This window comes from Peptidiphaga gingivicola, assembly GCF_001652275.1.
GTDB classification, from domain to species: domain Bacteria; phylum Actinomycetota; class Actinomycetes; order Actinomycetales; family Actinomycetaceae; genus Peptidiphaga; species Peptidiphaga gingivicola.
Map to the genome: position 1 here is coordinate 1 of NZ_LVZK01000001.1, position 57,671 is coordinate 57,671.

At 65.6% G+C, this 57,671-nt stretch carries 50 protein-coding genes (1 of these 50 running past the window's edge); 12 read left to right on the forward strand and 38 right to left on the reverse strand.

Annotated features, from left to right (window positions below):
• Positions 1-21: 21 nt before the first annotated feature.
• From A4H34_RS00005 to A4H34_RS00100, 20 genes are all read right to left on the reverse strand, one after another.
• Positions 22-501: a hypothetical protein gene (locus A4H34_RS00005; protein WP_156510190.1), complete on the reverse strand. Its 480-nt coding sequence runs from the start codon at positions 499-501 to the stop codon at positions 22-24.
• Between the two features lie 290 nt (positions 502-791).
• Positions 792-2,558, reverse strand: a complete 1,767-nt coding sequence (locus tag A4H34_RS00010) for a M91 family zinc metallopeptidase (protein WP_064230640.1) — start codon at positions 2,556-2,558, stop codon at positions 792-794.
• Positions 2,555-2,857: a hypothetical protein gene (locus A4H34_RS00015; protein ID WP_009198606.1), complete on the reverse strand. Its 303-nt coding sequence runs from the start codon at positions 2,855-2,857 to the stop codon at positions 2,555-2,557. The genes A4H34_RS00010 and A4H34_RS00015 overlap by 4 nt, the downstream gene beginning before the upstream one ends.
• A gap of 517 nt (positions 2,858-3,374) precedes the next feature.
• On the reverse strand, positions 3,375-4,325 hold the full coding sequence (locus tag A4H34_RS00020) for a polyprenyl synthetase family protein (RefSeq protein ID WP_064230641.1): 951 nt from the start codon (positions 4,323-4,325) through the stop codon (positions 3,375-3,377).
• Between the two features lie 47 nt (positions 4,326-4,372).
• Complete coding sequence (gene nuoN / locus A4H34_RS00025) at positions 4,373-5,953, reverse strand: NADH-quinone oxidoreductase subunit NuoN (RefSeq protein WP_064230642.1); 1,581 nt, start codon at positions 5,951-5,953, stop codon at positions 4,373-4,375.
• Positions 5,950-7,449: a complex I subunit 4 family protein gene (locus tag A4H34_RS00030; RefSeq protein WP_064230643.1), complete on the reverse strand. Its 1,500-nt coding sequence runs from the start codon at positions 7,447-7,449 to the stop codon at positions 5,950-5,952. Before A4H34_RS00030 ends, nuoN begins: the two co-directional genes overlap by 4 nt.
• 15 nt (positions 7,450-7,464) lie before the next feature.
• Positions 7,465-9,378: an NADH-quinone oxidoreductase subunit L gene (nuoL, locus tag A4H34_RS00035; protein WP_064230644.1), complete on the reverse strand. Its 1,914-nt coding sequence runs from the start codon at positions 9,376-9,378 to the stop codon at positions 7,465-7,467.
• Positions 9,379-9,400: 22 nt separating this feature from the next.
• Positions 9,401-9,691 carry an NADH-quinone oxidoreductase subunit NuoK gene (gene nuoK / locus A4H34_RS00040; protein ID WP_009198600.1) on the reverse strand — a complete coding sequence of 97 codons (291 nt, stop codon included), beginning with the start codon at positions 9,689-9,691 and terminating at the stop codon, positions 9,401-9,403.
• Between the two features lie 5 nt (positions 9,692-9,696).
• The gene (locus tag A4H34_RS00045) at positions 9,697-10,662 is read right to left on the reverse strand and encodes an NADH-quinone oxidoreductase subunit J (protein WP_064230645.1); all 966 of its coding nucleotides are present in this window, start codon (positions 10,660-10,662) and stop codon (positions 9,697-9,699) included.
• The gene (gene nuoI / locus A4H34_RS00050; RefSeq protein WP_064230646.1) at positions 10,662-11,417 is read right to left on the reverse strand and encodes an NADH-quinone oxidoreductase subunit NuoI; all 756 of its coding nucleotides are present in this window, start codon (positions 11,415-11,417) and stop codon (positions 10,662-10,664) included. Before nuoI ends, A4H34_RS00045 begins: the two co-directional genes overlap by 1 nt.
• A complete protein-coding gene (gene nuoH / locus A4H34_RS00055; RefSeq protein ID WP_064230647.1) occupies positions 11,414-12,916 on the reverse strand; it encodes an NADH-quinone oxidoreductase subunit NuoH in 1,503 nt (500 codons plus the stop codon). The genes nuoI and nuoH overlap by 4 nt, the downstream gene beginning before the upstream one ends.
• A complete protein-coding gene (locus A4H34_RS00060; RefSeq protein WP_064230648.1) occupies positions 12,913-15,489 on the reverse strand; it encodes an NADH-quinone oxidoreductase subunit G in 2,577 nt (858 codons plus the stop codon). The genes nuoH and A4H34_RS00060 overlap by 4 nt, the downstream gene beginning before the upstream one ends.
• On the reverse strand, positions 15,486-16,814 hold the full coding sequence (nuoF, locus tag A4H34_RS00065; RefSeq protein ID WP_064230649.1) for an NADH-quinone oxidoreductase subunit NuoF: 1,329 nt from the start codon (positions 16,812-16,814) through the stop codon (positions 15,486-15,488). Before nuoF ends, A4H34_RS00060 begins: the two co-directional genes overlap by 4 nt.
• Complete coding sequence (gene nuoE, locus A4H34_RS00070; protein WP_064230650.1) at positions 16,811-17,482, reverse strand: NADH-quinone oxidoreductase subunit NuoE; 672 nt, start codon at positions 17,480-17,482, stop codon at positions 16,811-16,813. Before nuoE ends, nuoF begins: the two co-directional genes overlap by 4 nt.
• Positions 17,479-18,828, reverse strand: a complete 1,350-nt coding sequence (locus A4H34_RS00075) for an NADH-quinone oxidoreductase subunit D (protein ID WP_064230651.1) — start codon at positions 18,826-18,828, stop codon at positions 17,479-17,481. The genes nuoE and A4H34_RS00075 overlap by 4 nt, the downstream gene beginning before the upstream one ends.
• Positions 18,828-19,532 (reverse strand): NADH-quinone oxidoreductase subunit C, encoded by a 705-nt coding sequence (locus A4H34_RS00080; RefSeq protein WP_082902941.1) that lies wholly within the window; start codon positions 19,530-19,532, stop codon positions 18,828-18,830. Before A4H34_RS00080 ends, A4H34_RS00075 begins: the two co-directional genes overlap by 1 nt.
• A 34-nt stretch (positions 19,533-19,566) precedes the next feature.
• Positions 19,567-20,166 (reverse strand): NADH-quinone oxidoreductase subunit B, encoded by a 600-nt coding sequence (locus tag A4H34_RS00085; protein ID WP_064230652.1) that lies wholly within the window; start codon positions 20,164-20,166, stop codon positions 19,567-19,569.
• An 11-nt stretch (positions 20,167-20,177) separates the two neighbouring features.
• Positions 20,178-20,537 (reverse strand): NADH-quinone oxidoreductase subunit A, encoded by a 360-nt coding sequence (locus A4H34_RS00090; protein WP_009198590.1) that lies wholly within the window; start codon positions 20,535-20,537, stop codon positions 20,178-20,180.
• Positions 20,538-20,601: 64 nt separating this feature from the next.
• On the reverse strand, positions 20,602-21,867 hold the full coding sequence (locus A4H34_RS00095; RefSeq protein WP_064230653.1) for a geranylgeranyl reductase family protein: 1,266 nt from the start codon (positions 21,865-21,867) through the stop codon (positions 20,602-20,604).
• 176 nt (positions 21,868-22,043) lie between these two features.
• Positions 22,044-22,745 carry a demethylmenaquinone methyltransferase gene (locus tag A4H34_RS00100; RefSeq protein ID WP_064231612.1) on the reverse strand — a complete coding sequence of 234 codons (702 nt, stop codon included), beginning with the start codon at positions 22,743-22,745 and terminating at the stop codon, positions 22,044-22,046.
• 310 nt (positions 22,746-23,055) lie between these two features.
• Here A4H34_RS00100 and A4H34_RS00105 point away from each other — a divergent pair, with 310 nt between their 5' ends.
• From A4H34_RS00105 to A4H34_RS00125, 5 genes are all read left to right on the forward strand, one after another.
• Positions 23,056-24,078, forward strand: a complete 1,023-nt coding sequence (locus tag A4H34_RS00105) for a 1,4-dihydroxy-2-naphthoyl-CoA synthase (protein ID WP_064230654.1) — start codon at positions 23,056-23,058, stop codon at positions 24,076-24,078.
• Between the two features lie 11 nt (positions 24,079-24,089).
• Positions 24,090-25,385, forward strand: coding sequence for an AMP-binding protein (locus A4H34_RS00110; protein WP_156510191.1), 1,296 nt, complete (start codon positions 24,090-24,092; stop codon positions 25,383-25,385).
• 78 nt (positions 25,386-25,463) lie between these two features.
• On the forward strand, positions 25,464-26,351 hold the full coding sequence (locus A4H34_RS00115; RefSeq protein WP_064230656.1) for a 1,4-dihydroxy-2-naphthoate polyprenyltransferase: 888 nt from the start codon (positions 25,464-25,466) through the stop codon (positions 26,349-26,351).
• Positions 26,352-26,356: 5 nt separating this feature from the next.
• Complete coding sequence (locus tag A4H34_RS00120) at positions 26,357-26,917, forward strand: PLD nuclease N-terminal domain-containing protein (protein WP_082902942.1); 561 nt, start codon at positions 26,357-26,359, stop codon at positions 26,915-26,917.
• Positions 26,918-27,035: 118 nt separating this feature from the next.
• Entirely contained in the window at positions 27,036-28,151 is a 1,116-nt protein-coding gene (locus A4H34_RS00125) for a winged helix DNA-binding domain-containing protein (RefSeq protein ID WP_064231613.1), read from the forward strand.
• Positions 28,152-28,360: 209 nt separating this feature from the next.
• On the opposite strand, the gene A4H34_RS00130 is transcribed toward A4H34_RS00125, so the two are convergent.
• From A4H34_RS00130 to A4H34_RS00150, 6 genes are all read right to left on the reverse strand, one after another.
• On the reverse strand, positions 28,361-29,890 hold the full coding sequence (locus tag A4H34_RS00130; RefSeq protein WP_231870891.1) for a serine hydrolase domain-containing protein: 1,530 nt from the start codon (positions 29,888-29,890) through the stop codon (positions 28,361-28,363).
• Between the two features lie 567 nt (positions 29,891-30,457).
• Positions 30,458-31,894, reverse strand: a complete 1,437-nt coding sequence (locus A4H34_RS00135; protein WP_064230659.1) for a serine hydrolase domain-containing protein — start codon at positions 31,892-31,894, stop codon at positions 30,458-30,460.
• Positions 31,895-32,086: 192 nt separating this feature from the next.
• Complete coding sequence (locus tag A4H34_RS00140) at positions 32,087-32,761, reverse strand: histidine phosphatase family protein (protein ID WP_064230660.1); 675 nt, start codon at positions 32,759-32,761, stop codon at positions 32,087-32,089.
• Positions 32,762-32,840: 79 nt separating this feature from the next.
• On the reverse strand, positions 32,841-33,488 hold the full coding sequence (locus A4H34_RS00145) for a MarR family winged helix-turn-helix transcriptional regulator (protein WP_064230661.1): 648 nt from the start codon (positions 33,486-33,488) through the stop codon (positions 32,841-32,843).
• A gap of 46 nt (positions 33,489-33,534) precedes the next feature.
• Entirely contained in the window at positions 33,535-33,600 is a 66-nt protein-coding gene (locus A4H34_RS10480; protein WP_434533527.1) for a 30S ribosomal protein bS22, read from the reverse strand.
• Positions 33,601-33,721: 121 nt separating this feature from the next.
• Positions 33,722-33,934: a helix-turn-helix domain-containing protein gene (locus A4H34_RS00150; protein ID WP_040323104.1), complete on the reverse strand. Its 213-nt coding sequence runs from the start codon at positions 33,932-33,934 to the stop codon at positions 33,722-33,724.
• A gap of 293 nt (positions 33,935-34,227) precedes the next feature.
• Here A4H34_RS00150 and A4H34_RS00155 point away from each other — a divergent pair, with 293 nt between their 5' ends.
• The 3 genes from A4H34_RS00155 to radA are packed head-to-tail and all read left to right on the forward strand — an operon-like array spanning position 34,228 to position 37,698.
• Positions 34,228-35,628 carry a TrkH family potassium uptake protein gene (locus tag A4H34_RS00155; protein ID WP_231870892.1) on the forward strand — a complete coding sequence of 467 codons (1,401 nt, stop codon included), beginning with the start codon at positions 34,228-34,230 and terminating at the stop codon, positions 35,626-35,628.
• A gap of 13 nt (positions 35,629-35,641) precedes the next feature.
• A complete protein-coding gene (locus A4H34_RS00160; protein WP_009198570.1) occupies positions 35,642-36,304 on the forward strand; it encodes a potassium channel family protein in 663 nt (220 codons plus the stop codon).
• Between the two features lie 17 nt (positions 36,305-36,321).
• A complete protein-coding gene (gene radA / locus A4H34_RS00165; protein WP_064230662.1) occupies positions 36,322-37,698 on the forward strand; it encodes a DNA repair protein RadA in 1,377 nt (458 codons plus the stop codon).
• A gap of 87 nt (positions 37,699-37,785) precedes the next feature.
• On the opposite strand, the gene A4H34_RS00170 is transcribed toward radA, so the two are convergent.
• Positions 37,786-39,372 (reverse strand): hypothetical protein, encoded by a 1,587-nt coding sequence (locus A4H34_RS00170; protein ID WP_156510192.1) that lies wholly within the window; start codon positions 39,370-39,372, stop codon positions 37,786-37,788.
• A gap of 48 nt (positions 39,373-39,420) precedes the next feature.
• On the opposite strand from A4H34_RS00170, the gene A4H34_RS00175 reads away from it, so the two are divergent.
• Positions 39,421-40,299 (forward strand): HhH-GPD family protein, encoded by an 879-nt coding sequence (locus A4H34_RS00175; protein WP_064231615.1) that lies wholly within the window; start codon positions 39,421-39,423, stop codon positions 40,297-40,299.
• A 235-nt stretch (positions 40,300-40,534) separates the two neighbouring features.
• On the opposite strand, the gene A4H34_RS00180 is transcribed toward A4H34_RS00175, so the two are convergent.
• Positions 40,535-41,533 carry a sugar-binding transcriptional regulator gene (locus tag A4H34_RS00180; RefSeq protein WP_040322622.1) on the reverse strand — a complete coding sequence of 333 codons (999 nt, stop codon included), beginning with the start codon at positions 41,531-41,533 and terminating at the stop codon, positions 40,535-40,537.
• 251 nt (positions 41,534-41,784) lie between these two features.
• On the opposite strand from A4H34_RS00180, the gene A4H34_RS00185 reads away from it, so the two are divergent.
• On the forward strand, positions 41,785-43,533 hold the full coding sequence (locus tag A4H34_RS00185; RefSeq protein WP_040322620.1) for a glycerol-3-phosphate dehydrogenase/oxidase: 1,749 nt from the start codon (positions 41,785-41,787) through the stop codon (positions 43,531-43,533).
• Positions 43,534-43,602: 69 nt separating this feature from the next.
• A complete protein-coding gene (glpK, locus tag A4H34_RS00190; RefSeq protein ID WP_064230664.1) occupies positions 43,603-45,129 on the forward strand; it encodes a glycerol kinase GlpK in 1,527 nt (508 codons plus the stop codon).
• Positions 45,130-45,523: 394 nt separating this feature from the next.
• Here the strand turns inward: glpK and A4H34_RS00195 are convergent, their stop codons facing one another.
• The 10 genes from A4H34_RS00195 to A4H34_RS10785 form a co-directional block, all read right to left on the reverse strand.
• The gene (locus A4H34_RS00195; RefSeq protein WP_197480370.1) at positions 45,524-45,955 is read right to left on the reverse strand and encodes a superoxide dismutase; all 432 of its coding nucleotides are present in this window, start codon (positions 45,953-45,955) and stop codon (positions 45,524-45,526) included.
• A 14-nt stretch (positions 45,956-45,969) separates the two neighbouring features.
• Entirely contained in the window at positions 45,970-46,842 is an 873-nt protein-coding gene (locus A4H34_RS00200) for an ABC transporter ATP-binding protein (protein WP_064230665.1), read from the reverse strand.
• Between the two features lie 13 nt (positions 46,843-46,855).
• Positions 46,856-47,617, reverse strand: coding sequence for a hypothetical protein (locus A4H34_RS00205; protein WP_064230666.1), 762 nt, complete (start codon positions 47,615-47,617; stop codon positions 46,856-46,858).
• Positions 47,614-48,240 carry a hypothetical protein gene (locus A4H34_RS00210; RefSeq protein ID WP_064230667.1) on the reverse strand — a complete coding sequence of 209 codons (627 nt, stop codon included), beginning with the start codon at positions 48,238-48,240 and terminating at the stop codon, positions 47,614-47,616. The genes A4H34_RS00205 and A4H34_RS00210 overlap by 4 nt, the downstream gene beginning before the upstream one ends.
• Before the next feature lie 72 nt (positions 48,241-48,312).
• Positions 48,313-49,095, reverse strand: coding sequence for a hypothetical protein (locus tag A4H34_RS00215; RefSeq protein ID WP_064230668.1), 783 nt, complete (start codon positions 49,093-49,095; stop codon positions 48,313-48,315).
• A gap of 9 nt (positions 49,096-49,104) precedes the next feature.
• Positions 49,105-49,659: an RNA polymerase sigma factor gene (locus A4H34_RS00220; protein ID WP_009198556.1), complete on the reverse strand. Its 555-nt coding sequence runs from the start codon at positions 49,657-49,659 to the stop codon at positions 49,105-49,107.
• A gap of 255 nt (positions 49,660-49,914) precedes the next feature.
• On the reverse strand, positions 49,915-50,526 hold the full coding sequence (locus A4H34_RS00225; protein WP_197480371.1) for a flavoprotein: 612 nt from the start codon (positions 50,524-50,526) through the stop codon (positions 49,915-49,917).
• Between the two features lie 83 nt (positions 50,527-50,609).
• The gene (locus tag A4H34_RS00230; protein ID WP_082902943.1) at positions 50,610-52,046 is read right to left on the reverse strand and encodes a lanthionine synthetase C family protein; all 1,437 of its coding nucleotides are present in this window, start codon (positions 52,044-52,046) and stop codon (positions 50,610-50,612) included.
• Positions 52,033-55,296 (reverse strand): lantibiotic dehydratase, encoded by a 3,264-nt coding sequence (locus A4H34_RS00235; RefSeq protein WP_064230670.1) that lies wholly within the window; start codon positions 55,294-55,296, stop codon positions 52,033-52,035. The genes A4H34_RS00230 and A4H34_RS00235 overlap by 14 nt, the downstream gene beginning before the upstream one ends.
• Positions 55,297-55,969: 673 nt before the next feature.
• Positions 55,970-56,125 carry a gallidermin family lantibiotic gene (locus tag A4H34_RS10785; protein WP_197480372.1) on the reverse strand — a complete coding sequence of 52 codons (156 nt, stop codon included), beginning with the start codon at positions 56,123-56,125 and terminating at the stop codon, positions 55,970-55,972.
• A gap of 622 nt (positions 56,126-56,747) precedes the next feature.
• Here A4H34_RS10785 and A4H34_RS00240 point away from each other — a divergent pair.
• Positions 56,748-57,671, forward strand: the 5' portion of a protein-coding gene (locus A4H34_RS00240) for an L-lactate permease (RefSeq protein WP_009198549.1). The gene runs 735 nt beyond the window's last position; the window shows 924 of its 1,659 coding nt (coding positions 1-924); its start codon is at positions 56,748-56,750; its stop codon lies beyond the right edge, outside the window.

The window sequence follows — 57,671 nt, forward strand, 5'->3', positions numbered from 1 at the left end:
ACCCACCACACACCGACGTCTTCACTTCAAAGGCGTCGGCTTCGAACAAGCAAACTTTCTTTGCAGCCGATAGCCGATATCTCGATCCATCTTCCATTTGTCCGAAGACAAACCGCCCGGCTGCCCCGCGGGAAGCTCGTCGGCTGCGACATAGCCGATGCAGAGCCGTATGCTTGTTGGCTTCGAGGGCAGCGCGACTTTCTTGTCGCCTTCGAGGTCGTCATAAGGATTGAAGGGCCTCTGCATGCTTGCCGAACCTTCGACGGTTTGTTTTGGTTCGAGCTTGACAACGGTCTCGTATGGCGGCTGGACGTAGTTGACGTCCCTGCGAACGGGGAAGAATGCCATTGCTGCAACGACGCCGCTCTTTCTTCCGCCGTCCGGTATGACGGAGACGGTCGGGGAGTGGACAGCCCAAACGGTCTGCGAGGAATCGTTCGTTAGCTTGTACTTGAACATAACCGACGTGGAACCGACGGTCGGCTCGACAGAGACAGTCACATCTGCGGAGACGACCGAATCGGTGATCTGAATCGGACTGGAAGCCCCGGAGCTCCCAGCGCCTGGGCTTGACGCCCCACGATTGCCCGTCGATCCGCTGGATGTCTTGTTCCCCGCGGACCTTCGGCTGGTCACGTCCGAAGAAGGGACTCCAGGTTTGGATCCGCCTCCCGCGCCGCACGCAGACAAGAGGGACATCGTCGCCAGGACGACAAGGGAAAGACGGAGCCTCTTCCTTTGCGACGTACGTGCGCCCCCAGAGAAATGCCGCCCTTGTAGAATCCGCATAGTCACTTATAGCTTTCTCGCTTGGGAAGCCCCATCTCTTTGCGCAATCCATTCTCAGTGTACTGAAGGGGATGCTTCGGATCGATGACTTCCGGAGTGTTCGGATCGTTGTCGTGGTCGATCGGCAGGCCCGTCGCCTGACGCTCGGCGACTTTTACGCCGTGGTCCTCAGTTGCGTCGCCACTATAATCCTCGTCACGGAGCGTGCCGTAAGTGAAATCGTGTACGTGACCCAGCTCGTGTTGCAAGACGACGACCGGAGGGCCCCCTCGGAAATCGTCGAAGGTAGGGAGATACTTCACCTTGTAGTGATCTCCATCCGGACTTGCACTCGCCTTGCTGTTGTAGTCGTCCGGGTTCCTTTGCTGATATTCGCTGATCGTCAGAGTCTTCTCCCGTCCGAAAAGAGCGGATAGGTCGTGAGACGCCTGCAAGCTCCCAAGCTGCCGCTGGCCGGTGGGCGAGGCTCGCAACATGTCGAGATCCGCCTCAGTTCGCTCGACGAACTCCTTGCTGCCCTCGACTTTGACGAAGGGCGTGTCCTCGGGAATCTCAACGGTGACGTCTTTCTCGTTGCTCGACCCTTTCGCCGGGGAATCGTCATAACTGGTGTCTGCACCCCCGCCGCCTATAGCGACATCGCTGCCGAGCCCTCCGTAAGAAACGTCGTCGCCGGCCCCTCCGAATATCTTGTCGTCCCCTCTTCCGCCCGACAGCACGTCGTTCCCCGAGCCGCCGTAGAGCATATCCTCGCCTTTCCCTCCCTCGAGGTAGTCTTGGTCGTCCCCTCCCGAAAGGCGGTCGTCGCCGTTCAGACCATAGAGGGTGTCCCTTCCGCTGCCGCCGAACATCCGATCGTCGCCGTCCTGGCCGTCCATGTAATCGTTCCCGCTGCCGCCAGACACGTAATCGTTGCCCCCGCCGGCTTTGATTTCGTCGTTCCCGACGCCGCCGAGAATGCGATCGCCGCTTCCGCCGCCGTTGATTCTGTCGTCACCCGCACCGCCCGAAAGCGTGAATCCAACCGAAGAGCCCTCTGGCACCGTTATCGTGTCGTTGCCGCCTCCGCCTCGGATCGTCAGATTGTACCCGGGCGGTATCGCATACGAAACGCCGTCGATTGTCACGATCTGCTGGTTGGTGGCCGGATCGGTCTCCACCGTGATGTTATTGTCGCCCTTGCCCGCGGTGACGACGGCCTGATCGCCTGACAACGTGATCCCCACATTGTCGGAGTCGGCGGGCAGCCCCTTGACGAAAGGGTCTGTTCCGTCGGATTTGCTGCGAGAACGGGAAGCAAGGTCGTTCCACGATCCCACGGCATCGGCGAGTTCTTGCGAACAGCCGTCCAGCTCCGCCCCCAGCGAGGATCTGATTTCGTTTGCCACCTTTCTCTCAGCCTCTATGCGGTCTTCCTCCGCTGCGTCTTTCGGGAAGAACAGCGGGCCAACGCGCGCAATTCCGGACAGTTTCGCCCAAGAGTTATCGAGATGCCCCTGAGCGGCCTTAACCGCTCCCGAGGCATGAACAAGCGCCGAAGATATCCTCGTCGCGATCGACGAGGCTTCGTCCATGTCCTTGATGGCAGACGAGGAACTCTCGTCGAAAGAGTCCGCCGAATCACCGGTCCAGCTGCCAAGCGCGTTAGTGCTCGCCGTCGAAAAACCGTCTCTCGCCGACTGCGCCGTCTCAGAGACAGACTTCCACCCGTTGGACGCCGCCGTCAGAGCCCCGGCGTCGGCGTTAAGCTGCCAATCCCCGAAACTCATTTGACCCTCAACTCCTCCGCCGCTTCCTCATCGGCAGTCGACAGCAGCCGCACCGAATCGTGCATGCCCTCGGATGCCTGTTCGAGCAGACCGGAGAGCACGTCAAAAGCGCTTTCGGCCGCCGACACGCAATCCTCGTGTGTTTGAACCAGCAACTCGCCTTGGGAGACGTTCCCGGCCGCCGTTCCCGGAACCGACGACAGGGACGCCGACCCGTTTTGCCAACCCGTCCGCAAAGCAACGGACTGGTCGAGTGTTTTCGTCGCCTCTCCAGTGACAACTTCGGTATCGATATACATTCTCCAGCCCTTCCGTGAAGCACGGTCTGATTACTGGATATGGTATCTCTAAAGTCCTCAAAATGACTGGGTAGATCACCCCAATAAACAAAACGCTTTAAATTCAACAGAAATGGCAAACAGCTCTGACAAACTACTACATGATTTATAGTACCGATTTTCCGCACTTATGAGTGCGAGAAAGACCGGCGGCAAGCCAGCGACAGGCAGGCAAGCACAACACGCATCGGCGAGCACGACACGCATCGGAGAGCACAACACAGACAAGCAAGCACGACACGCATCGGAGAGCTCGCCACATGTAGGCGAATGCGAGAAAGGCGGCCACGCGTCAGCAAACTCGCCAAGAGGTTTTCGACTCCTCGCGCCGGAAGGCAGAGAAGACTCGCCAGGAGGCTTTCGCCTCGTACGGAAAGCCGGGAAGACTCGCCACGCCTCAGCGCGCCAGCAGACTCGCCACGTCAGCAAACTTGCCAAGTATCGCCAAACTCGCCAAGCGTCGCCGGGCCAGCGGGCTCTAGGCCGAACGGTCCACCGTCAGACGCGCAAACCTGACAAGCTCCTCGCGGATTTCGCCCTCGGGCAGGAAGCGGATGCTTTCAATAGCGCGAGAAACCCAATCCTGGGCCATTTCACGGGTCTCCTCGAGGACGGAGTGGCACCTCAGGCGCGCGACGACGTCGGCGAGCGCCTCGTCGCCAGAAAGGTCGGCGTTGTCGAGCAGATCGAGGATCGCCGCGCCCTCGGCGTCGAGCGCGCCCTTCTCCCCGAGCTCGCGCAGCAACAACGTCGGCATCGTGTCGACCCCCTCCCGAAGGTCGGTCCCGGGAGTCTTCCCCGTGACGGCGCCGTCGGACTCAATGTCAATGACGTCGTCGGCGAGCTGGAAGGCCACACCGATGCACTCCCCGTACTGCGCAAGGGCGTCCGCGAGCTCCCACGATCCGCCGGAAAAGAGCACGCCGTAGCGCGCGGAGGTGGCGATGAGCGAGCCCGTTTTGTCCTCCAAAACGCGGATGTAGTGGTCGCGCGGCGATACGCTCGCCCGGGGGCCGATCGTCTCGTGAAGCTGCCCCTGGCACAGCCGCTCGAACGTCGTGGCGTGCAGCTTGACGGCCTGCGGGCCGAGCTTCGACGTGACTAGCGATGCCCTGGCAAATAGGACGTCTCCGGCGAGGATCGCCACAGAGTTTCCAAACAGCGACTGAACGGAGGGAACGCCGCGGCGCATGGGGGCGTCGTCCATGACGTCGTCGTGGTACAGGGACGCCAAATGGGTCAGCTCGACGGCGACCGCCGAATCGAGGACGGCCTCGGCCCCGGGCCTCGGCCCGAGCTCGGCCGCCAAGAGGACGAGGGCCGGACGAAGACGCTTGCCCCCGGCGCCGACGAGATGCGTCGTCGCCGGATCGACCTGCAGATCGTCCAGACGCACTTCCTCGCCGAGGCGACGCTCGACGGCTTCCATACGCCTGCCGAGGCGTTCGGCCAACGTACTAGTTTCTAGGGCCACCGTCAGAGTATAAACGCCATGGCGTTGTCGAGAAAGCTCCACACCGCGTTCGGCGCGACGCCCGTCAGCACGATTCCCGCGGCCGCGGCCAAAATCGCCGCCGCCGAAAGCCCTTCGGAAGCGACCGTCGCCGTCCCCGGCGCCGGATCTCTGAAGAACATGAGAAGTATGAGGCGGAAGTAGAAGAAAGCCGTGGCGGCCGAGGCGAGGACCGCGAGGAACACGAGCACCGCTTCGCCCGAGGAATACCCCGCCTTGAACACAAAGAACTTGCCCATGAAACCGCCGGTGAGCGGAATGCCCGCAAACGAAAGCAGGAACAGCGCCATCGCCCCGGCGAGGAACGGGTTCGTCTTGCCCAAGCCCCGCCAAGCGCGCAACGACGTCGCCTCGCCCAGAATGCTGCCGTCGGCGCTCTTCTGACGAACCAGGGTCACGACGGCGAAGGCGCCGACCGACGCCAAGCCATAGGCGAGCAGGTAGAAGGCGACCGAGCGGATGCCGTCCCGGGAGTACGCCCCGACGCCGATGAGCACAAACCCGGCGTGGGCGATCGAGGAGTAGGCGAGCATGCGTTTGACGTCGGACTGGACGATTCCGCCGACCGTGCCCACGAGCATCGTCAGGATGACGATCGCCCAAAAGACGGGCCGAAGCTCGGTCTCGGCCCCGCGTCCGATCGAGTAGGCGAACCTGAGCATCGCGCCAAAGGCCGCGATCTTCGTTCCAGCGGCCATGAAGCCCGTGACGGGCGTCGGGGCGCCCTGGTAGGCGTCGGGCGTCCACGAATGGAAAGGGGCGGCTCCGACCTTGAAAAGGAGGCCTGCCAAGACGAGCGCCGAGCCGGCGACGAGCAGCGCGTCCATTCCGGTGCTTTGAAGCAGAGCCGATGCGATGGACCAATAGTCGAGCGAGCCGGAGAAGCCGTAGAGCAGAGCCGCACCCATGAGAAAGAACGCGGAGGAGAACGCGCCGAGGATGAAGTACTTGAGCGCGGCCTCCTGGGAGAGGGCGCGGCGCCGTCGGGCCGTCGCACACAGAACGTAGAGCGGGAGCGAAAGCACCTCGAGGGCGATGAAGAGCGTGAGAAGGTCGCCCGCGGACGTGAAGGCGAGCATGCCGCCGACGGCGAACAGGCCGAGCGGGAAAATCTCCGTCTGCTCGTACCCGGCCTCCGTGGCCTCGCGTTCGTCGAGCGACCCGGGCTCCGTCGCGGCGGAGGCGGCGAACGATCCCTCTCCGGTCCTCGTGCGATCGGCGAAGACGAGGAAGGCGAGCAGAGAGCACACCAGGATGAACGCCTGGAAAGCCAGGGCGGGGAGATCCTCCTGCAGAGTCCCGACGCCGGCGGGCCTCTCGCCCGCGAGTTTGACGGCGGACTTCGGCCCGTCGTCAAGAACGGCCGTCCATCGCCACACGACCGCGGCGAGCGCGCCGGCCAGCGCGGCCAGCGACAGCGTCGCCTGGACCGGCCTCCTCGCGCGCCGGGGGACGAAGGCCTCGACGAGCACGCCGAAGACTGCCGTGCCCAAGACAATGAGGATGGGAGTGAGCGCCGCCCATTCGATCGTAGGAGTTGTCACTTCGCGCTCCCTTCAATGGCGACTGTTGAGGACTGCACGGCCGCCGGCCTCACGGCGTCGACGAGGGGCGAGGGGAAGAACCCGAGGGCGAGCATCGCCGCCACAAGGATTCCCGCGACCGTTTTCTCGCGCGCGTCGAGGTCCGGCACGGCGACGTCGGGCTTGGGGCCCGTGAAGATCCGCTGGTACGGAAGAAGTATGTAGACGGCCGCGAGAATCACGGCAAGCACGGCGACGAGGGCGAACGCCCTGTGCACCTTGAACGTCCCCATGAGCACAAGATACTCCGGCACAAAGCCGGAAAGCCCTGGCAGGGCGATCGTCGCCAGCCCCGACACGAGGAAGACCCCGGCGATCACAGGCGTCACACGCTGCCATCCGCCATACGTGGTGATGAGCGCGTCGCCCCCGCGGCGGCGCAGGAAGCCGACCGTCAGGAACAGAGCGCCCGTTGCGACGCCGTGGGCGACCATGTAGACGATCGCGCCGGTCATCGCCGTCGAACTGCCGGAAAAGACGCCGAGCACGATGAAGCCGAAGTGGCTGACCGAGGTGTAGGCGATGAGGCGCATGAGGTCGTTCGAAGCGATTGCCATGAAGGCGCCCCAGAAGATCGATATGACGGCGAAGACCATGACGGGGACGGCGGCGGACTTCGCGGCGTCGGGCGCAATGGGCAGGCACAGAGCGATCATGCCGTAGGTCCCGACCTTGTCGAGAACGCCGACGAGCAGAGTGGACGTTCCCGCCGGCGCCTTCTCGGCCGCGTCGGGAAGCCAGGTGTGGACGGGGAACATCGGCGCCTTGATCGCAAAGGCCGCGAAGAACGTGAGGAAGACGAGCATGCCGTTGCCGCCGGCGGCCTGCGCGGCCGATTCGAAGAGCAGGCCCTTGGAGCCCTCTGCGCGAGCCGCGAGCGCGACGACGCCCACGAGCATGACGAGCCCGCCGAAAAGCGAGTAGAGGACGAACTTGATCGCGGCGCGCGACGCGCCTTCCCCGCCGTACCGGCCGATGAGGAAGTACATCGGCAGGATCATGAGCTCGAAGAGGACATAGAAAAGGAAGACGTCGCGCGCGGCGAAAATGCCGATCATCACTGCTTCTAGAGCGAGCACCCAGCCGACGTACCCGGCGACCCTGTTCGGGGTCTCGCCTCGGAAGTCGCCGGCCGCCGCGAGCAGAACGAGCGGAACGAGGAAGACGGCCAGACCCACCATCACCAGGCCCATGCCGTTGACTCCCCACGCAACGCTTGCCCCGATCTGCGGGATCCACGAATAGTCCTCGGCCAGCTGGACGCGGCCGGCGGCGTCGAAGTCGAAGCCGGCCGCGGCGCCGACGAAGAGGGCGAGAATCAGGCCCGAAAGGCCGACGCCGAAGACGATGGCGTGCTCCCTCAACGGTTTGACAAGCCACAGGAGAAGCGCGCCTAGGAGCGCCACGACGATGAGGACGGTCAGCCAGGGAAAGGCTGCCTCGATGACGTTGTGCATGATGCTCTCCTCTTCCTACAGCCGCGCCGCCAGGGCCGCGACGAGCACGATTACGACGCCGAAAGTCATGTACGAGGCGTACGTGCGGGCGTAGCCGTTCTGCAGGCGCGTGCTCAAGCGGCCGACGGCCGACGTCCCCTTCGCCACGCCCTCGACCGCGCCGTCGACGGCGCGCGCGTCCGTTGCGGCGACGGCCGACGTCAAAGCCATGCCGGGTTTCATGAAGACATTCTCATTGAACGCGTCCTGGTATAGGTCCGCACGCGCCGCGCGCACGAGGGCGTTGCCCTCCGGGGCCCGCGTTGGGACCGGACTGGCCGCGTACATCTTCCACGCCGCGCCGGCGCCGGCGGCGACGAGGACGAGCGTGCCGAGGGTGATGGCAGAAACGGGAAGAACGGGCTCCCCGTGGGCGGCGGGGCCGACGACCGGCTCGAGCCATTCGACGAAGCCCGCCGCGTTGAGGACGAAGCCGAGTCCGATCGATCCCACGGCCAACAAGATCTGCGGGACGCACATCGTGGCGGGCGCCTCATGTGGGTGCTTGGCTCCGGCGCCTTCGCTGGCGAACCGCTCCTCGCCGTGGAAGACCATGAAGAACAGCCGCGACATGTAGAAGGCCGTCAGTCCGGCGACGGCCATCGTCAGGCCGCCGAAAACCCACGGGCGCCATCCTTCGCCGACGAAGGCGGCCTCGATGATCTTGTCCTTCGAGAAGTACCCCGAGAGGAAGGGGAAGCCGATGATGGCGAGGTATCCGGCCAGGAACGTAGCCCACGTGACCGGCAGGCGCTTGTGAAGGCCGCCGAATCGGCGCATGTCCACCTCGTCGTCCATCGCGTGCATGACCGACCCAGCGCCGAGGAACATGTTCGCCTTGAAGAAGCCGTGGGTGACGAGATGGAAGACGGCGAAGGCCGCGCCCGCGGGGCCGAGGGCCGCGGCGAGCATCATGTAGCCGATCTGGGACATCGTGGAGGCGGCGAGGACCTTCTTCATGTCGTCCTTGGCCGAGCCCACGATCGCCCCGAACACCAGCGTGACCGTGCCTATGACGGCGACGGCCAGCTGCGCCGAGTCGCTTGCGTCGTAGACGAAGCCGGAACGCACCATGAGGTAGACGCCGGCGGTGACCATCGTGGCGGCGTGGATGAGGGCGGAGACCGGCGTCGGGCCGGCCATCGCGTCGCCGAGCCAGGCTTGAAGCGGGAACTGGGCGGACTTTCCGCACGCGCCGACGAGGAGCAGGACGCCGATCGCGAGGAGGGTGCCCGACCCCGCTTTGGCGGCGCCGGCTGCGACGCCGTCGAAAGTCACCGTGCCGAAAGACGAAACCATGAGCATCATCGCGGCGAGCAGGCCTACGTCGCCCACGCGGTTCATGACGAAGGCCTTCTTGCCTGCGGCCGCGTAGGCCGGGACCTGGTTCCAGAAGGAGATGAGGAGGTAGGAGGCGAGCCCCACGCCCTCCCAGCCGACGAACATCACCGCGTAGGAGTCGCCGAGGACGAGCAGCAGCATCGAGGCGACGAACAGGTTGAGATAGGCGAAGAAACGAGTCTTGGCCGGGTCGTGTTCCATATACCCGACGGAGTAGACGTGGATGAGGGTTCCGACGAAGGTCACCAGCATGAGGAAGGTGACGGACAGCGGATCGACCCGGAGGGAGAGATCGACGACGAAGTCGCCCGTCGCAAACCATCGGTACAGCCGCACCCGCATCGCCCTCTCTTCTGGGGATGCGCCGATGAGCTGGACAAGCGCCGCCGAGCCGACGAGCAGTGAGAGGCCCGACGCGCCGACGGCCAGCCAGTGGCCCCAGCTTTCTACCCTCTTTCCGGCGACGAGCAGGACGCCCGAAGCGAGGAGGGGGACGGCGACGCACAGCCACACGAGGGCCGCGGCTCCCGAGGCCGAAGTGATTTCCATAGTCAATTCACACCTCTTCCGGTCAGTGCTTGAGCTGGTTCGCGCCGTCGAGCGATGCGGACCGGTGGGTTGTGAAAATGGAAATGACGATCGCCAGGCCGACGACGACCTCGGCGGCCGCGACCACCATGACGAAGAAGGCGAAGACCTGGCCCTCGACGTTCCCCCACATCCGGGAGAACGCCACGAGCGCGAGGTTGCAGGAGTTGAGCATGATCTCGACGCCCAAGAGCGCGATGATCGCGTTCTTCCGGGTGAGGACGGCGGCCCCGCCGATGGAAAATAGGACGACGGCCAAAACGACGTACAGCATGAGATTCAACGGTTTTCCTCCTTGCCGTCGAGACGGGGGCGGTCCGGGCTGCCTCCGGCCGGGGGTTCTTCGCGCGGATCGCCATAGGCGGGGGCCTCCTCGCGCGAGTCCCCGTAGCTCGGGGCCTCTTCGCCCGGCATCCCGGGCATGTGGGCGCGAGGGACCTCGCGGCCCCGCCCGTCGAGTTCGCCGCGCGCGGCGCGCGCGGCGGTGATGGGCGAAACGTCCGACGGCGTGTAGGCCTGGCCTCGGATTCGCAGGATGCGCGGGACCGACTCGGCCACGGCCTCTCCCCCGCTCGTGAGGGCCGGGGCGGCGGCGGAATTCGATTCCGCGTAGATGCCCGTGGGCGGCTTTTGACCGATGTGGCGGCCTGTCTGCGCGTAGGCGGCCATCTTTGCCTCGGCAAGCTCCGCCTGGCTCAGACGCTTGCGCACGCCCTGGCGATGCGTCAGCGTCATCGCGCCCACGGCGGCGACGATGAGGAGCGCCCCGGTCAGCTCCATCGTGAGGGCGTGGTTGGTGAAGATCGACTTGGCTATCGCCGTCGGATTCGTCTCCTCGTTGGCCTTCGCCAAGCCAACGGGGCCGGGGGTTCGCGCGTCCATGACCGCTCCGCCGGCGATCGCGGCGAAGCCGAGCGCCCCCAAGGCGGCCATGACGCGCTGGCCTCGCAGGGTCTCGTACGTCGAGTCGGCCGCGTCGACGCCGATCATCATGAGCACAAAGAGGAACATCATGAGGATCGCACCCGTGTACACGGCGATCTGGACGACCCCCATGAACGGGGCTTCGAGCGCCGTGTACAGGACCGCCAAGCACACCATGTCGGCAATGACGCAGACCGCCGAATAGACCGCGCGCCGCGTGACCAGCAGGCCGAAGACGGTCAGCGTCACCATGACCACGGCGACGACGCCGAAAAGGATCGTCTCGCCCAGGGAGATTTCGATGGTCGCCGCTTCTTGCATCACCTTCCGCCTTCCGTGCGCTTGCCCCCGGACGCGTCTGCCGAGGCCGCCGCCGAATCGACAGGCGCGCCGGCCGGCGCCGCGGCCGCATCGAAGGGGCCCGGAGCATCGACGGAGACCGCCGTCGCGAGGGTCGGATCGTCGGGCCGATGTTCGGCCACCCACTCGATCTGGGCCGCGGTGGGGCCGGCGACCTCGCCGCGGTAGTAATCGGCGTCGGACGCGCCCTCGGCCATGGGGTGGGGGGCGGCCAGCATGCCTTCGAGCATCGGCGCGAGAAGGTCTTCCTTCTCGTAGACGAGGCCCTCGCGCGTGGGGCCGGCCAGCTCGTACTCGTTCGTCATCGTCAGCGCCCTCGTGGGGCAGGCCTGGATGCAAAAGCCGCAGAAGATGCAGCGCAGATAGTTGATCTGATAGACCCGGCCGTAGCGCTCGCCGGGCGAAACCTGGTTGTCCGGTGTGTTGTTCGCCGCCTCGACGAAGATGGCGTCGGCCGGGCACGCCCAGGCGCACAGCTCGCAGCCGATGCAGCGTTCAAGGCCGTCGGGATACCTGTTGAGCTGGTGGCGTCCGTGGTAGCGCGGGGCCGTTGGAACCTTCTCCTCCGGGTACTGCTCCGTGACGGGTTTGCGGAACATCGAGGAGATCGTGACCCCGTATCCTGCGACGGGGGCGAAGAGCTCCCCCGCCGGCCCTTTCTTCGGCCGGTCCCACAGCTCGGGATCGGGGGACGTGGAGGGAATGTGGTCTGTCACTCGTGGCCTCCCTTGACGGTGGTGGCTGCGCCGGCTTGGCGCTCTGCGGCGTCGGCTTGAGGCGCGGCGCCCCCTGCCTCGGACGCGGCGCTTCCTGCTTGAGACGCGACCGCGCCGGGCTGCGATTCGGCGGGTTCGCCCGCCTTGCCCGAGGCAGAAAGGCCGGAGCCCGAAGCCTCCGGGCCGCCCGGCGGGGCCGCGCCGCGCGAGGCGCGAGGAGAAGGCGGCAGGGTTTGGCCGGGCAGCGGCGGCACGGGGAATCCCCCGGCGAAAGCGTCGAATTCCTCAGACGGCCGGACGAAGCCCGCCTCGCCGGGCTCGTCGCCTTCGGCGTCGCCCTTCCCGCCGAAAAGGAAGACAAGCGCGAGAACGGCCAAGAAAGCTGCTCCTATGCCGATGAACAGCTGGTTGCGCGACAGGTCGGTGAAGCTCGTGACCGCCTGGATGACGGCGACCGAGACGAGCCACGTCAGCGAAACCGGGATGAGGACCTTCCATCCGAACTTCATGAAATGGTCATAGCGCATGCGCATGAGGGTGCCGCGGGTCCAGATCATGAAGAACATGAGAGTCCACGTCTTGCCGAAGAACCACAGCGCCGGCAGCCAGCCGGTGTTCGGATTTCCGCCCCATAGCGAGAAGACCGACGTCGTGATCGGGTCCGCCCGCCAGCCGCCGAGGAAAACGGTTGTGGCGACCATCGAAACGTTGAGCATGTTGATGTACTCGGAGAGGAAGAACCACGCGAACTTCATCGACGAGTACTCGGTGGTGTGGCCCGCGACAATCTCGCCTTCGGCCTCGGGAAGGTCGAAGGGAAGTCGGTTCGTCTCTCCGAACATCGAAATGAGGTAGACGACGAAGGCCGGGAAGAGCGTGATTATGTTCCACAGGTCCGACTGCGCAGCCACGATCCCCGACATGGACATCGTGCCCGCCGTCAGGAACACCGTGACGAGCGAGAGCCCCAGCGCCAGCTCGTAGGAGATCATTTGGGTGGCCCCTCGCACCGACCCGTAGAAGGGCAGGGTGGAATGGGCCGACCATCCGCCGAGAACCAGCCCGTATTCGCCCAGGGCGGCGATCGCGAGGACGAACAGGACGGCGACGGGCGAATCCGCGAGCTGGAGCGGCGTCGAATGGCCGAATATCGAAACGTTGGGCCCCATCGGGACCACGGCCATGACCGTGAAGGCGCACACCGCGCCGACGAAGGGGGCGACGAAGTAGATGATCTTGTCCGCGCCCTTGAGCCAGAAATCCTCCTTGATGAGAAGCTTGACCGCGTCGGCGAAGGCCTGTCCCAGTCCCAAGGGACCCACCCTGTTGGGGCCGAGGCGCGTCTGCATGCGCGCTAGGCCGCGGCGCTCGACCCACAGGGCGAGGAGGACGTTCATGATGAGGAACACGATGATGAACGCGGCCTTCAAAACCCATATCCACCACGTGTCCTGGGAAAAGTCCGCCGTTTGGACGGCGGCTTGGATCGACGGCGTCACTTGCTCACCTCCGCAGCGACCGTTACGGCGTCGCCGGGCCTGACGCCCAGCGACGCGATCTTGCACCCGGCGGAATTCTGGGGAATCCAGACGACGCCGTCGGGCATGGGCAGGGTGACGACGGGGAGCGTGACGCGTCCGATCGTTCCCTGGACGATTACTCTGCCGCCGGGGGCGGCTCCGGCGGCCCGCGCGGTGGCCTCCGACATGACGGCCGCGGGCCGCCGGGCCGTTCCGGCCAGATGCGGCTCGTTCGAGAGCAGCGCGCCCTCGCCAATGAGCAGATTCCACGAGGCCAGCACGGCGGTTCCCGGAGCCGGCGGCTCGGCCCCTCCCTCGGGGAAGGCGTGCGGCGGGGCCATGCGCGGCCCGTTCCACGGCTTGAAGCCACGAATCTGCGCAACGGCGTCGGCGAGCGTGTCCAAACCGAGGTCGACCCCGAATTCGGCGGCAAGGTCGTTGAGGACGATGCGGTCGGGCCGCTCGACGGACGTCAGCGCCTGGCCGAAGGGGCGTATGCGGCCCTCCCAGTTGACGAAGGAGCCGCCCTTTTCAACCGGCGGGGCGACGGGCAGGACGACGTCGGCCAGGGCCGTCGTGGCGGTGGCGCGGACTTCGAGCTGAACGACGAACCCCGCGGATTCGATCGACGAGATGGCGTCGCCGGGCAGGTCGCCGACCTCGACGCCGCCCAGAAGAAGCCCGCCCAGAGCGCCGGAGTGCACGGACAGGAGGATCGACTCGGCCGAGCGGCCGGGCATCGAGGGGATCTTCGCTCCCCACGCCTCTTCCACTTCGGCGCGGGCCTGCGGATCGGCGACGGGGCGCCCGCCGGGCAGCAGGCCGCCGACCGCGCCCATCTCCACGGCGCCGCGATCGCCCGCACGCCGGGGAATCCACGCCAGGCGCGCGCCGCTGCGATCGGCGAGGCGGCGCGCAGCCGACAGCGCGCCCTCCGATTCTGCCGCACGCTCGCCTACGAGGATGATCCCGCCGTCCGCCAGCCCGTCGTACACGGGGTCTCCGGCGTCGAGCCCGTCAAGGATCGCCGCCTCCGTCCCAGGGACCGCGGGAATGAGGTTGGCGTTCATCTTCGCGCTTCCGGCGGTCGCGTACGGGGCGACGACGCTCACCGACGTCGTCTTGGCCAAGACGGCCTTGCGCAGGCGCAGGAAGACCGACCCGCATTCCTCCTCGGCCTCGAAGCCCACGGCCAGGACGTGCCCGGCTTTCTCCAGGTCGCCGTACGTGACGCCGCGTCCGCTTCCGGCGACGACGAAGCCGAGGAACGCGTCCTCTTCGGGCGAGGCCGGGCGGGTTCTGAAATCGATGTCGTTGGTGCCGAGAACCGTTCGCGCGAACTTCGAGTAGGCGTAGGCGTCCTCCATGGTCAGCCTGCCGCCGGCCAGGACGCCGACGCCTCCGTGCGCTTTGGCCGCGGCGAGCCCGCGGGCTGCGACGTCAAGGGCGTCTTCCCACGACGTCGCCGCGAGCTCGCCCGAAGCGTCGCGCACAAGCGGGTGCGTCAAGCGGTCCGGGCCGCTCTGCCACCTGAAGGCGAATCGGTCCTTGTCGGTGATCCAGTCCTCGTTGACCTCCGGGTCCTCCCACGCCAGCCGGCGCAGGACCTCGCCGCGTCGGTAGTCGACGCGGATGGCCGAGCCCGAGGCGTCGTGCTCGGTCACGCCGGGGACGGACACGAGGTCGAAGGGCCGCGAGCGGAAGCGGTAGGCGGAGCTAGTGAGCGCGCCCACCGGGCAAATCTGAATGATGTTGCCGGAGAAGTAAGAGGAGAAGGGGCGGCCGGATTCGTCTGTTTCCGCGGGCTCCATCGGGCCCGCGGCGAAGCCCTCCGCAGGGCCGTAGCTGCCGTAAGAGCCGACGTAGTCTCCGGGGGCGGGCTCGGCGCACCCGCCGTCCGAATCGGAGAAGTTGAGGACCCGCGCGTCGAAGCCCCCGATCTGCGAGCCGTTGAGGGAGTGAACCTCGAAGCCCGGGGACCCGCCGCCGCGCCCCTGAAGCGCGATGAACGGGTCGCCTGCGATCTGGGACTGGAACCTCGTGCAGCGCTGGCACAGGATGCAGCGGTCGCGGTCGAGCAGGATCTCCGAGGTCACCTGGACGGGCTTGGGGTAGGTCCGCTTGACGTCGACGAAGCGCGATTCGGCGCGCCCGTCAGAGAGCGCCTGGTTCTGAAGAGGGCATTCGCCGCCCTTGTCGCAGATCGGGCAGTCGAGCGGGTGGTTGACGAGGAGGAACTCGATGATTCCGCGCTGCGCCTTGGCCGCGACCTCCGACGTGTGCTGGGTGTAGACCTCCATGCCGGGCGTGACGGCCTCCGCGCAGGAGGGCACGGGCTTGGGGCCCTTCGCGACGACGCCGTCGCGCCCGGGGCGCGCGACCTCGACGAGGCACTGGCGGCAGGCCCCCGCGGGCTTGAGCAGCGGGTGGTCGCAAAAGCGCGGAATGCGCACGCCTATCTTCTCGGCCGCGCGGATGATGAGGGTTCCCGCTGGAACCTCGACGTCCTTGCCGTCGATCGTGACATTGACGAGAGAGTCATTGGCCGTCATTGTGCAGACACCTCGGAGAACAGGGTCGTCTTTTCGTAGGGGAAGAGCTCGCGCGCCGGCGTCGTGTATCCTGCTTCGAACTCCTCGCGGAACAGCTCGATCCCCGACTTGACGGGGGTCGCCGCGGCGTCGCCCAAGGCGCAGAAGGAACGGCCGGCGATGTTCGAGGCGATCTCGTAGAGAAGGTCGACGTCGCCCGGCCGGCCGCGCCCGGCTTCCAGACGGTGGACGACCTGCCGCATCCAGTAGGTGCCTTCGCGGCACGGCGTGCATTTGCCGCACGATTCGTGCTGGTAGAAGTCCGTCCAGCGCGAGATGACGCGCACGACCGAGACGGTCTCGTCAAAGACCATGATGGCGCGGGTGGCGAGCATGGAGCCGGCTTCGCGCACCGAGTTGTAGTCGAGGGGGACGTCCAGCTGCTCGGGTGTGAACAGGGGCGCGGACGAGCCGCCGACAGCCCAGAACTTCAGCTCGTGCCCGGGCCTGATGCCGCCGGCCAGGTCGAGGAGCGTGCGCGCAGTGATCCCGAGCGGCGCCTCGTACTGGCCCGGATTCTTCACGTGGCCCGAAAGCGAGAAGAAGCCGTGGCCCTTCGCGCTTTCCGTGCCCATGGCGTGGAACCATTCGACGCCGTTGCGGACGATCCCCGGAACCGAGGAGATCGTCTCGACGTTGTTGATGACGGTGGGCCTGGCGTACAGGCCCTCGGCCGCCGGGAAGGGCGGTTTGAGGCGCGGCTGGCCGCGCCTGCCCTCGAGGGAGTCGAGCAGGGCCGTCTCCTCGCCGCAAATGTAGGCGCCCGCGCCGGCGTGCACGGTGATTTCGATGTCGTAGTCGCCGTCGGGCCCCATGCCCTTGCCGATGAGCCCCGCCTCGCGCGCCTGCCGCACGGCGGCCATGAGGCGGCGGTATACGTGCACCACTTCCCCGCGCAGATAGACGAATCCGTGGTGTCCGCCGACGGCGAGAAGGCAGATGGCCATGCCCTCGATGAGTGCGTGCGGGTTGCCCATGAGCGCGGGAACGTCCTTGCACGTGCCCGGCTCGGACTCGTCTGCGTTGACCACGAGGTAGCGCGGACCGCCGTCTGGCGGGGGCAGGAAGCTCCATTTCAGGCCGGTCGGGAACCCCGCTCCCCCGCGCCCGGCCAGGCCGGAGTCCTTGATGAGCTGGGTCAGCTCGCCGGGGCCGTAGGACCACGCCTTGGCCAGCCCTTCGTATCCTCCGGCGTCGCGATAGGCGCCGAGCGTCCACGAACGCTCGCGGTCCCAGACGTCCGATATGACGGGGGACAACACTCCGGGAGCGGAAAACTCACTCACTTGGCGACCTCCTTCGGCGCGCTCCAGCCGCGTTCGCGTGCGATCTCCAGGCCCCTGAGCGAGGCGCAGCCCGCGCCCGGGCCCTCGTCTGCGTGGCCGTCCTCGAATCCGGCGAGGACCCTCTCCGTCTCCTTGAAGGCGTGCACCTTGTCGGCGCCCCGAGTCGGATGGAGGTCCCGGCCTGCGCGGATGTCTTCGACGATTTGAAGGGCCGACGTCGGCGTCTGGTTGTCGAAGAACTCCCAGTTGACCATAATGACGGGCGCGTAGTCGCATCCCGCGTTGCATTCGAGGGCTTCGAGCGTGATCTTGCCGTCCGGCGTCGTCTCGTCGCTCCCCACGCCGAGGGCGGAGGTCAAGGCCTCCCATATTTCGTCCCCGCCCATGACGGCGCACAGCGCATTCGTACACACCCCGACGTTGTATTCGCCGTTGGGATGGCGCCTGTACTGGCTGTAAAAGGTGGCGACGGCGGAGACTTCGGCGCGGGTCAGGCCCAGGACGTCCGCGCACAGCGCGATGCCGCGGGGCGAGACGAAGCCGTCGACCGACTGGACGAGGTGGAGCATGGGCATGAGCGCCGAGCGCGCCACCGGGTATCGCGCGACGATCTCCCGCGAATCGGCGCGCAGGCGCTCCTCGACCTCCGGCGGATAGCCTTCCTTCATCGGTCCACACCTCCCATGACCGGGTCGATAGCGGCAAGGCAGACGATGGCGTCGGCGAGCATGCCGCCCTCGGCCATCATCGACAGGCCCTGCAGATTCCTGAATCCGGGATCGGACACGTGCGCCCGGTAGGGGCGCGTTCCCCCAGAGGACACGAGGTGGCACCCGAGGACGCCCTTGGCGTGCTCGACGATCGAGTACGCCTGGCCGGCCGGAACGCGGAACCCCTCGGTTACAAGCTTGAAATGGTGGATGAGCGACTCCATGGACTCGGTCATGATCTCGCGCACGTGCGCGGGCGCCGTCCCCTGGCCGTCGGTGGAAATCGACAGGCGGGCGGGCCAGGCGATCTTCTTGTCCTCGACCATCACGGGCTCCCCCTCGGTGGCGTCGAGCTTGTCGAGGGCCTGGTAGACGATCCGCAGCGACTGGTAGCACTCGTCGAAGCGCACCATGGCCCGGTTGTAGGCGTCGGACTTGTCGTAGACCGGCACGTCGAACTCGTAGTCTTCGTACCCGCAGTAGGGCTGGCTCTTGCGAAGGTCCCACGGAAGCCCGGCGGCCTTGACCGCCGGCCCCGTCTGGCCCAAAGCCATGAGAGCCGAGAGCGAGAGCACGCCGACGTCCTTGAACCGCGCCTTGAAGATCGGATTCTGAGCGACGATGGTCTCCATCTCCGACGTCCCCTTCCGCACGTCGGGGAGAAGCTCGCGGATGTAGGCCGTGATTCCCTCCGGCACGTCTTCCAGGACGCCTCCGGGCCGCACGAACTCGTAGTTCATCCTCAGGCCCGAGATCCTCTCGAAGATCCGGAGGATGTCCTCGCGCGTGCGGAATGCGATGGTCATCATCGTCGTCGCCCCCAGCTCGTTGAGCGACGAGCCGATGGCGACTAGGTGGGAGGCGATGCGCTGGAGCTCCATGAGAAGCACCCTGATGACGTTGGCCCTGCGGGGCACCTGCTCTTCGATTCCGAGCAGCTTCTCAACGGCCATGCAGTAGCCGACCTCCTGGAAGAAGGAGGCGACGTAGTCCATGCGCGTGACGTAGGCGACGCCCTGCGTCCACGTGCGGTACTCCATGTTCTTCTCGATGCCGGTGTGCAGGAAGCCCGTGGCGCCGCGGATCTCGCGGACGTATTCGCCGTCAAGCTCGAGGAGGAGGCGGTAGACGCCGTGCGTGGAAGGGTGGACGGGTCCGAGGTTGACGACGATGCGCTCCTCGGCCATGCGCGCCGCCTCGTCGGAGATTTCGTTCCAGTCCCCTCCGACGGCGGTGAAGTTGGGCAGGCCGTCGAGCTCGGCCTCCGTGGCGCCCGGGGTGGCGTAGATCTTCGGGTCGCTCATCAGCTGTAGTCCCTTCGCACGTCGGGGGGCGGCACGACGGCGCCCTTGTATTCGACGGGGATGCCCCCGAGGGGATAGTCCTTGCGCTGCGGATGGCCGATCCAATCGTCGGGCATCGCCGTGCGAGTGAGGCCGGGGTGTCCGTCGAAGACGATTCCCATGAGGTCCCATGCTTCGCGCTCGGGCCAGTCGTCACCGGGGTAGACCTCGACGATCGAGGGCAGGTGCGGGTCAGATTCGGGGCACGTCGATTCGATCGCGAGGAAGCGGTTGTGAGTGATCGAGAAGAGCGGGAAGTAGCCGTGCAGCTCGCGCCCCGCGTCCTGGGGATAGTGGACGCCGGTGACGCCGAAGCACATCTCGAACCTCAGATCTTGGTCGTCGCGCAGGCAGCGGGCCACGCGCACGAGGTGCTCACGGGCGACGAAGAGCACGAGCTGGCCGTTTTCGACGACGACCTTTTCGATCGCCGCGTCGGGGTCGACGCCGTCGGCCTCCAAGAGTTCGGCGAGGACGTCGACGACGGAGTCGAACCACCCGCCGTAGGGGCGGCTCGCAGGCCTGGCGTAGACCTCGGCGCCCACGAGCTCGGAAAAGCCCGACGTGTCGCCGGACCCCTTGACGCCCCACATGCCCTGGACCCGACGCACGACGTCGGGGTCCGGGCCGCTGGCCGGCGCGATTGCGCCGTCGTTCTCGTTCACAAAGGCAGACCTTTCATTTTCACGCGAGTCGTTTTCACGCCAGCAGACCTTTCATTGCGTGGATGTCGGGTGCGGCGAGCGCGGCCTTCTCGGCGGCCCGGGCCGCAGCCTCGCGGGCGCCCTTCGTCAGCCTGCGATTGCGCTTGACGTGCTCGCGCAGCTCCAACACGGCGTTGATGAGCATCTCGGGGCGCGGCGGGCAGCCGGGCAGGTAGACGTCGACGGGCACGATGTGGTCGCATCCCTGAACGATGGCGTAGTTGTTGAACATGCCGCCGGAGGAGGCGCACACGCCCATGGAGACGACCCACTTGGGGTCAGTCATCTTGTCGTAAATGTCGCGCACCACCGGCGCCATCTTGTGGCTGACCCGCCCGGAGACGATCATGAGGTCGGCCTGACGCGGGGAAGCGCGGAAGACCTCCATGCCGAAGCGCGCGGCGTCGAAGCGCGGCGTTCCGAAGGACATCATCTCGATGGCGCAGCACGCCAGGCCCATCGTCACGGGCCACTGCGAGTTGGTCACCGCCCAGTTGGCCACGGCCTCGACAGACGTGAGGAAGACCCCCTGGGAGCCGGCGTCGTGAGGCGCCTGCGCCCCCGTCGATTCCGCGCGCGTTCGTCTCAATCCCATGTGTGCTCCTCTCAATCCCACTCGAGCCCGCCGCGGCGCCACTCGTAGACAAAGGGGACGGCGATGAGGAAGACAAAGCTCAGCATCGCGACGACGCCGAACAGGCCGAGCTTGTGGAACGAGACCGCCCACGGATAGAGGAAGACGACCTCGATGTCGAAGACGATGAACGTCATCGCCGTCAGGTAGTACTTGATCGGGAAGCGCCCGCGTCCGCTGGCCGCGGGCGTCGCCTCCACGCCGCATTCGTAGTTTTCGAGCTTTACCCGGTTGTGCCGCTTGGGTCCGAGGAAAGAGCTCATGACGAGGCCGCCGATCGAGAGCGCCGCGGCCGCGGCGATCATGACCAGCAGAGGAACGTAGGAGTTCATCGACGCACCTGCTTTCTTGCCTTCATCTTTGCGGCAGTCGCCTTCGCCGCCGCCTTGGTCGTCTTCATGCTTTCGGAGCCGCCTTCGCCAACGCCGAGATGAGCCGGTCCATCCAGTCGCCTCCGCGGCGGTCGTAACAGTCGGAGAGCAGCCTCATGACCAGTCGCATGAGCGTCGGCCGCGGCAGGCCGTGGGCGACGCACATGTGCATGATCCGAGGGCGCTCAATGAGGCGGGCGAAGGCCCGTCCGAGCGAGTAGTATCCGCCCAGCTCCTCGCGCATCGCCGCCGGATAGGCCGCGAGAGCCCTGTCTTTCGCTGTGATCGTGGGGCGCGAGTGCGCCTGTGCTATGGCGTCGGCCGCGAGGCGGCCCGCCTGGAGCGCGTAGGCGATCCCCTCTCCGTTGAACGGCGAGACCATGCCGCCGGCATCGCCCACCAGGAGCAGCCCGTCGGCGTAGTGCGGCTTGCGGTTGAAGGCCATGGGCAGGGCGGCGCCGCGCAGCCGGCCGACCTGGTTTTCTTCCGTGAATCCCCATTCGGACGAGGCGTTGGCCATCCACGCCTTGAACATCGCGCGGTAGTCCAGCCCCGTGGCCTTCGCAGTCGAAGAAAGCGATCCGAGGCCCACGTTGACGATCCCTCCGGCGAGCGGGAAGATCCATCCGTAGCCGGGCATGAGATCGGATTTTCCGGGCTTGCCCTTCCACAGCTCCAGATGGGATTCCATGACGGAGTCCGCAGAGCGCCCCGAACGGAAATACGTCCGGTAGGCCACTCCCATGGGCCGGTTCATCGCCTTCTCGCGCCCAACCGCAGTCGCGAGGCGAGCGGAGACTCCCCCTGCGTCGACGACGACGGGCGCTTTGAAGGCGAGCGGCTCGCGTTCCGCCGACTTCGCCTTGACGCCGATCACTCTGCCGCTGCGCTCGTGCAGAATCGGGCCGACGACGGTGACGTTCTCGCGCAAAACCGCCCCGGATTCCTGGGCTTTCGCCGCGAGCGCGGCGTCGAGCTCCGCGCGTGGGCATGCGAGGCCGAAATTGGGCAGGGAGGCCGTCTCGGGCCACGGCAGCTCGATAGTGTGGCCGCCTCCAACCGCGCGAAGGCCGGTGTTGCGCGCCCAGCCGCTTGTGTCGACGCCCATGCGGACAAGCTCGGCCACGGCGCGGGGCGTGAGGCCGTCTCCACAGACTTTGTCCCGCGGAAACGCCGATTTTTCGAGAAGCAGCACCCTGAGGCCGGCCATGGCGAGATAGTGGGCGGTCGACGAACCGGCCGGCCCCGCGCCGACGACGACGGCGTCGGCTTGCATGTCGCCCTTGTCCATTGGTCTCAGTTCCTTTGTGCGCTATTCGGCGCCACAATCCTATGCTGTGAGCCACTGCACCGAGAACGGAAAATACGTAACATTCGTCTTTCGATATTGCGAAACGGCGGAATCAAAGGGCTTGGCCTTTCGTCCCACGCGTCGATGACAAGAAGATCACACCCCGGATCGCGCGCTCACATCGGCCGAACGGCCCTGTGAATCGCGACGATGCCTCCCGTCAGGTTTCGGTACGCGACCGAACGCCACCCGGCGTCCTGGATCATTCGAGCCAAGTCGGCTTGATCGGGCCAGGCGAGGATCGACTCGCCCAGGTAGTCGTAGGCCGATTCGTCTGAGGAGAACGCCTCTGACAGCGCGGGGACGACGGAGCCCAAATAGAAGGAATACAGCCTGCGCATCGGCCCCCACACGGGGGTGGAGAATTCTGCGATTGCCAAGCGCCCGCCGGGTTTGGCCACACGCAGCATTTCCTTCAGGGCCTTGCGCGGGTCGTTGACGTTGCGCAGCCCGTAGGACATCGTGACGACGTCGAAAGCCCCGTCGGCGAAAGGCAGGCGCATGGCGTCGCCGGCCACGCAGGGTATTTCGGGGCGGCGCGAGCGGGCTTCGGAGAGCATGCCCAGGGAGAAGTCGCACGCGAGGGCGGATGCGCCGTTCTCGGCGTAGGAGGCCGTGGACGTCGCGGTTCCCGCTGCGAGGTCGAGGATGCGGTCTCCCGGCCCGGCCGCCACCGCCGCGGCCACTGCCGCCCGCCAGACTCTGACCTGGCCGAGGGAGGCGACGTCGTTCATAAGGTCGTAACGGGAGGCGACCTCGTCGAACATCCTGGAGACTTCCCCGGGCTTCTTCTTCAGACTCGCGCGGCGGTTTGCCATGCCGTGCGTCCCCTTTCCTCGCCGCGTGCCTTCTCTGGGCATTCTTGGCAATGCGTCTCGTTTTCCGCCATGCGCTTTCCTTCGCCATGGGCCCTTGTTCGGGCGAGTCGCATTCTACTAGCCTCTCTCACGCCGGTCCGCGCATACCAAGCCCGCCGCCCTTCTCACACCAAGCCCGCCGCCCTTCTCACACCAAGCCCGCCCGCCTTCGCATACCAAGCCCGCCCGCCTTCGCACACCAGTCCCGCCCGCCTTCTCACGGCGCGCAGGCTCCCAGCGCCGTCAAGCCTCACGACTTAAACTTTCATCCATGGACGAATTCCCTCCGCTTCCCGCGGCAGTCTCCGAGACCTTCGACCCCGAGCGCTGGCGCGACGTCGCCGGACTCGATTTGCAGGACGTCACCTATCACCGCGGAGTCGAACGCACCCGGGGGGCCGACGGCGCCGTCGTCGCGTGCGCCGACCTCCCCGTCGTCCGCATCGCCTTCAACCGCCCCGAGCTGCGCAACGCCTTTCGGCCCGAAACAGTCGACTCGCTCTACCGTGCACTCGACTGCGCCAGGCTCGACCCGTCCGTGGGCGCCGTCGTCCTCACGGGCAACGGCCCCTCCCCCAAGGACGGCGGGTGGGCTTTCTGCTCGGGAGGCGACCAGCGCGTGCGCGGACGCGACGGGTACAGGTATGAGGGCGCCGCGAACGGCGAGGCGAGGTCCGACGCCGAAATCTCGCCCGCCGGGCGCGCGCCCGGCGGACGTCCCTCCGGAGGGCGCCCGTCCAACGGCAGGCTGCACATCCTCGAGGTCCAACGGCTCATCCGGAACATGCCAAAGGTCGTCATCGCCGCTGTTTCGGGATGGGCCGCGGGCGGCGGGCACTCCCTCCACGTGGTCTGCGACCTGTCCGTCGCCTCGCTCGAACACGCCCGCTTCAAGCAGACAGACGCAAACGTCGGGTCGTTCGACGCAGGGTACGGCTCTCAGCTGCTCGCTCGCCAAGTGGGCGACCGCAGAGCCCGGGAGATCTTCTTCCTGGCGCGGCCCTATTCGGCGGAGGACGCCGTCGCCTGGGGCGCTGTCAACGAGGCGGTCCCCCACGCCGAGCTGGAGGATCGCGCGCTCGAGTACGCGGCAACCGTGGCGCAGAAGTCCCCGCAGGCCATCCGCATGCTCAAGCTCGCCTTCAATGCCGCCGACGACGGCATCGCCGGCATGCAGGCCTTCGCGGGCGAGGCCACCCGGCTCGCATACATGACCGAGGAGGCCCGCGAGGGGCGCGACGCCTTCCTCGAACGACGCTCCCCCGACTGGTCGCCCTTCCCTTACTATGCGTGAGGCCGATTGCCATGAGTGAGTCCGACTTGAACCCCTCCCACAGCTCCGCCGGCCTTCGCGCGGTCGCGGGCGGCACGAGTCCCGCCTCCCGCGAGCGCACCCTCGACGTCGCCCGGCGGCTCGCTTCCTTCCGGCGCAGCCCGTCCCGGAAGCTCGACCCGTCCGGGCAGCCTCATCCCCCGACGATGCTGACGGACGAATCGCTCGTCCATGGCGGCAATCCGGTTGACGCCGCCTTCGCTTGTGGCCCAATCCCGCCCGAAACGGCTTTGATTTTGCGAACTTCGGGTTCGACGACGGGCGTGGGAAGCCTCGTGGCGATCTCGCGGGACGCCCTCCTCGCCTCCGCCGAGGCGACCGAGGAGGCCCTCGGCGGCCCCGGGCATTGGGCCACATGCCTGCCCACCAACCACATCGCCGGTTTTCAGACCCAGTTCCGTTCGGCAGCCGCCGGCCTGACCTCTATCGACGCCGGGGCCGGCCGTCCCGAAGACCTCGCGCGGGCCGCCGACTTTGACGGGAAGTCCGCGCCTCTTTACGCATCGCTCGTTCCCACGCAGCTCAGGCGCCTTCTCGCCAGTTCGGCCGCGCGAGCCGCCAGGCGCTTCGACGCCGTCCTCGTGGGAGGGGCCGCCGCAGGCGCCAGGCTTCTGGAGGCCGCCCGGGCCGCTGGCCTGAAGGTCGTCACCACGTATGGAATGACGGAAACCTGCGGCGGCTGCGTGTACGACGGACGCCCCATCGGGGACACCCGCGTCGCCGTCGAAGACGGCCGCATCGTTTTGTCGGGCTCGGCGGTGGCGCTCGGATACGTGGGAGGCCCCGATTTCGCCGGGACGTTCCGCACGAGCGACGTCGGCCGCCTGGAAGCCGGCCGCCTGACCGTGCTCGGGAGGGCCGACGACGCGATCACCACGGGCGGCATGACGATCATGCCCGCCGTCGTCGAAGAGGCTCTCGCGCGCAGCGGGGCGGGCGAAAGCGTCGTCGTCGGAATCGACGACGACGAATGGGGCGAGATAGCTGTGGCCGTCGTGGGCGCGACGGGGCTTTCCCGGCCGACTGCCTCCAAGATGCGCAAGGCGATCGCCGAAGAGCACGGGAAGGCCTACGTTCCCAGGTTGTTCCTCAGCTTCTCGGACCTCGGGCTTTCGGATCCCGGGCACTCAGAGTCCGGGCCTTCGGATCCCGAGCCCTCGGGCGCCGGCTCCGGCGGCGTTCCGCTGACCACATCCGGCAAGCCGGACAGACGCGCAATCCGCGAGCTCGTCCGCCGCGCCTTGGACCGCCGTTCTCCTTCTTCGTAGCGCCTCGCTTCGAACCGCCGGCCCCGTTCTCGCAGCGCGGCGCGCCAGAACGCGACGAACCGCCGGTATCATGGCTCCGTGGCGGTTTCAGATTGGATCGAAGGGGCGCGCCCAAAGACGCTGCCCGCAGCTTTGGCCCCTGTCATGGCTGGGACGGCGGTGGCGCTGCACATGGGCGAAGCGTCCCTCGTCCGCGCCGCGCTCGCGGCCGTTCTCGCCCTCGCGCTGCAGGTGGGGGTCAATTTCGCCAACGACTATTCGGACGGGATCAGGGGCGCGGACGCCGTCCGCTCCGGCCCTCCGCGGCTGACCGGCGGAGGCAAGGCGTCCCCCGGCACGGTCAGGAGCGCCGCGTTCGCGGCCTTCGGAGTCGGCTCGGCGGCCGGCCTCGCTCTGGTGGCGCTGTCCGGCCAATGGCAGCTGCTTCTCGTCGGCGTCGCGGCCCTCGCAGCGGCTTGGTTTTACACCGGAGGCAGCCGCCCGTACGGATACATGGGCCTCGGGGAGGCGTTCGTCTTCGTCTTCTTCGGGCTCGTCGCGACGGCGGGAACGACTTACACGCAGGCGCTGTCGGTCCCCTGGCAGAGCTGGCTCGCGGCCTGCGCCGTCGGCTCGGCGGCCTGCGCGCTGCTCATGGTCAACAACATTCGCGACATCCCAACCGACGCCGACGTCGGCAAGAACACCCTCGCGGTCCGGATCGGCGACAGGCGGGCCAGGCGGGCCTTCGCCGCCCTGGTCGCTGTGCCGGTCGTCACACCACTCGCACTGATCGGAGACCTCGGCCTCTGGGCCGCCTTGGTCGCCGCGCCAACCTCCCTCCTCGCCTGGCGCGCCGTCTCGCCCGTGCTCGCAGGCGCCGGCGGACGCGATCTGATTCCCGCCCTCCGCACCGCGGGCCAGGCGGAGCTCGCCTTTGGCGTAACTCTCTTTCTGGCTTACGCGGGGGCCGTTTACCTACACTAAGTTCCATGCCCCGTGTCATGCTTGCCATCACGATCGTCGCCCTCTGCATCTACGGGATCATCGACTGCGCTCGCACGCCGAAAGAGTCGATGCCGGGGCGCCTGCCCAAGCCCGTCTGGATCGTCGTCGCCTTGATCCCGGTCGTCGGCGCTCTCCTGTGGCTTCTCCTCTCGTGGCCGATCAAGCACCCGGACGGCTTCGGAACGATCGAGGTCGGACGGGGACGTCCGCGCAGGCACGAGCCCGAGGGGCCGATCGCTCCCGACGACGATCCCGAGTTCCTCGCCAAACTCGACGCCCGGAATCGCTTCGCCGAGTGGGAGCGCCAGCAGGCCAAGGCGGGGGGCAAATCCGGAGACGGCGGCAAGCCCGGAGACAACGACGCAGGCAAGGACGCCGCCGGCAAAAACCCCGACGGCGGCCCCGGCCACGATGACGCTTCCGGGCCCCAGAAGGCCCCGAAAGGCAAAACTTCCGAAGAGGGCGACCCATTCGCTTCGCAGTTCGACGATCTCGATGCAGAACTCCGCAAGTTTCTAGACGACGAGGGCTCGCAGTCCGCTTGACGGACGAATAGATCCACAAACGCATGGGTCCGCAGCCGCGCCGACGTCGAGCTCCCTGTACCGAGTCAAGGCTTTGAAGAGGCTCAGAATCTGGCGGCAACGACGAGAGGGGACGACGTTGATCGAGGTTTCCGCGCAGCAGGTGCTGGCATGGCGGTTGCACAGGCAGTGCCTGGAACCGTTGACGGACGCGTGCCCTGTTGAGATCGTCGGACGGCTCTGCGGTGTGCAGGCGCAGGTGGCTTCTGCTGCCGAGACTGCTATCGGCTTACGGCAACGCAGCCCGCGACCCGAAGGGGTCAAGCGTGCCTACTCCGACCGCTCGCTTGTCAGGACTTGGGCGATGCGCGGAACGCTGCACGCGATGCGGTCTGCGGACGCAGCGGAGTATCTGTCGCTGCTGGCCGGCGCTCGTACGTGGACCAAGCCCGCCTGGTCACGGCACTTCGGCGCTACGCCTGAGGAGGTCGATCAACTGACGGAGTCTGTCGCCGACCTCCTCGACGGTCAGGCGCTGTCTCGCGACGAGCTGGTGAGCGAGCTGGTTCGGGACAAACGGTTCACGGGGATGGAAGAGCAGCTGCGCTCCGGGTGGGGCGCCCTGCTCAAGCCTCTCGCATGGCAGGGCGCCTTGTGCTATGGCCCGAGGCGCTCTTCGAAGGTGACATTTACCAACCCTGCCAGTTTTCTGAAGAACTGGAATGGGTTGCCTGATCCCGCGCAGGCAGCACCGGCGGTCATCAAGCGTTACCTCTCCGTCTATGGCCCAGCGACCCCTGAAACCTTTGACGCGTGGCTTTCGCGCAACAGCAACAAGAAGTCAACGCTCAAAGCCTGGTTCGCCAGTCTTGGCGAGCAAATCGTCGAGGTGCGGGTGGAGGATGAGCCTCGATATCTGCTCGCCGAGCATGAGGACGAGCTCGCGGTCACCCAGCCCAGCCACGTTACCCGCCTCCTGGGAGCGTTCGACCAGTTCGTCCTTGGTCCTGGGACCAAGGACACTCACATGCTGGCGAATGAGCATCGCTCGCTGGTGAGCAAGGCTGCGGGTTGGATCGCTCCCGTCCTGACCCAGGGAGGGCGGATCACCGGCGTCTGGGAAATGGACGACGGGAACCTTGTCGTCACCCCGTTTCCAGGCGAGCAGGCGCCGCCGTCCAAGGCGCTGGAGGATGCAGCTGCGCGGCTTGCAGCGGTGCATGGTTTGGCGAAAGTGACACCGCGAGTGGGATGACCTCGACGTCGTCGGATCCGCCGACGAGTTTCCCACCGCGGACGCCAACGACGGCCCGGACATCGAAGAAGCGGTTGCAGATGCCGACGATCCCCGCCAAACCGCTTTCCCCGGAAGACGGATGCCATGCCGCTCGCCGCAAGGGAACGCCATGCCGTTCGCCACGGCAGAACGCCACAGGCCGCATCTGCCGGAAAGCAGCCGCTAGATCACTTCCCGCAAAGCGTCTTGTCCAGCGCTGAGACACTCCGCGCATCCTTTCCAGCCGTCATCGTCTCCGCCTCTTTCGCGTTCACAGCAGGCTCGGCCGTCGTGACGATCGTGGCGGCGGTCCCGTCGGGGCCCACGGCACTGAGGCTATGATAGCCGGGGTTGTTGCCGCTGTGGCCCCAGACGACGCCGCAGCTGGACTTGTGTGCGATGAGGCCCAGCCCGTATTCACCGCCCATCTCTGGCGCTGGAATGCTTTTCTTCATCTCGGCGATGCTCGCCTGGCTCAGCAGCGATCCGTCGAAGACCGACTGCATGAACTTGTTGAGTTCGCTGGGCGTGGAGACCATCGAACCGGCGGCCCCTTCCCACGAAGGATCGGCCTCGGTGATGTCTTCGAGCTTGCCGGGCTTGCCGTCACGCGTATGGTACCCGTGCGGGTGCTTGCCGCGAATGGTCTTCTCGCCTGGGCCAGGCATATAGGTGTGCTTGAGCCCCAAGGGTTTGACGATCTTCGTCTCGATCTGCTCGGCGATCGGACGCTTGGCGACGCGCTCGGCCAGCAACCCCAGAACGACGTAGTTGGCGTTGTTGTACTGGAACTTCGCCCCCGGCGCGAACTGCGCCGGCCGGCTCAGGACACCGTCGAGAACGTCCCTCGGCGAAACGTAATCGTTGCGAATCGCGAAGTAATCCAACTGGCCGTCCCCAAACTCTGGCAGGCCGGATGTGTGCTGGAGGAGTTGGCGCACAGTGATCTTTTTGCCGTCGACGCCTTGGCCCTTGACTATGCCTGGCAGGTAGGTCTCGATCGGCTCGTCGAGCTTGACCTTGCCTTCTTCGACCATTTTCATAATGAGGACCGCTACGAACGTCTTCGTATTCGACGCGATCCGCACTTCCCCGTCGAGCGGAGGCGCCTCGCCGGTCGCCAGGTTGCCCTTGCCCGCTGTGGCGCCAACCGCATTGCCGTCCTTGTCGGTCTTGGCAGCCAACGCACCCGGATACCCGGCGTCGACCAGTTCCTGAATGGTCGCCTTCAAATCCCGCTTCTGGGCCGCCTTCAACTTGCCGGTTTGCCTTGAAGAAGACGCCTGCTTCGAAGGACTTGCATACTTCGAGGCGGTCACCTGCTGTGAGGATGCCCCCGACGCCGATGTCAGCGAAGCCGACGCCGTCGTCGACACGGACGCCATCGCCGATCTCGCCGCCTCGTCCGCCTGCGCCGAAGCGGCCGAGCCCCACGCTGCAACGCTGAGCCCAATCAGCCCCGCAAGCGAAGCCGCCACGGACCGCGCCGAAGGCGGACGAGACGACGCAGCCCCAGGCCCGAGCCCGCGCACGGCCCGAGAACGGAAAGCAGAACCAGACGCGCCCGAACCAGACGCGCCCGAACCAGACGCATCCGAACCGGGGGCCGTTCGCCCGTCGGCTCCCGACGTTTTTCCAGACTGGACCTCATCAACCACAGCCTCGCGAGACTCGCCGCGACGGAACCATTTCATTGTTGTTTTCTTTGAGTTGCTCATGCCACCAGTCTCGCGACAACGACGGCGCGCAAACATCCCGCTGCCAGGCCAATACGCACGTCGCACCGTCCCGAAACCAACGGTGAAGCCACCCCGACATCGACTTTGAAGCCACCCAGACGCATCGGAATATTCTTGCGGCATGCAGCCGACAAAGCCTGCCCCGGCATCGGCTCCCTGTACAGAGGCCCGCTTCCGCCATCGGCACTCGAGACCCAATTGCCTTTCACGGTCGGTCGAACGGGGCGCCGGTCCGGAGCTGCCGCACGCCTCAACGCGCAGGGCTCGGCCTAGTCGACGCCATCCCAGGAGGCGGGGTCGGAGACGCACGCCTCAACGTGCAGGGCTCGGTCGCTTGCCTCAACGTTCAGGGCTCCGATCGCTTTTGCGACCGGAGCCCCGCACGCTCTGTCTTATTGAGTGAGATTTTCTACGTCCTTGTCGCACGCGCCGCTGACAGACGCGCCAAATGGACCAAGCGAGACTGCCCTCCCGCGGAAAGCCGACGCCGCACCGTTTGCTGCAGCTTGACGGCGTCGGACGCCTTCCGCAGAGGCAGCAGCCGCGTCACTTCCCGCAGAGCGCCTTGTCCAGCGCCTGGAGGCCCAGCCGTTTTCCTCCGGCCTCCTCGGCAGCCGTGTCTTTGGCGTTCGTAGCCGGGATTGCAGTCGTAGCGATAACGGCTGCGGCTCCGTCGGGCCCTACCGCATTGTCCGTCTGGGAACCGGGAATGGTTCCGCCGTGCCCCCAGGCCACACCGCAGCTAAGCTTGTGCCCGATAAGGCCCAAACCATACACGTCGCCTTCGTCGCCCATGGGAACCGACTTCTTCATTTCAGCAATGCTCGCCTGATTGAGCAGCGAACCGTCGAAGATCGACTGCATAAACTTGTTCAGCTCACTCGGCGTGGAGATCATCGAACCGGCGGCCCAGGCCCATGACGGATCGGCCTCGGTGATGTCTTCGAGTTTGCCGGGCTTGTTGTCACGCGTGTGGTACCCGTGCGGGTGCTTGCCGCGAAAGGCTTTCTCGCCCGGGCCCGGCATGTAGGTGTGCTTGAGCCCGAGGGGCTTGATGATCTTCGCCTCGATCTGCTCGGCGACCGGCCGCTTGCCCACGCGCTCGGCCAACAGCCCCAACACGATGTAATTCGTGTTCGTGTAAGTGAACTTTGCCCCCGGAGCAAACTGCGCCGGCCTGGTCAGAGCCATATCGAGGACGTCCCTGGGCGAAAGGTAGTCGTTGCGCATGGCGAAAAAGTCCGGCATACCGAGCATGATCTCCGGCAACCCCGACGTGTGCTGGAGCAGTTGACGCACCGTGATCTTCTTGCCGTCCACGCCCTGGCCCTTGATCAGGCCAGGCAGATACGTCTCGATCGGCTCATCAAGCTTGACCTTGCCTTCTTCGACCATCTTCATGATAAGGACAGCCACAAAGGTCTTCGTATTCGAACCGATCCGCACCTCCCCGTCAAGCGGAGGCGCCTCGCCGGTAGAGAGGTTGCCCTTTCCAGCCGTCGCGCCAACCGCATTGCCGTCCTTGTCGGTCTTGGCAGCCAACGCACCCGGATACCCGGCGTCGACCAGTTCCTGAATGGTCGCCTTCAAATCCCGCTTCTGGGCCGCCTTCGACGTCCCCCGCTTGGCCGATTGGCCCGACGGCGTCGGGCGATCCAGCGTCAGGACCGACGCCCCATGCACGGACGCCAAGCTTCGGGATGAAACCGAGGCCGACGACGGCGCAACCTCGTCCGCCTGCGCGGAGACCGCGCCGAAGGACGCCGCGCCGATGCCGATGAGCCCCGCAAGCGAGGCAGCCGCCAGCCGCAGCGACCTCGCCCGAGGCGCAGATGCGGAACGGCCGGCGGAGGCAGACCGCGGCGCAGCCGAAGGATAGGAAGAACTTCCGTCTGCGCCGCTCGTTGCAATGGAGCGATCCGCAAACCGATCGGAATCGTCGCGACGGAACCATTTCACTGTTGTTTTCTTTGAGTTGCTCATGCCACCAGTCTCGCGACAACGACGGCGCGCAAACATCCCGCTGCCAGGCCAATACGCACGTCGCACCGTCCCGAAACCAATGGTGAAGCCACCCCGACACCGACGCTGAAGCCATCCCGACCGAATGGAATATTCTTACGGTATGAAGCCGACAAAGCCTGCCTCAAACGTCGGAGCCCCGGCCGGAGTCCCTCACAGCCCGGTGTGAACCGCGGCCTCCGACGCCCCCGGCGTGACGTCACGAGCGCGTCGGACCAGTTCGGCAGCGGGCTCGTCATAGCCGACGCCCACGAGCTGGCGCCCGACAAACGTCAAAGAGGTCACGGAGCACAGGGCGCACTCTCGCTTGCGCGGGTCGTGAGCGAGCGGGCGCCCTTCGACGAAGCGGCGCATCGTCCATATCGGAAGCTGATGCGAAACGAGCATCGCCTCGCCGCCCTCAGCCTCACGGAGGGCGCGGCGCACGGCCTTGGACAGGCGTGCCACGATCTCCCTGTAAGGCTCGCCCCAGGAAGGCTCAGCAGGATTGACGTACCACGGCCAGTACCGCGGATGGGCCAGAATAAGCCGGTTCCTGTTGACGTTGACGCCTTCGAACTTGTTCCCCGCTTCAGTCAGGCCTTCGTCGAGGACGACCGGCAGGCCGTGCCTTTGCGCCGTCGGCTCCGCGGTCTCCCGAGCCCTTTCGAGCGGCGAAGAGACGATGAGCCGCAGGTCGCGCCCGTCAAAAAAATCGGCTGCGCTCTCGGCCATGGCGTGCCCAAGGGGCGTGAGGTGGAAACCCGGCTGTCGGCCGTAAAGCTGCCCGCTGGGATTGTCCACCTCCCCGTGGCGCACGAAATGGATGGTCGTGAGTTTGTCGTTCATGTGTCCATCCTGCCGTCGCGATCGATTTGATGTATTCAGATCGGTTTGAGGGATTCGGCGTCGCCCAAGTTCGAGGGATTCAGCCCGCCCGCGAGTCTGGCGCGTCTGCCGATTCGCCAGACGACGCCGGGCCTTCGGATCCCGCCGAGCGGTCAGAAGGCCGCGAACCCCCTGCCCCAGCCGAACCTGCCGATTGTTCCGAACCAACCGGCCCGCGAGACGCCACGGAAACCTCCGAATCCGCCTGAGAGTCTGCGGGCTTGACAGGCTTCACTTCGCTGGCGACGTCGGCCAAGATGTTCGACAGGCGCCCAAGCTCCAGCATGTCCTCCCTGCCCAGCTTGTCGACGAGCACGCGGCGAACCGAGTTCACGTGCGAAGGGGCGGCCGAAACCAAGTATTCAAACCCCTTCTCGGTCAGTATGCAGTTGACGCCGCGGCGGTCGTCGGCGCAGGGCTCGCGCCTGACCAGGCCGGCGTCTTCGAGTCTGCGCACCGTGTGGGTCAGCCGGGAACGTGAGTGAACGAGCCTGTCTGCCAGATTGGACATGCGGATCGTGCGCCCGGGCGACTCCGAAAGATGCGCAAGCACTTCGTATTCGTTGAGGGATATACCCTTTTCGTTCTCTATGTCCTGATTGAGCACTTCCATCACGAGGGAAACGGCACGCAAGAAAGCCCGCCAAGCTTTCTGTTCCTCCGGTGAAAGCCACTGAACGTCAGTCATCGCACCTCCCACACAAAAGGCCCGGAAACCGCCCGGGCCTTTTAGGTCACTTCTTGTTGCGACGCTGGTGCCGAGTTTTCCGAAGCAACTTGCGGTGCTTCTTCTTCGACATGCGCTTGCGACGCTTTTTGATGACGGAACCCACAGGTTACCTCCGAAACTAATGGGCTTGTGCCCTCGAAATATTCAGGAACATACTAGCGCCTTGAGCGCCGTACCGGTAAACGGACCCGTCACTCGCCCGCCGCACGGGCGGTCGGTTCGTCCTGCACGCCCAAAAGGGCGTCGATGGCCGACTTAGGAACCCGGTATGAACTGCCGAAGCGGACCGCGGGCAACTCCCCCGAGTGGACCATGCGGTAGACGGTCATGCGCGAGACTCGGGTGAGTTCGGCAACTTCGGCAACCGTGTAGAACTGCGGCGCTTTGTTCGGCAACTGCGTCATGAATCCCATCCTGCGAATACGTGTGGTGAACCTTCTCCGCACAGGCTAGCGGCGGTCACACCGCAAGGGTACATGAACTTTCACATCAGTCACAGCAGCCGGGCACCATCACCCGGGCGCGTCGCGCAGTTTCGGCGTTTCGGGCGGCGGGATTCTACGCCCGGGTCAGGCCTGCCGACGCTGCCAACAGGGACCAAATGGCGATAGTCTTGGCCAATCGACTCCTTTTCCCAGAGCCCTCGAGCTCTGAAAAAGGCAAGACGTGAATCAGGCAACAGTAAGGAGCGACCATCGTGCGCAAGCGAGTGCGGGCTCAGGGCCGCCCGTCCGCGGCACCCGGGCTTTTCCTCCGGGCGCGGGAGCGAATGGACCACGTCGCCCGCGATTCGCCCGCGCGCCTGGCCCTTTTCGTGTTCGCGGGGATCGTCCTCGTCGAGACGTCGCTGCTCTCGCTGCCGGCGTCGACCTCTTCGGGCCAACGCGCCCCCTTCGTCGACGCTTTCTTCACGGCGACGTCGTCGGTGTGCGTGACCGGGCTCGTCACTGTCGACACCGCCACCTACTGGTCGCCGCTGGGGCAGTTCTTCATCGCCATAGGGATGATGATCGGCGGGCTGGGCATCATGATGATGGCCTCGATTCTGGGAATCGTGGTGTCGCGGCGCATCGGCCTGACGCAGCGCTTCCTGGCGGCTTCGGAGACGAAGTCGCGCCTGGGCGAAGTCGGCCTGCTTGTGCGGGCCGTCGTCGTCGTCGCCCTCAGCGCGCAGGCGATCCTCTTCCTCACCCTCACGCCGTTTTTCATCCGCGAGGGCGACGCCATGCTGTCCGCGCTGTGGCACGCGGCCTTCATGGCCATCTCGATCTTCAACAACGGCGGCTTCGTCGTCATGCGCGACGGACTGGGACCGTATGCGGGCGATTGGACGCTGACCCTGCCCATTGTCTTCGGCACCGTCGTCGGCGCTATCGGCTTTCCCGTGGTGCTCGACATGTGGCGGCGTCGAGGCCACGGGAAGAAGTGGTCGCTTACGACGAAGCTCACACTCGTCACCTACGCGGTTCTCTTGCTCTTGGGCGCTCTGCTCTTCTTCCTCTTCGAATGGGACAACCCGAAGACGCTGGCGAATCTCTCCCTGGGCGACCAGATCCAGGCGACGCTCCTGCATTCGACCGTCGCGCGGTCGTCGGGCCTGGCGACGCTCGACGTCAGCTCGATGACGCAATCGACGTGGTTCCTCCTCGACGGGCTCATGTTCATCGGCGGAGGATCGACGTCGGCGGCCGGTGGAATCAAAGTGACCACCTTGGCCGTGATGTTCCTGGCGATCGTCGCCGAGGCGCGGGGAGACCGCGACACTCAGGCGTTCGGGCGGCGTCTGCCGTCGGAGGTGCTGCGCCTGGCCATCGCGGCCACCTTCTTGGCTTCGATCATCGTCACCGTAGGCACGATCGCGCTCATGGAGGTCTCCGGCCTCCCGCTCGCCGACGCCCTTTTCGAGGCGGTCTCCGCCTTCGCCACGTGCGGCCTGTCGACGGGCGTGACGCCCGGGCTGCCGACGGCGGGCAAGTACATCATCGCCGTCCTCATGTTTGCCGGGCGCACGGGCACGATGACGCTCGCGGCCGCGCTTGCCCTGCGCACCCGCCGCCGCGTCATCCACTACCCTGAAGAGTGGCCTACGATCGGATGACGGAGGAGCACGGATGAAGAAGAAACAGATTGACGACGACGCCGTCCTGGTGGTGGGCCTGGGCCGCTTCGGCACTGCGATCGCCTCGACCCTCGACGGTTTGGGCCGCGAGGTCCTCGCCATTGAGCGCGACCCCGTCCTGGTCCAGCAGTGGTCGCACAGGTTCAGAATCATCGAGGGCGACGCAACCAGCGCCGACGCCCTGGAACAGGCGGGTGCGCGCGAGTTCGGGGTGGCCGTCGTCGGCATCGGCAGCTCGCTCGAAGCCTCGGTTTTGGCGACAGCCAACTTGGCCGACCTCGGGATGAAGCAGATTTGGGCGAAGGCGACGTCGCGTTCGCACGGCCGCATCCTTCGCCGCATCGGCGCTCACCACGTGGTCTATCCCGAGTACGACGCCGGCGCGCGGGTCGCCCACATGGTCAGCGGAAAGATGCTCGACTACATCGAGATGGAAGACGGCTTCTCGATCATCAAGATGCGCCCGCCGCGAGACATCCAAGGGTTCACGATGGCCGAATCGAAAGTGCGCGAGAGGTTCGGCGTGACCATCATCGGCGTGAAGGCGCCCGGCCAGCCTTTCGAGTACGCGACCGAGGAGACGAAGATCGGGCCCGAGGACGTCATCATCGTCTCCGGCGACTCCGCCCTCCTCGAAGAGTTTGCCAATCGCTGAAGGGGCGGCGCAGTCCAATGGCAGCCAAAGCGGCGTCGCGCACGTTCACGTGCTCCGAATGCGGATGGACCGCCTCGAAATGGGTGGGACGCTGTCCGCAGTGCCAAGCGTGGGGAACCTTAGAGGAAGGCGGGGCGCCACGCACGCGCACATCCGCCCTCGCTCCGACGAGCCCCGCGACGCCCATCACCGAGGTCCCCACAACGGCCTCGGTCAAGCAGCCGACGGGAGTGGACGAATTCGACCGCGTCCTGGGAGGCGGCCTCGTCCCCGGGGCGGTCGTCCTGCTCGCGGGAGAGCCGGGTGTGGGCAAATCCACTTTGCTTCTCGACGTCGCCGCACGCGCAGCCGAGGCGGCGGCCCAGTCCGGCCGAGCCCCGGTGCTCTACGTCTCCGGCGAAGAGTCGGCCTCCCAGGTCAGGCTCCGCGCCGAGCGCATCGGCGCGCTCCACGATCATCTCCACCTGGCTGCAGAATCCGACCTCGCAACGATTCTGGGCCACGTGGACTCCGTGCGGCCCAGCCTGCTCGTGGTCGATTCCGTGCAGACTGCGGCCGATTCCCAGATCGAGGGGGCGGCCGGCGGCGTCGCCCAGGTTCGCGGCGTCACGAGCGCGCTCGTCGCCGACGCCAAAACCCGATCGATGCCGGTGCTGCTCGTCGGGCACGTGACGAAGGAAGGCTCGATCGCCGGCCCCAGGGTGCTCGAGCATCTCGTCGACGTCGTCTGCCAGTTCGAGGGCGACCGCCACTCGCCCCTGCGCATGGTCCGCGCCGTCAAGAACCGCTACGGCCCCACCGAAGAGGTCGGCTGTTTCGAGCTGAACGAGGCGGGCATCCGCGGCCTGGCCGACCCTTCGGGGCTCTTCCTGTCCTCGCGCCGCGAGAACGTGCCCGGCACATGCGTGACGATGGCCCTGGAGGGGCGGCGGCCGATGCCGGTCGAGGTGCAGGCCCTTATCGTTCCAAGCTCCGGGCCTCCAAGGCGGACGACGTCGGGTTTGGAGTCTTCTCGCGCGGCGATGGCGATCGCCGTTTTGCAATCGCGCCTCGGCCTCGACCTCGACCGCTGCGACGTTTTCCTCTCGACCGTCGGCGGCGCCCGCTCGGCCGAGCCCGCGACGGACGCCGCAATGGCTCTGGCGCTGGCAAGCGCGCGGCTGAGCAGGCCGCTGACCGCCGGAACCGCAGCGATCGGCGAGGTCTCGCTCACCGGCGAACTGCGGCCGGTGACGGGGATTCAGCAGCGCCTGGCCGAGGCTCGCAGGCTGGGCTTCGGAGCCGCGATCGTCCCTCGCGGAACGCGCGAAGCGAACGTCAAGGTCCCCGGCGGCTTGGCGCTGCTCGAATGCGACGACATCCTTGAGGCCGCCGCCCGCGAAGGCCTCGCCTGAGGCCGGGGGCGCCCTGTCGAGGGCGTCGCTGAGCCTCGGGTGTGTCCGAATTCCCGCCTCACCCGGGCGTCGGACGGCGCCGAAGCCCTACCGCCCGGGCGCAGATGTACTTTGCCCGCCGCCCGGCGCCTGCCCCGGGCCCCCGGAGCTCTGCTGGCCGGGTTGACTCGGATTCTGCCCCGGCGGATTCTGCCCCGAATTCCCCGGGGTTTGGCCTCCGCCCGCATTCCCGTCCCCGTTCGGCGATTGGCCTTCGCTTGAGCTTTGCCCCGGCTGGCTGCGATTCTGCTGGCCGGGCTGGCTCGGGTTCTGCTGGCCGGGCTGGCCCTCGCTCGGCGCGGGCGACGTCTGCTCCAGCGCGAAGCTTGCCTGCGCCTTGGCGGCGGCGTTGTCATTCAACTTCAGCTCGGCCTTGTACGTTCCCGGCTTGGCGCCTTTGGCGGTGTTTCCACAGCCCGATGCGGACGTTCCTCCGTTCCATGTGAGCGAGACGGTCGCGGTGTAGCCACGGTCGAGCAGCAGCCGCTTGTTCTCCGCGCCGCCGTGGCACGCGGAGATCGAGGCAACCTGGGCAGACCCGCTCGTGACGCTGACGTCAAGGTTGGACCATCCGACGTCGATGTAGCACGGATGGGACTTGGAGGTGTTGTGGAGCGTCGCCTGAAAGGCCACAGGCCGCCCGGCGGGGCCGCCTTTCGTCGTCAGCGTCGTCTGCACCAACTCAGATGTGCACTTCACCGGCTTGTAATCGTTGGTCGGAACCTTCGTGACGGTCTCGTCCTGCTCGCTGATTCTGGCGAGAACGAATCTCATGCCGACGACCACCACGACGACGAGGACGGCGACGAGAGCCCCGAAGCCAAGGCGGTGATTGATCCTGGCTCTGCGCTCCCTCTCGGCGGCAGCTCGGGAGCGGGCTCGGGCGGCGGCGCTGGGTCTGCTCCGCGGCTGCTGCCGCCTGGCGGGCACGCCCTGCACCCCCGCTCTTCCCTGAGCCCCGGCTTTTCCGTGCGTCGCTTTTCCCTGCGTCCCGGCTCTCCCGGGCCGGGCCCCCTGACGTTTCCCGGAGCCGCGGGGCTCGCTGGACGGGTGCGCGCGGCGCGGGCCGTGCCGCTGCCCTGCGGCGTGCGGAGACGCTGCCGGGCGTTTGCCCTGGCCTCCTCCCCTGGAAGGGGCTTCTCGGCCTTCCGGCTGCGGGTCTTTTCCCTTGCCGGCCTGTCGCTCCGCGGCAGCCCGAGCGCCTCGCGCGCCTTCGGGCCGTGCCTTCCGGGCGACGTCGTTTCGGCGCGCGCGATCGCCGTGGTCGGTTCCGCGCGCACCGCCGAGGTTGCGGGGCGAGGTGCGCGCGCGTGATCCCGAGCCGCCCGAATGCGCCGAGCCGGAGTGCGCGCGTCCCGCGTGGCCGGAGCGTGCGGCGTCGGGGCGCTTGGACGAACCTCCCCTGGGCGCCGGACGGCGCCCGCCGTCGGAGGAGGCTTTGCCCTCCTCGAAGCTCGAGGCGTCGGAGGCGTTCGCGCGTTTGGATCCACCCGCGTGGCCTGGGATCGCTCCCCTGCCAGAGCCGCCGATGCGACCGGAGCCTTCGTCGCTGCGGCCCGGGCGCGCCGCGCCCAAACGCGGGCCCTTCCAGCGGTTGCGTCCGTCGCCGCGGCGTTTTCTGGGATCGCTTTTCACGCGACCACGCTATCACCGGGAGCGCAAAACCTCGCGTCGACGCTTCGAATGGGGCACACTTGGCCCGTGTTCTTTCGCCTTTTGCGCTGGTACGCCGCGAACTCCCGTCCGCTTCCGTGGCGCGAGCCGACGACGTCGGCGTGGGCCGTGCTCGTCTGCGAGGTCATGAGCCAGCAAACTCCCGTGGCCAGGGTCATGCCCTCGTGGCACGAGTGGATGGAACGCTGGCCGGAGCCGGCCGACCTCGCGGCGGCTTCGCCCGCCGAGGTCATCTTGGCCTGGGGCAATCTCGGCTACCCGCGTCGCGCCCTCCGACTGCGGGAGTGCGCGGCCGCCGTGGCCGCCGACTGGAACGGCGTCCTGCCCTCTTCCCGCGACGATCTCCTCACGTTGCCGGGAATCGGGCCCTACACGGCTGATGCGATCATCGCCTTCTCTTACCACAAACGATCCGTGGTTCTGGACACGAACACCCGGCGAGTCCTGTGCAGGCTGTACGGAACCGCGGCTCCGCCTTCTCATCTGCGCAAGGACGAAATCGCGCGGGCCGACGCAATGGTCCCCCTCGAAGACGACCTGGCCTGGCAGTGGAACGCAGCGCTCATGGAGCTCGGCGCACTCGTGTGCACCGCGAAGAATCCGGCGTGCCAGGAGTGTCCGCTCCGCCCCGACTGCGCCTGGTTCGCCGCCGGCAAACCGGAAAGCGGCACGCCTCGCCGAGTACAGAGATTCACGGGAACCCACCGCGAGGCCCGGGGAAAGATCATGGCGGTTCTCAGGGGCGCCAAATCGCCGGTCTCGCGCGACGAGCTGGTCGCCGCGGCCTCGCTCGCGCCTTCGCGCTTTGACCCTGCGCTGGACTCCCTGCTTGACGACGGTCTCGCCTGCCTACGCTCCGGCGGCTACGCCCTTCCCGGAGAGCTCTAGCCCGCGCGCACGTCTGCCTCGCGAGACGAGGCCCGTCCCGCGCTGAAGCCTCGCGCAAAGCGCCTTGCCTCGCGCAACGCCCGGCTGCCGCACCGGAATCGGAGGCCAGCCAGGCTCAGGATCGAATCGGGCCCGGCGCCGAACCGGACTCAGAACCGCGCCGCAGTCTCAGCATCGAACCGGACTCAGAACCGCGCCGCAGTCTCAGCATCGAACCGGACTCAAAATCGAGCCGTCAGCTCCAGGCTCCGTAGTCGGACTCCGCCTTGCCTCCCTTTTCGACTTCGAGCAGGGCGGCGGCGCATTCGTCGTCGACCACCAGGTCCGTCACCGCGCCTGAACGCAGCACGGCGGCCAAGGCGGGCGCCTTCGCCGCCCCGGCGACGGCGCAGATCCTCCGCGGGATTCTGGCCAGCTCCGCGGGCGTCGGCCCGGTCGCGCGGGTGTTGATCTCGATGTCTTCGTACGTGCCGTCCGCGCGGAGGAGGACCGTGCACACGTCGCCGACCACTCCGTCGCGCCGCAGCTCCGTCACTTCCTCCGGCGAAAGGTAGCCGCCGGCGTAGACGTGCGAGGGAAGAGGCGACGTGAAGGAGCCGACGCCGAACACGGCGACGTCGGCGTTGCGCCCGATGTCCCTGACCACCTGGATGGAGCGTTCGCGCCACATGAGGTCCCTGGTCTCCGCGTAGTCGAAGAAGGCGGGAACGGGGAAAGGAAAGGCCTTCGCGCCGAAGGCCCGCGTGAAGTTGCCGAGTATCTCGCCCACGTAGGGAAGGCCCGTCGTCGTGGGATTGGCCGCGCCGTTGAGCTGGACTATCGTCACGCCGGACATGCGCTTGGGCATGAGCCGCTCGGAGATCGTCGAGACGGTGGTTCCCCAGGCGATGCCCACCATCATCTTGTCTTCTATGACGTCGCCGACGAGGTTCCCCGCCACGCCTGCCACTCGTTCGAGCCGTCGGATTTCCGTAGTGGCTCCCGGCACCTGTACCACGGTGACGTCGACGTCGTAGAGGTCCTCGATGCGGCGGGAGAGGGAGTCACGGGGCTCTTCGGGTGCGTGAAGGGAGATGCGGACCAGGCCCTCGTCGCGCGCTGAAGCGATCAGGCGTGAAACAGTCGACCGCGATATGCCGAGCTTGTTGGCTATCGCCTCCATGGTCTGTTGCTCGACGAAGTACAGGACTGCCGCTTCGTAAGCGAGATTGCGTCGTTCAGATCTTGTTGCCACACCCCCATTGTGCACGATATTTCAAAGTCAATCCAACCAAAATAGTCAATTCTCCCGAATATGGCGAGATGCATTCCACTTAAATTGCCGCTTGACTTATGCGTCGAATAGTGCAGATGCTCAACATACAGCCCTCGTTTTGCACACATGGCCATTTCTTCGTTCTTTGCACGTTTCTTGAGAAGATAGATAAAGGGTGGGTTGTATCGACAACCTACGAATCTGCATACACGTCAACGAGGAGTGAACACATGCCAAATTCCCACCTTTCAGCAGCAAGCCGCCAGCGCGCACTGGAGTCGATGTCATCGGACGGCGTCGACGTCCTCGTCGTCGGAGGAGGCGTGACCGGAGCGGGCATCGCCTTGGACGCCGTCACTCGCGGCCTGCGCGTGGGCATCGTCGAGGCGCAGGACTGGGCTTCGGGAACGTCGTCGCGCTCCTCGAAACTCGTCCACGGCGGTCTGCGCTACCTCTACCAGCTCAACTTCGCGCTCGTCGCCGAGTCTCTCCGAGAGCGCGGCCTCCTCCTGACGGAGACGGCTCCGCATCTGGTCAAGGCCCAGCCTTTCCTGTGGCCTCTGAAGATGCCGGTCATCGAGCGCATGTATTCGGCCGTCGGCGTTGGAATGTACGACACGATCGCCCAGTTCGCCCATCGCGGCTCGGTGCCGATCCAGCGCCACCACACCCGCAAGGGCTCGCTTAAGCTCGCCCCCGCTCTCAAGAAGGATTCGCTCACCGGTTCGATCGTCTACTACGACGCCAGGGTCGACGACGCGCGCCTGGTCGTCACACTCGTCCGTTCGGCGGTGCGCCACGGCGCCCTCGCGGCCAACCGCGTGCAGGTGACCGAGATGCTCAAGGACGCGGCCGGCCGAGTCACCGCCGCCAAGCTCCTCGACCTTGAGACCAACCGGGAGTACGAGGTGTCGACGGGCGCAATCATCAACGCCACGGGCGTGTGGACGGAGAAGACCCAGTCCCTCGCCGGGACGACGGGCGGACTGAAGGTCCTCGCCTCGAAGGGCATCCACATCGTCGTGCCCAAGGAGAAGATCAACTCGAAGGTGGGAATCTTCCTGCGCACCGAGAAGTCGGTCCTCTTCATCATCCCCTGGAAGCGCTACTGGGTGATCGGCACCACGGACACCGCCTACCACGAGAATCGCCGCGAGCCCGTGGCCGACCTCGAGGACATCGACTACGTTTTGGAGCAGGCGAACTCCGTGCTCGCCAAACCGCTGACGCACGACGACATCATCGGCACCTTCGCGGGCCTGCGCCCGCTTTTGCAGCCGGGAACGCTCGACGGCGACGAGTCGAAGTCGACGCAGGTTTCGCGCGAGCACACAGTGACGGAGGCCGCCCCGGGCCTGACGGTCATCGCCGGAGGCAAGCTGACCTCTTACCGCCAGATGGCCGAGGACGCCGTCGACTTCACGATCGGCAAGGACAAGGCCAAGCAGACCCCCTCGGTCACGAAGAAGACTCCGCTGGAGGGCGCCGCCGGATACCACTCGATGTGGAGCCGCCGCGCCGCGATCGCGCGAGAGAGCGGGCTGAGCATCGACCATGTCGAAGATCTGCTCGACCGTTACGGTTCGGACATCGACTTGCTTCTCGACATGATCGAGGAGCGTCCCGACCTGGGGAACGAGCTCAAGGGAGCCCCCGAGTACCTGCGCGCCGAGATCGCCTTCGGCGTGAGCCACGAAGGGGCCCTCCACCTCGAGGACCTTCTCGCACGGCGCACCAGGCTCACTTATGAGCACGCCGACCGCGGGCTCTCCGTCGCCGAAGAGGTCGCGACCCTCGCGGGCGAGCTGCTCGGGTGGGACGAGGCCAAGAAAGAAGCCGAGCTCGCCTCGTACCGCTCGAGGTGCGAAGCCGAGGCCGCCGCTCAGAAGATCGCGAGCGAGGCGGAGGCTCAGAAAGTCCGCGAACAGGCGGAGGAAGTCACGGCTTTCCTCGACGTCGCGCCCGAGATCCAAGGCTGATCCGGGCTTCCCCACTGCCGCGGGGGCCGTTCGGCCCCCGCGGACTCACCTAGAAAGGAACAGTTAAAGATGACTGATACCGAACGGAAGTACGTCCTGGCGATCGACCAGGGTACGACGTCGTCCAGGACGATCCTCTTCAATCACGCGGGGGAGGTCGTTTCCGTCGGTCAGCTAGAGCACGAGCAGATCTTCCCCCACGCGGGGTGGGTCGAGCACGACCCAAACGAAATTTGGGACAACGTCCGCCAGACGATCGGTATGGCTTTGGGCAGCGCAGAGGCCAACCACCACGAAGTCGCAGCGGTCGGCGTCACCAACCAGCGCGAGACGACGATCATTTGGGACCGCGCAACAGGCAAGCCGGTCTACAACGCCATCGTTTGGCAGGACACCCGTTCCCAGGACCTCGTCGATCGGCTCGCGGCCGACGGCGGCCCCGACCGGTTCCGTTCGATCGTGGGCGAGACGCTTTCGACCTACGCCTCGATCACGAAAATCATGTGGATCCTCGAAAACGTCCCAGGCGTGCGTGAGCGGGCCGAGCGCGGGGAACTGGCCTTCGGAAACCCCGACACATGGCTCATCTGGAACATTACGGGCGGCACCGAGGGCGGCGTCCACGTCACCGACGTGACGAACGCTTCCCGCACGATGCTCATGGACCTGCGGACCTTGCAATGGCGCGAGGACATCTGCGAGATCGCGGGCATTCCGATGTCGCTCCTTCCCGAGATCCGCTCCTCCTCCGAGGTTTACGGATACGGACGCCAAACCGGCCTGCTTCCGGGCAAGCCGATCGCCGGCGACCTGGGCGACCAGCAGGCGGCGACCTTCGGCCAGGCATGCTTCCAGCCCGGCATGGCGAAAAACACCTACGGAACCGGCTGCTTCATGCTTATGAACACCGGGACCGAGCCTCAGCTTTCGGACAACGGGCTCATCACCACCGTCTGCTACAAAATCGGCGACAAGCCCACCGTGTACGCCCTCGAAGGCTCTATCGCGGTGTCCGGCTCGCTCATCCAGTGGCTGCGCGACAATCTGGAGATCATCGCCACGGCCCCCGAGGTGGAGGCTCTGGCCGCCAGCGTGGACGACAACGGCGGGGTGTACTTCGTGCCGGCGTTCTCCGGTCTGTTCGCCCCGCACTGGCGCGGCGACGCGCGTGGAGCGATCGTCGGCATGACGCGTTACAACACGAAGGCGCACATTGCCCGCGCGGCTTTGGAGTCGACGGCCTTCCAGACGCGCGAGGTCCTCGACGCCATGGAGGCCGATTCGAAGGTCAAGCTGGAACAGCTGAGGGTCGACGGCGGCATGACCGCCAACAGTCTGCTCATGCAGTTCCAGGCCGACATCCTCGACACGGAGGTGGTGCTCCCGGTGGTCGCGGAGACGACGGCCCTCGGCGCGGCCTATGCGGCGGGCATCGCCGTCGGCTTCTGGTCCGGAGAGGAGGACGTTGTCGCCAATTGGGCCGAGGCCAAGCGTTGGAAGCCCGAAATGGAGCCGGCTGAGCGCGAGCGTCAGCTCCGCCAGTGGAAGAAGGCGATATCGAAGACCCTCGACTGGGTCGACGACGACGTCAAGTGACCGGCGGGCGACGTCGGCAAACTTCGGCGCCATGCGGAAAACAGCTGGTCTGCGAGGGGCTGCCCCTTTGGGTGCGCATCGCAAACGACCGGCCGGTGGGTTGCCGCTCTCTTCGCATGCATCTCGCAAACGACCGGCCGACAACCGCGCTACGCGGATGGCTGACAGACTCGGGCCGCTCTCGAGTTGTCACGACCAGGCCCAGCCGTGGTAGCTTGGGCTAGCTGAATCGAAGTTCGGCGTCGCCGAGAACCGGTTCGGACACATTGAAGCTCCCGGAGCCTCCTGCCATAGGGCGTCAGACGGACAACGCCAAAGGAGGCTCCGGGTACCTTTTGCCAAGAGCAAGCTCAGTGCACAGCGCCTGACCAGACGCGCCTGGATTTAGCCGGGGTCACTTGACATCGCAGACGCTGAAGGCGAACGAGCGAATCGGCCCCACGGAACCGTCGGCGATGTCTTCGATGTTTGGCCGCCCACCGTTGCCTGTGACGGAATTGAGTGCGTACTCGGTTCCATTGGGAGCGGTGAAATAGAGGATCGGATCGCCAGCGGAGTTGAGCTTGCAATAGACAGTCCCGTGGTCGACCGTCAAGTTCCAGCTATGCCTGAATGTCGCCTTCGAAATCTTTGCCGGGTTGCTCGTCGCCTTGGGGAGCTTCGCCGTGTCAGTCGGATAATCCTCGGGGTGAAGCATCCCGCACCCGGACAGTCCCATCGCTCCAAGAAGGCCCGCGGCTATGACGCCTCGAATTCGCCTAGGCGCTCTCGATGAGGCGCCGCGTTTGGCGATGTTTTCTCGCTCCACAGTGTTCTTTTGTTTCATGATGACTCCTTGTTTCATGGTGTTTCTTTGTTGATAGTGAGGGCCATGTAGCCGTCTTCGAGGTTCGGTTCGACCGGTTCCGCGCCGTCGGGCGGCGTGTCGGTGACGATCCTGTATTGGGTTCCCCCGGGCACGGTGAGAGCGTTGACCACTGCCGCGTGCTCCGGAAGCCGAGCGCTGCGCGGGTCAGTCAGCCACGTGCGGCCTCGGGCTGCTTCGATGAGGCCGCCCGTCGGGCCGTCGTAACGGGTGCGGCCATGCCCCAGAACAAATATGTAGGGGCACGTCTGGGCGACGTCGTCGAGAATGTGGGTGGACAAGATCACGGTGCGTTCAGCGCCGAGCCCCGCCAACAAGGTCCTGAAACGTATGCGCTCTTCAGGGTCCAAGCCGGCGGTGGGTTCGTCGACGATGATGAGCCGAGGCTCCCCCATAAGGGCCTGCGCTATGCCCACCCGGCGCCGCATCCCGCCAGAGAACCCTCCTATGCGTCTGTTCTTGGCATCGGTGAGCCCAACACGGGCCACGAGCTGCTCGGCTTGACTGCGGCGTGCGGAGCGCTTGTCGATCCCCTTGAGGATGCCGACGTAGTCCAGAAACTCCAGCGGCGTGAGATTCGGGTAGGGTTCGACGTGCTGGGGGAGGTAGCCCAGGATGCCCTTGACCGCACGACGGCTCGCCGAAGCGCTGAGATCCTGACCGTCGATGAATACTTTTCCCTCCGTGGGCTGAATGATGCCGCACAGCATGCGCATGAGCGTGGTCTTGCCAGCGCCGTTCGAGCCGAGCAAGCCAATCATCCCGGTGGGAAGATCGATGGTGACGTCGTCGAGAGCCTTCGGCTTGCCCCGAAAGTTCTTTGTGACGTGGTTGATGGAGATGTACATGGGATGATTCCTCTCAACGATCCCGGAAGCGTTCGGACAAACGGGAGCCGATGGCTAGAAGCACGACGATCAGAGTGAACTGCCACAGCAGAGAAACGGTGGCCGTAACCGGCCCAGGAGAAGAACTGAGCGGGCCTGTGAGCGCATACAGCGGTCGCGAACCGAAGTAACCCTCGGCGACGGCGTCCCCTGTGACCCCGAAGATCGTGCCCTCGGGAGCAGGCACGGGAATCGCAGGGGTCGAGAATACGAGGTAGAACCAAGCGAGAACAGCCACGATGCGCGCGAAGGCCTGCGGCAGAAAGGACCCCATGAAAGCCGAGATCGCAATCGAGCACAGCATCGCGGGCGCAATCGTCGATGCCGTCACGCCGAGGGCCATGGGCAGCCCGTCCCATTTTCCCTGGACCGTCTGAATCGTTCCCATGACGAGAAGGAAGGCCAGGGGCGGCACGATGACTACAGCGAATGGCCCCAGCACCCGCGCCATTCGGAGCTTCATGAAGCCGACCGGAGCGGACGACTCCAACTCGCCGATGCCAAGGCGGGCGGGAGCGGAAAGAAGGCTGGTGAACGCCGCGGCATAGGCGATGCCGACGAAGATGACCATAACCTGCGCCTTGTAGACGAGGTCTCTGACGTCTCCGGTATTCGGCGCTTTTCCTCCGAAGCTCAGCAAGACGGCGAACAGCGTCAACGGTATCGACGTGTACCACAGCGTTTTCTGTCTCCACGCTATTCGTGCGTGGACGCGTAAGAGATCGACGAAAGTCATGCCGCTGCCACCGCCTGCGATATGTTGCGCTCGGCGTCGCCGAGCCTGCGCCACGCCCGAACGGCCAAAATCGTTGCGATCAAAACGGGTATTCCACGCCGCAAGAGCAGAGGCTCCACATACGGATCCCACAGCGCGGCCAAAAACAGCCAGGTTGCCGTGACAACGATCGTGGTGGAAGACGCCGATCCCGTGTAAGCCGCAGCGCCGAATGCGGCAGCGGCGATCGTTACTGCCGATCCGATCGGTATGACGACGGTGATCCACCCTTTGTCTTGCATCCACACGCCGGCCACATGCAGCGGCGCGAACATGACAACGGCTCCGATCACCGCGGACGCGGTCACAGCCACCGCGCGAACCACTTGCACGCGTCGGAATGACGCCGGCGTAGCCTCATGAAGCTCGACCAACGGATCGCCCGTCAGCACGATGGCCACGGCCACGCCGCTACAGATGACGAAAATCTGCCCCAATCCGAACGCCAATGCCATGCCTTGCATCGAGGACCACGCGGCCGCAGCCAACCTGCCCACGAGCGCGGTGACGACCGCAGCTACGAGCGGTATGGCCAAGGCGACGCGAACTCGTCGCAGCTGTGCCGCAAGGAACGAGACCGACATGCAAACTCCTTTCCCGTCTAACTCACTGTCGTTGTGTGAGTAGCGAGCCAGGGCCGACCGGTTCACGGGAAGTCACCCGTCCCTCGACGAAGCCACTGCTCGCGGGGCAGAAAACGCTGCGCAGGCGATCAGGGCCAGGCCAAGGGCAACGACCCCCAGAGGGGTGATCGCCTCCTGCAGCGAACCCGAAGGGCCGAGGCCTAGCGGCGAAGAGGACGGCCCAACGACGGCGGAGACGGCCAGCCCCACCACGACGCCTGCCCACGGGGCCACCCAGATGGAGAGAAACGCCACTGTGCCCGCCACCGCCGCCATCGGGACCAGCCACCCCGCGAGAATCGGACCGAAGACGTCTGCCGTGCCCCACGTGGCAGCGGCTGCGGCGCCCAGGAGTCCCGTCGCGGCGTCGAGTGCCAGCACCGCGGCCACCCGGGCGAGCACCACCGCCGACGGTCCCAATGGCGTGGCCAAAGCGACGGCGTCCTGGCGGATTCGGGAAAGCGCCGTGGTAACCGTCAGGTTGACGCCGAACAGGGCCAAGGATGCGAATCCCCCCACGGCGGCGTTCGGTCCCATGGTCACGCTGAAGAATCGGGCCACAAGCGCCGCGAACGTCGCGGTCAGCAAAGCCAGCGGAACCACCAGCCATGGCACGACTCTCAATTGCGCACGCCCTAGAGCCGCCGCCAGCCGGAGGCTTTGCCGCGCCGTTCGCCGTCGGCGCTCGAGCGGCGACCGCGAAGCAGCCACCCGGCGGCGCACGCGCTCGTAGCCGGGCGGCTCGCTCCGTTCGAACTCCCACTGGCGCAAAGCGGCTTTCAACGTCTCGCTTTCGCCTTGTCCGCGCTCAAACATCGCCCCTCCTCAGTGCCTCGTCAGCGTCTCTTTCAACAGCCGCCGCGCGCGTGAAACACGGCTTTTCACCGTGCCGACGGGTATTTCGAGCACTGAAGCGATCTCCCCGTATGGCAATTCGTGCAGCCAGGCGAGGCCGACCACCTCGGCGAGGTCCTGGGGCAGAGACCTGAGAGCCCCAAGCAATTCGTCGACGCCGGTCGCCATCGCGACCAGGTCGGCAGGATCGGCGGCATCGTCGACCAGACATTCGACCTCCTCGTCCAAAGGCGCCGTCGGGATCTTCCGCCGGCGAGTGTGCGTCCAGATCTGACGCTTGGCAATCCCCAGAAGCCAGGTGAGAATCCTGCTGTCGCCCCTGAAGGCGGGGGCCGATCTCCAGCACCCCAGCCACACGTCCGCGCTGATTTCCTCAGCGTCGCCCCGGTCGTCGCTTCGGGCGAGAACGAAAGCGAACACTACAGCCGAGTATCGTTGGTACAGCTCGGCGAATGCGTGCTCATCCCCTTCCCCCACGGCTTCGAGAAGCTCGGCGTCGCGATCGGTCTCGGTGTCAGCGGCCAAGGTGAGACGACTCCCCGCGCGCCAAGTTTGTACAGCCGTTTCGCTTCGTCACCGGGTCTCTCCTCTTCTCGGGACGGCAATGGCCATCCGAACTCGTTCGTTCGTTGAGTTCGTAGCGACGCACCGCGCAGCGGTTCACGCGCCGCTCGATTCTGGAATCGAGCGGCCTTCGGCCAGACTACTAGTCACCGCCGCCAGCCGCTGCTCGCGCGTCCGCCGTCGTTCGAGGCGGCACGTCGGTTCGGACGGTTTTCGTCAGGCAGGCACTTCTTGGATCGCCCGAGCCACCTCGTAGGGCGTCGAAGAGGAGACCCCTCGCTTGAATTTTTGAGACGCGGCTTCGAAGACTTCGCGGACTGTGGGTTTCAGCACGGTGTGGCCGTCTTCCACGAGGGTCGCGACATTGCGCTGAACCGCCGGCTTCGCCCACATGGCGCCGTTCATAGCCGGAACGATCACGGAAGGCGCAGGCATCGCGATGAGCATGAGCTCCACCGCATTGCGCGCGCTTCCCGTCGCCGCACCGGCGAGGAAGTTCGCCGTCGCGGGAACCACCGCCATTCGCTGGTATTCGCGGCTCAGAGCGATGTGGTTTCGCGCCATGGGAAGTTCGACGAACACTTCGTTGACGATCGCTTCGAGCGACGCCGGAGACGTCATCGCCGCGGCAGACGGGGAGAGCACCACGCCGATTCTCTCGGCCCCGGCGGATCGCATGGCCATGATGTACTCGCCTATCGAAAGCATCTGCAGCGCTCCGGTGCAGCCGAGGAGTACTCGTTCCACGGCGGCGCTTTTCTTGGCATTCGCGCCCGCCTGGGCAGTCGCCGCGTCTTCGGCGGCGACGTCGTCTTCGCTGTCTGCCATGTTTTCCCTTTCTCTCTTTCGCGCCGGCCGGGCGGCGAGCCTTCGCGCCGAACGCCTCCATCCAGCGAGTGCGCCCATCGCTCCTAGGAAAGAGCGAACACGCGGTCCCACGCCGGCAAGTCGCTCGGGTCGTCCAGGCTCAATGAATAGAGGACCGCGGCAACTCCGGACGCGCCTTCGAGCAACCCCACGCTATCGACTCTCTTGTAAGAGTCGGCTTTTTGCCAGCCTTCGGGACTGTCCGGCATCCAGTGGCGGAATATGAAGGGAGCATCCGGCTCGGCCATGTCGTCGATAAGCTTCGACGCCATCGTCAACGCAAGTTGTCTCAAACGTTCGTCGCCGCGGATCAGCCATGCCCGATGCAGCACGTGCAGGGCGCCGGAGTATCCGTGGCAGAAGGTCGGTCCGTCGAGCCTCCATGCGTGCTCGGGAGCCTGCAGGTGGCCCACGAGCGCATCCACCGCGGTATCGACGACGCCGGGGTCGCCGAGCAACCTCCCTGCCCGCATCAACGTCAAGGCGACTCCCGGAGTGCCATAGCACCACGCCGCCCTGGTGAATTGAGGCGGAGCGTCTCGCGGAGAGCCGTTGAGCTCCGCGGGAATCCGAGCCGGCCAGTAGGGCACGCCATCGACTTCCTGCCGCCACATCGCCATCCAGTCGACGGCTCTGCGGAGGGCGTCTTCCATTTCGGGGGTGAGGCTCGCCCTCTCGGCCAACGTCGTCAGAGTGGCGACGACGCCGGTGACGCCGTGGGCCATGCCAAGGTTGAGGTCGCCGTGAGGATAGGTTTCGCGGTCCTCTGCAATCGGCTCGAGCTCGGACGGCACCCACCAACCGGGAAGTCCGGATTCGCGCCGCTTCAAAATGTGTGAGCAAAGGTAGCCGTTCGTGGCCTCGACCGCGCTGCGGGCGTCCTTGGACGGCTCGTCCATGAGAACCCTGAGCACGCCCGTCACCCCGTGCATTATGTCGTAGGCGAGCCAATGCACGCCGTCTTTCAGCGCCTCCGCGTACGCTCGCACAGCCTCTGTCTGCGTCGCCGCCAATCGAGTGGTCAGTTTTTCGCGCAGCCCCGGATAGTTCTTTCCCACCCCGGACGCCCCCTGCGCGGCGGCCAAGATGCCCGCGGGGCCTCCCATGAGGCCGCCCTGCGAATTCCACGTAGCCGATTCAAGGGCCGCCTGCAGGTGCCTATGGGCCAGCTGGAGACAGCGCGGGTCGGATCGCGCGAGCAATGAGTACATGAGGGCCGTGCCCGCCAAACCGTTGCTCAGCGTTCCGGGCAACCACATCGACGAGCCGAAGATGGGTTCGACGTTGCCCGGACGATCCACGATTTGCCTGTCGGCCTCCGCGTCCCCAAGCCGTTCTGCCACGTCGTTTGCCAGCTCACCGGCCCTTCTTCGCAAATTCTCGGGTAAAAGCCGCCAGGATTCCCGTTCGCTCCCTTGGCTCTCGCCAATCGTGCGCTCCACGTGGTCCGCGCTCACGCGCTTCGCTTCATCCGCGCTCATTGGCCGCCTCCCGCGCGCTGCGTTCTCTGCTCAGGCGCGCCGCAACGGAACGCAGAATGCCGAGCAAACGTTGTTCGTTGGCCTGATCGGGGCCGAACACTCTGTTGAATGTCATGTGCATGTAGCTTCCGACGATTCTGAAGGCCGAAACATGCGCATTCCCCGCGGCAACGACGTCGGCGAAGCCTTTTCCGGCCAGGAACGGCGCCGTCCGTCCAAGGCCATGTCGGCGGAGCGAATCGTCTCCCCGTTGGTCCCGCAGAAGGTGCGAACGCACGATCTCGCTCCATCTCTCTCGATGCCGGTCATACGATTCATCTCCGCGGCTCGAGGCCAGTCCCATCTTCCTGGTCCATGTCTCGAGGATCGCAATGGGGTCATCGATTGCTTCCGCCGCATCCCCGATTGCCTCGGGACTGTCGGCAGCCTCAACGGCCTCGTCCATTCCGATTTCATCCAACGCAGAGCCGAATCCCTGGAAAAATTTCACGAATGTTTCAGTCCAGGAGAGCACAACGTACTCTTCCAATCCCGAAAACAGGTCGCAAGAAGGACCTCGCAGCGCTTTGAGCACAGCCAGGGAGTCTTCCGAGAAGACGTCATGCGTCGTGTCCAACAGGTCGACGCCGCCGTATCGCTCGAACTCGGGAACGTATCCGTCCTGCACGAACGTCGTCGCCCCCGCCCCTTCGCAGATCTCCCGCAAGATCCCCTCGAACTCCGCGGGCCGCCCTTGGCCGTCGGACTCCGAGGAGTTTTGAAACCGGACGCGCAAATGGGAGCCGACGCCGTCGATGTATCGCACGAAGAAAGGCGTGGCGCCGCCCGCTTCTGCGATCCGTTCCACCGCTTCGCCGATCTTCCCTTTGAGCAAATGCGTGATTTCATCCGCCGGCGTGTAAAGGCGGAATGAATGCCACTGGGAACCAGGAAGATACCGCAGTTCGGGAGTCGCGTCCACGCCCAGGAGGAATCGTTCGGGTGCGAAGGCGGAGGCGGCGTCTCGCCTCTTGAAGGAAAGGACGAGTTCGCTGACGTACACGTCCTCGCCGTCGGACAGCCACCCCCAGGCGTCGCGAGGCGTCTGCGCACCCCCGGGAAGCTCTTCGAGCACCAGGTTGTCGGCTTTCGCCAGTTCGGCTCGCAAAAGTTCGACGTCCCCCGGGTTCTCGGTGTCCAATAGGAGGCGCAGATCCATGGTGACGGCGAGGCAGTGCCTGGGAACTCCCCATCGCTCTTTCCACCGGTTGAACGTTTCCAGGCAGTCGGAGCCCTTGAGGAAGCCCGAGCGTTTGAGCTCTTTGAGAGACCATCGCGCCGGGCTTAGAACGAAGCGGCCATGGCGCACCCTCGGAACGAACGGAAAATAGCCCAGGCGCCCCCAATCCCATGGCTCCCATAGGCGTTGGAGCTCGGTTTCCATATCGGCCAAGAACCGAACGGCATTCGGCGCCTGCGCCGGAGTGTAGACCGAGTTGCGCGAATGGATGCGGACGGCTCGCCCGTCCGACATATCGACGGGGAAGAGCCCGTCCATAGTCGCCTTGACGCCGATTCTTGAGAGCGGGACGTAGTCGGTCCCCGCCGCGTGAGGCGTGTCGACGCCGATGAGCTTCACGCCCAAGGGCCGAGTGTTGACCAAGTTGGTGGCCGCGTGCGACCGCGGGTAGTAGGACAACGAGGCGCTGTACTCACGTTCGTCGTCGACGAAGGGGCGCAGTTCGGGGTCCTCGTTCATTTCCGGCAGCAGACCGAGGAATCTTCCCGTCGTACACAAGGAAGAGTGCGTTCCTGGATTGCTCCCGAGCGATACGCGGTAGTCCCCCTCAGCCAGTCGCGACCACGATCGAGCAGCCAGATTGAGGTAGAGTTCGGCCGCCAGCTGGCACTCGCTCTCGTCGAACGGTCCGTGGGAAAGTTCGTCTATGTCGGCCTCGGTCAGGCTGATTTCTCGGCCGCCCTCAGCGAGCGCCTTGCTGTACAGGGCGGCCAGCCGCTCTTCGCGTTTTTCGTTCACCTCGTCGGGAGGAGGCGGTTTCTTCTCCGCAACCTGTTTCGGCCACGAGTAGTCTTCGGGAACGCCGATTCCCCGGGCGGGGTCAACCAGCGTCAACAAAGGAACAGTTCGTTCTATCCCATACCGTTCCAAGAAGTCCATATGGTATTTGCGCAATCCTCGCATGCCCAGCCGCATGTGGGACAGCCTCTGCAGGATGTGCATTCCCTCTTCGGCATCTTGACGAATGCGATCGGGCAACCGCAGCTGAACACCGCTGTTGAGAACAAAGTGGATCCTGTTTCCGGCGCCGTCGGCTTTGTCCGCACCGTCGACTTCCGCCATAGCCGCGTACGTGCGCGAATACTCCTCGCCGGCGTCGTCCGCAGTCGCCGGCCCGCTCAACGCGCGAATGCGGCGGTGTATGTCCAATAGACCCTCCGCATCGACACCTGCTCTTTGCAGTGACCGCACCACTTCTTCGAGCGGGTCTCCTCCGGTCAGCTTGGGCTTCAGGCTGGTGTAAAGGATTTCCAGTCCGACGAGACGCGCCACTAGGCCAAGCACCCCGCCCGGGCTCGCATGAAACTCCTTCGCGACCCCTTCGCAAAGATCCTCGACGGCGATCCCATCGTTCCCACTGCATTTGTCGAGCACGCAGTCCAGCACCGGCGTTCGCCCGATGGCCGTTCGGGACTGCGAAACGTCCGCTCGGTCCGCACCGAAGACGAGGATCTCGTTGGCTCTCCAACGCAAGAGGGGATTGCGGCACACGGTCAACCCCTTCAGCACTTCGAGGCGCTGTTCCAGCGATCGGACCACGGGCGAAAGCCACCGGAAGTCGGCGACGGCCTCCCGACGCCCCTGCGTGAACCTCACCCGCGAATTTTCGGGGTCGCCCGCGAATTCGCCGGCGGAGACGCCTGCGAACAGGCCGAAAGGAGTGGGACGGGAGGATATGCGGTTCAAGAACTTCCTCGTCGACAACGCCACGCGGCGAAGCCGGTTTGGCTTCATCGATGCGGGATCTCCGAGCGCGCGTTGCACGGATTCCCATAAAGCTGGAGCGGCATGGATGACCGCCTGCGCAAAGGCTGGGTCGCGATATGCGTCGCGAATGTACTTGACCAGGCTTTCACGCCCCGCAGCAGCCAAAAGAACGTCGTTTTCAGCCGGGGCGAGGCGCAGGGGGCGAGCCGCTGTCCTCAACGTGAAATGCCGCGCAGCTGCGAGCGGGCTGAAACTTCCCTCCACTGTCATTTCCTTCAGAACTCCTACCTTTTCAGAGACCGACCATTTGCCTTGTTCGTCGGTGATGGAGGATGATATGTACAACGTTGAAATACTCGGCTCGAGTCGATTCCCGTGGGAATATCTCGGCAAGAGCCGAGCGTTGGAGCGCACGTGGATGTGATGGCGTATAGGGATGATAGCTACCACGCCATCACATCCGCCTTGTTTGGACCGACGGTTCGCCATCGCCCCTGAACCTTCGCAGGCCCAGTCGCTTTCCAAGCGAAAGGGCTGCTGCCCCGCACCGGAGCTATGGCGCCCTTCATAGTTGAGGCCGACGGGCGTGGCGTCGCACAGGGACGATAGAGCCGCCACGTTGCCACGACGCCCCACGGCTCAGCGCCAGCGGCTACAGAAGCCTCCGTCGCCCGGACTCGTGCAGCCATAAGTGCGGAACCAACCGCTCATGGCTTGTTGCTTATTGGTCGATTCAGTCGGCATTGCATCGACGTCGACCTCAAAATTAAATACTATGCCATTGCAAATGAATGGCAATATCGCCCGCTGCCACGTCCAAATCGCTTTGACCGCACGCGTCCGCGTTCAAGTTTGCTTCGAGAGCGACAAAACGACCGGAGTGAGCATGGTGGCGTATAGGGATGACAGCCGCCACGCCACCACACTCACTCACGACTCAGCAGCAGAAGCTGCAGAAGCTTCCGCCTCCCTGGCTCGTGCAGAAAGCGGTGCAGAGGCTGACGCTCGTGATCTGCGGGGTCGCCGCAGCGGCGGGCATCGCGTCGATGTCGACGTCCAGGTCGAGCATCGTGGTTTCCATCATTGCTGTCATTGTTCCGTTCACCTCCTTTCCATTTTCGAAGCACACGGCGCAAACAAGCTCGTAATTGAAGCCCTTGACACAACTCCGATTAGCGAAACATATACGGAACTTCATCTTGGATTAGATGAATACCCGACGAACGAATGCCAATCAGAAAAGCATGAATTGCGATCAAGTCCGAGCTAGCGAACTCCGTACGCTTTTATCTACACGTTTAGCTTAACCGAACGCAAGCGTAGAGTAAATGTAATCTGGATCACGTTCAACATCAAATCTTGAGCTTCTTAAAACAATATCTTGGGAATTTTTTAACCGTTTCTCGTCCCGGGAACGCTTAGCATGCCCGATCTGAAGAAAGTTAGCTTTCCTTCCGCACTGCGAAGTAAGTGGCTGACGCCCCTCCGTCGAGAGTCCTTGGTTCGCATTCGAAACAACGCGAAAAGTCTCCAAGTCGTCGGGGAAAACCCGCTCGCATTGAACTCGAAGAAACGCCGGGTGTAACGTAGGCCGCATATCATGAGGTTTCGGTGCGTGAAGGGGACGGCCGAGACTCTCACCATTTCGGTCACTTTCAGACCGTAACCAACGGAGGTACGGCCAGGGGCAGATTCCCTCGCAGAAAGGAGACCCCATGATCCACGCCGCTTACACGCCGTCGACGACGGCGGTGGGATCGTCGCTCGCCTTGACGGCGCTGCTCGGCCTTCTGCCGCTCGTCGTCTTTTTCGTTCTTCTGGGCGTATTCAAGGTGAAAACGCACGTGTGCGCGATCATTTCGCTCGCGGCGGCCCTCGCTGCCGCAATCCTCGCCTTCGGCATGCCCGTCGACCTCGCGTTGCTTTCCGCGACCCAAGGCGCAGCCTTTGGCCTCTTTCCGATCGTCTACATCGTCATCATGGCCGTGTGGCTCTACAATCTGACGGAGAAAACGGGACGCTCGGAAGACGTCAGGCGGGTATTCGCAGCCGTCGGCAAGGGCGACATGCGGGTTCAGGCGCTCCTCATCGGCTTCTGCTTCTGCGGCCTCATGGAAGGCCTCGCGGGTTTCGGCGCGCCTGTCGCGATATCCTGCGCCATGCTGCTCGCCCTCGGCGTCCCCGCGATCAAGGCGGCGCTCGTGACGATGGTGGGCAACGCCCTCAACGTCTGCTTCGGCGCGATGGCCATCCCGGTGACCACCGCGGCGAAGCTCGGCAACTCCTCCGCCGACGCCGTCGGCGCGACCCAAGGCCGCATCACCCCGCTCTTCCTGTGCTGGATCCCCGTGCTCCTCCTCGGCATCCTCGACGGCAAACGCGGAATGAAACAGGCGTGGCCCGCCGCGCTCGCGGCCGGCGTGACCATGGGGCTGGGCCACATCTTGGCCGCAAACTTCCTTTCCTACGAGCTGACGGCGGTTTTCGCGTCGCTGCTCTCCTTCGCCTCGGTCACCCTCCTTCTGCGAGCGTGGCGCCCCCGAACGCCTGAGGAACAGCTGTCCGAGACGTCCTCGGAAAAGCTCAGCGGCTCGCGCGTGGCCCTGGGGCTCCTGCCCTACTGGCTCGTGGTCGTCATT

Excerpts from the sequence above, each read along its gene's own strand:
- nuoE (WP_064230650.1), bottom strand. The coding sequence starts at position 17,482 with ATGAAGGAAGGCTATCCGCCGGAGGTCGAGGAGCGCCTGCGCGCCGAT.
- A4H34_RS00100 (WP_064231612.1), bottom strand. The coding sequence starts at position 22,745 with ATGGCAAACCGCCGCGCGAGTCTGAAGAAGAAGCCCGGGGAAGTCTCC.
- A4H34_RS00145 (WP_064230661.1), bottom strand. The coding sequence starts at position 33,488 with ATGACTGACGTTCAGTGGCTTTCACCGGAGGAACAGAAAGCTTGGCGG.
- A4H34_RS00095 (WP_064230653.1), bottom strand. The coding sequence starts at position 21,867 with ATGGACAAGGGCGACATGCAAGCCGACGCCGTCGTCGTCGGCGCGGGG.
- A4H34_RS00060 (WP_064230648.1), bottom strand. The coding sequence starts at position 15,489 with ATGACGGCCAATGACTCTCTCGTCAATGTCACGATCGACGGCAAGGAC.
- A4H34_RS00010 (WP_064230640.1), bottom strand. The coding sequence starts at position 2,558 with ATGAGTTTCGGGGATTGGCAGCTTAACGCCGACGCCGGGGCTCTGACG.
- A4H34_RS00150 (WP_040323104.1), bottom strand. The coding sequence starts at position 33,934 with ATGACGCAGTTGCCGAACAAAGCGCCGCAGTTCTACACGGTTGCCGAA.
- A4H34_RS00230 (WP_082902943.1), bottom strand. The coding sequence starts at position 52,046 with ATGAGCGCGGATGAAGCGAAGCGCGTGAGCGCGGACCACGTGGAGCGC.
- A4H34_RS00090 (WP_009198590.1), bottom strand. The coding sequence starts at position 20,537 with ATGAACTCCTACGTTCCTCTGCTGGTCATGATCGCCGCGGCCGCGGCG.
- A4H34_RS00105 (WP_064230654.1), top strand. The coding sequence starts at position 23,056 with ATGGACGAATTCCCTCCGCTTCCCGCGGCAGTCTCCGAGACCTTCGAC.
- A4H34_RS00135 (WP_064230659.1), bottom strand. The coding sequence starts at position 31,894 with ATGAGCAACTCAAAGAAAACAACAGTGAAATGGTTCCGTCGCGACGAT.
- A4H34_RS00045 (WP_064230645.1), bottom strand. The coding sequence starts at position 10,662 with ATGCAAGAAGCGGCGACCATCGAAATCTCCCTGGGCGAGACGATCCTT.
- A4H34_RS00075 (WP_064230651.1), bottom strand. The coding sequence starts at position 18,828 with ATGAGCGACCCGAAGATCTACGCCACCCCGGGCGCCACGGAGGCCGAG.
- glpK (WP_064230664.1), top strand. The coding sequence starts at position 43,603 with ATGACTGATACCGAACGGAAGTACGTCCTGGCGATCGACCAGGGTACG.
- A4H34_RS00205 (WP_064230666.1), bottom strand. The coding sequence starts at position 47,617 with ATGACTTTCGTCGATCTCTTACGCGTCCACGCACGAATAGCGTGGAGA.
- A4H34_RS00175 (WP_064231615.1), top strand. The coding sequence starts at position 39,421 with ATGGGGCACACTTGGCCCGTGTTCTTTCGCCTTTTGCGCTGGTACGCC.
- A4H34_RS00185 (WP_040322620.1), top strand. The coding sequence starts at position 41,785 with ATGCCAAATTCCCACCTTTCAGCAGCAAGCCGCCAGCGCGCACTGGAG.
- A4H34_RS00210 (WP_064230667.1), bottom strand. The coding sequence starts at position 48,240 with ATGTCGGTCTCGTTCCTTGCGGCACAGCTGCGACGAGTTCGCGTCGCC.
- A4H34_RS00130 (WP_231870891.1), bottom strand. The coding sequence starts at position 29,890 with ATGAGCAACTCAAAGAAAACAACAATGAAATGGTTCCGTCGCGGCGAG.
- A4H34_RS00015 (WP_009198606.1), bottom strand. The coding sequence starts at position 2,857 with ATGTATATCGATACCGAAGTTGTCACTGGAGAGGCGACGAAAACACTC.
- A4H34_RS00195 (WP_197480370.1), bottom strand. The coding sequence starts at position 45,955 with ATGAAACAAAAGAACACTGTGGAGCGAGAAAACATCGCCAAACGCGGC.
- radA (WP_064230662.1), top strand. The coding sequence starts at position 36,322 with ATGGCAGCCAAAGCGGCGTCGCGCACGTTCACGTGCTCCGAATGCGGA.
- A4H34_RS10785 (WP_197480372.1), bottom strand. The coding sequence starts at position 56,125 with ATGACAGCAATGATGGAAACCACGATGCTCGACCTGGACGTCGACATC.
- nuoK (WP_009198600.1), bottom strand. The coding sequence starts at position 9,691 with ATGCTGTACGTCGTTTTGGCCGTCGTCCTATTTTCCATCGGCGGGGCC.
- A4H34_RS00200 (WP_064230665.1), bottom strand. The coding sequence starts at position 46,842 with ATGTACATCTCCATCAACCACGTCACAAAGAACTTTCGGGGCAAGCCG.
- nuoL (WP_064230644.1), bottom strand. The coding sequence starts at position 9,378 with ATGGAAATCACTTCGGCCTCGGGAGCCGCGGCCCTCGTGTGGCTGTGC.
- A4H34_RS00215 (WP_064230668.1), bottom strand. The coding sequence starts at position 49,095 with ATGTTTGAGCGCGGACAAGGCGAAAGCGAGACGTTGAAAGCCGCTTTG.
- A4H34_RS00225 (WP_197480371.1), bottom strand. The coding sequence starts at position 50,526 with ATGGCAGACAGCGAAGACGACGTCGCCGCCGAAGACGCGGCGACTGCC.
- A4H34_RS00120 (WP_082902942.1), top strand. The coding sequence starts at position 26,357 with ATGCCCCGTGTCATGCTTGCCATCACGATCGTCGCCCTCTGCATCTAC.
- A4H34_RS00030 (WP_064230643.1), bottom strand. The coding sequence starts at position 7,449 with ATGCACAACGTCATCGAGGCAGCCTTTCCCTGGCTGACCGTCCTCATC.
- A4H34_RS00160 (WP_009198570.1), top strand. The coding sequence starts at position 35,642 with ATGAAGAAGAAACAGATTGACGACGACGCCGTCCTGGTGGTGGGCCTG.
- A4H34_RS00110 (WP_156510191.1), top strand. The coding sequence starts at position 24,090 with ATGAGTGAGTCCGACTTGAACCCCTCCCACAGCTCCGCCGGCCTTCGC.
- A4H34_RS00020 (WP_064230641.1), bottom strand. The coding sequence starts at position 4,325 with ATGGAAGCCGTCGAGCGTCGCCTCGGCGAGGAAGTGCGTCTGGACGAT.
- A4H34_RS00140 (WP_064230660.1), bottom strand. The coding sequence starts at position 32,761 with ATGAACGACAAACTCACGACCATCCATTTCGTGCGCCACGGGGAGGTG.
- A4H34_RS00085 (WP_064230652.1), bottom strand. The coding sequence starts at position 20,166 with ATGGGATTGAGACGAACGCGCGCGGAATCGACGGGGGCGCAGGCGCCT.